We start from the raw sequence: 52,393 nt of genomic DNA on the forward strand, positions 1-52,393 counted from the left end.
AGGGTTTAAGAAGCCCAGCGAAGCATTCTGGGAATGTTGCTTCAATCTGGATATCAGGATTCCAACCACCGTTGCACTTGGCTCTTGAAACCGCCCTGGTAAAACCTGCTCTGCCAGTCAACAAAACAAAGGCGTCCGCCGTGAGGGGACGCCTTTCTTGCGGCTGACCAAGTGATTTGGTGCGCTTGTACCGGACCCGGCAAAGCCGGGCCTTTCGACTCACTGATTGATTCCGCAGCCTTCCCGTCTATTCCCTATCCCCCCGCCCTTTCCCTGAAAGGGAGCCTCGCTTTCTGTCCAGAAAGCGAGAAGAGCCAGGCTGGCATCAGGGAGCAGTGTCAGAACACCGGCACCACCGCACCCTGATAACGCTGGTCGATGAACTGGCGTACATCGTCGGTGAACAGTGCCGCCACCAGTTTTTTCAGCGCCGGGCTGCTGCGGTTATCCTCGCGCGACACGATGATGTTGGCGTAGGGAGATTGGCTGCCTTCGCTGAACAGCGCATCACGCTTGGGTTTCAGCCCGCCTTGCAGCGCGTAGTTGGTATTGATCAGCGCAATGTCCACCTGATCCAGCACCCGTGGCAGGGTGGCGGCTTCCAGTTCCTTGATCTTGAAATGGTGCGGGTTGCTGCTGATGTCACGCGCGCTGGCCAGGATATTGGCCGGGTCCTTCAGGCTGATCAGGCCCTGCTTGTGCAGCAGCAGCAAGGCGCGGCCGGTATTGGACGGGTCGTTGGGAATGGCGATGGTGGCACCGTCCGGCAGCTCGCTGACCTTGCGGACCTTGTGCGAGTACGCGCCGAACGGCTCTACGTGAATGGCCGCCACGCTTACCAGCCGGGTGCCCTTGGACTTGTTGAAGCTATCCAGAAAGGGCTGGTGCTGGAAGTAGTTGGCGTCGATTTCCTTGCCGGCCACTGCCAGGTTTTCCTGCAGCCCATTGCTGAACACTTTCACTTTCAACTCAATGCCCTGTTTGGCCAGCGCCGGTTTCACATGTTCCAGAATCTCGGCATGCGGTACCGCTTCGGCACCGATGGTCAGCACTTCGGCGTGGGCGGTAAGGCTGGTGGCCAGGCCGAACAGTGCCAGCCAGAGGCTTGCGCGTTTCATGCATATTCTCCTGCGGAGGTGGGAAGGGAAGCTGCCTGCAATGCTTGCGGGGAAAGCAGGTCGGCATGGTGCCGGACGGCTACCTTGGGATGGGAGCGCAGCCGTCCTTTGAGATAATTGTCACCAATACGGTAAAACAGCGGGTTGTCCGGGTCGGCCTCCGGGCCACGTGCTTCGGCGGCCAGCGGTGCCGGCAATTGCAGCAGCGGAATGGTGGCATCCAGCCGCGGGCCGAGGAAAAAGGCCACCGACAAGCGGTCCTTGCCTTCTGGCGGGCTCAGCACGCGATGCACATTGGCCCGCAAATACCCATCGGAAGCCATTTCCAGCGATTCACCGATATTGACGATGAAACTGCCCGGCAATGACGGCGCATCAATCCAGCCCTGCTCGGTTTCCACTTGCAGGCCGTCCTGGCTATCGTCTTGCAGCAACAGGGTGAGAAAGCCGCCGTCCTTGTGCGGCCCCACGCCCTGCCCGGCTATGCCTTGCTGGCTGCCCGGATAACGGATGATTTTCAGATGCCCCACCGGAGCTTCGACAAAAGCATCGTCGAAAATGTCGACCGGCTGCTGCAGGGCTTCGGCAAAGGCACGCAACAGGCGGATGGAAAGGCGGGTGGTTTCCTGCTGCCAGTCCAGCAGCACCGGCTTGAGTTGCGGCAAGGCTGTCGGCCATTGATTGGGGCCTTGCAGACGCCACCACGGGCCCTGCGCTGCCAGGTCGGGCCGCGGAGGGCGCTCGGCACCGATATCCAGTTGTTCGCGCCAGTCGGCAGCGCCGCGGGTGCGTTCTTCACCGGCACGGGTATAGCCACGGAAATGCGGCGAGTTTTCCATGTCGATGGCCAGCTTGTCGGCTTTCGGCAGGGCAAAGAATGCGCGTGCGGCCTGACGCAGTGCCGTCACCTTGTCAGCGGCGACACCATGGCCGACCAGATAAAAGAAACCGTGATCGCGCGCTGCGCCACGCAGTTGTTGCAGCAGTTGCTGGCGCTGTTCGGGACTGCCATCGAGCAGGCTGAAATCGATGACAGGCAAGGCAAGAGGGCTTGACATGACAACTCCGTAAAGCGGCACCACCGGGGTGCCGGGAAGCTTCACGATATGCCATGCCAATGCCGGTGCGAACCAAGAAAAACTGATTTGAATATCAAGCCGTCAGCGCGGCTGACAAGGGCGGTGCTTGCCTGAACAACGGCGTGCCGGTGCCGCCCGGACAAGCAGGATGAATGGTGGCGCAAAGCCGCACAGCGGTGTTGTCTGCGCCAAACTGTGACAGTAACAGCCTGCCCTCAGGCTGCCTCGACACTGCCACCCAGATAGAACCGGTGTACGTCTTCACGCGCAGCCAGCTCGGCCGAACTACCCGACAGTGCCACATGGCCGTTTTCCAGCAGATAGGCCTGATGGCTGTAGTGCAAGGCCAGGTTGGCGTTCTGTTCGGCCAGCAAAAAGCTCACCCCTTCCTGCCGGTTCAGCGCCTGCAGTATCTCGAAAATTTCCTCGACGATTTTCGGTGCCAGCCCCATGGATGGCTCATCCAGCAATACCAGCCGGGGTGCGGCCATCAGCGCACGGCCGATGGCCACCATCTGCTGCTCGCCACCCGAGGTATAGCCCGCTTGCGAGCGGCGGCGTTCTTTCAGCCGCGGGAAATACTGGTAGATGCGTTCCAGATCCTGCTGCAAGGCTGCGCGGCTGGGCTTGCGCACGAAGGCACCGGTCAGCAGGTTTTCTTCCACGCTCAGGTGGGCAAAGCAATGCCGTCCTTCCAGCACCTGCACCAGCCCGCGCTGCACCAGCTCATGCGGGGCGGTATGGCTGACATCCTGCCCGTCATAGACAATGCGCCCTTGTTGCAGGCAGCCGCGCTCGGCTGCCACCAGCCCGGCAATAGCCTTGAGCGTGCTGCTCTTGCCTGCCCCATTGGCCCCCAGCAAGGCCACGATCTGCCCTGCGTCCACCTGCAAGGAAACACTGCCCACGGCCAGAATGGCCTGGTTGTACACCACCTGAATGCCTTCCACCTGTAGTAAGGGCTGGCTCATGATTCAACTCCGCAATCCGTCAAAAACCGGGTGACAAAAACCCGGCGCAGCAAGCCGCGCCGGGCGTGGACGGGCTCAGGCCATCACGATTCCTTGCTGCAATCGCGCGGGGTGATGCCCTTTTCCTTGGCGTACTTGTGCGAGGAGTCCTCGATGATGGGGCGCAGCAGCTTGCGGTCGGCCTGTACCCACGGCGAAATCACCTTCCACTGCTGGCCGTCCCACTGCTGGAAGCGCACCGCACCGCCGCCTTCGTGGTCGGCGCAACTCAGTTGCAAGGGTTGCAACAGCCCCAGCGCGCCCACTTCCTTCAAGCGCTTGTCGTCAAAGTGCAGGTGCTCGAAGCCCCAGCGCACCTGCTCGCCGGTCAGCGGTTTCTTACCGAACTTGGCCTGCGCCAGGCGCACGGCTTCCACATTCAGGATGCCGTTCACCACGCCCAGGTTGTAGTACACCGTGCCAAAGCGCTTGGCGTCGGCCAGATTGCCCTTGCCGGCATCCAGCACGGTTTTCTTGATGCCTTGCAGTACCGGGAACTGGGTGCCGGACGGGTGGGTGGTGATGGAGATGAAGCCCTTGGCGGCGGCGCCGGCCGGGGCGGCGTCTTCTTCCGAGTTGCTCCAGATATTGCCGATGATGTGGTCTGCCGGATAACCGGTTTTCTGCGCGGTTTTCAGTGCCACCGGGTTCATCACGCCCCAGCCGCGCAGAATCACCCAGTCCGGTTTTTGCTGGCGGATGGTCAGCCACTGCGACTGCTGCTCGTTACCCGGATGCGGCACTTCCAGCGACACCAGCTGGAAGCCGTACTTCTTCGACAGCAGCTCCAGGATGGGGTTGGTTTCCTTGCCATAGGGCGAGCCGTGGTAGAGCACGGCAATCTTCTTGCCCTTCAGCTTGGCCAGGCCGCCGGATTTCTGGCCGATGTAGTTGATGATGGCCGACACCTCGGAATACGGGTTCAGCTGCAACGGGAATACATAGGGAAACACGCTGCCGTCGGTGGAGTCGGTACGGCCGTGGTTGATGGTGATCAGCGGCAGCTTGTCAGCGGTGGAACGCTCCAGCGTGGCATAGGCAATGCCTACCGACAGCGGGTTGGTGGCGGCAGCCGGTGCGCCGTTCAGGCCTTTTTTCAGGCGCTCGTAGCACTCCACCCCTTTTTCCACCACGTATTCGGTTTCGCACTCGCTCCAGGTGAGCTTGACGCCGTTGACGCCGCCTTCCTTGAGATTCACGTATTGCAGGTAATCAATAAAGCCGCCGAAAAAGCCGGTGCCGCCAGCCGCATACGGCCCCACGCGGTAGCTTTGCAGCGGGAAATACTGCTCGCCGCCTGCCTGTGCCGTGGCCGATGCTGCCGCCAGGCCCAATGCCAGTACGACCGCCCCTTTCAGTGTGTGCAGATGATTTTTCATTATGGGTAAACTCCCTGGTTCAGTAGACGAAACTGCTAACGGAAACAACAAGACAAAAACATTCAGAAGCGCAGTGGCCACAGCCGGGCGCGGGCGCGCCAGCCTTGCCACAGCCGTGCCAGACCGTCCGGCTCCTTGATCAGGAACAGGATGATCAGCACGCCAAAGATGATTTTTTGCAGGTTCTCCAGCTGGCCGGCGGGCAGCACCCCGCTGAGCAAGCTGCCGGACAGGATGGACAGCACGATGGGCAGCAGCACGATGAAGGCCGCGCCCAGGAAATTGCCCAGAATGCTGCCCATGCCGCCCAGGATGATGATGAACAGCACCTGAAACGAGCGGCTGAGATCAAAACCATGCGGCTCCACCGTGCCCAGATAGGTAAACGCCCACAGGGAACCAGCCACCCCCAGGATGAAAGAGCTGATGGCAAAGGCCAGCAGTTTGGTGCGCAGGATGGGGATGCCGATGACAGCAGCAGCGGTATCCATGTCGCGCACTGCCATCCAGTTGCGCCCCAGGCTGCTGCGTACCAGATTGGCCGCCAGCACAAACAGCGGCAGCACCACGCTCAGGGTGAGCAGGTAGCGCCCGGCCGGGCTGCCAAAATCGTGACCGGCCACCAGCAGCGGCGGCGCGGTGATGACGCCGGACTCGTTACCGTTGGAGAACCAGGCAAACTTGGTGAGCAGCCATTCGACAAAGAACTGTGCCGCCAGGGTGGACACCAGCAGATAAAAGCCCTTGATGCGCAGGCTGGGCAGGCCGAACACCACCCCCACTGCCGCGGCCACCACGCCACCGGCGACAAAGCTGAGCAAGAGCGGCAGGCCCGGCAGCAGGAATTGCAGCTTGTAACTGGCAAACGCCCCCACCGCCATGAAGGCGGCCGAACCCAGCGACAGCTGGCCGGCATAGCCGGTAAGCAGGTTCAGCCCCAGCCCGGCCAGTGACAACACCAGAAACGGAATCAGAATGGCGCTGAACCAGTAGTCGTTGCCAATAAAGGGCAACAAGCCGAAGGCCAGTGCCAGCAAGGCCCACAGCGCGGCACGCTGCTGCCATAGCCGCAGTGCGCGGCCATCCTGCCGGTAGCGGGTGCTGAACTGCCCGGATTCCTGATAAAACATGCGTATTCTCCTTACACCCGTTCGATGGCGCGTTCGCCAAACAAGCCCGCCGGGCGCAGCAGCAAAAACAGCAGCGCCAGCACATAGGGAAACCAGTTTTCAATGCCACCGCTGAGCAGCGGCCCCAGATACACTTCCGCCAGTTTTTCGCTGGCCCCCACAATCAGCCCGCCGACAATGGCGCCGCCTATCGAGGTGAAGCCGCCAATGATCAATACCGGCAAGGCCTTGAGCACGATCAGCGACAGGGAAAACTGCACGCCCAGCCGCGCGCCCCACAACAGCCCGGCCACCAGTCCCACCAGCCCGGCCACCGCCCATACCAGCACCCACATGCGTTGCAGGCGGATGCCCACTGCCAGCGCGGCCAGCTGGTCGTCAGCCACGGCGCGCAGCGACAGGCCGATGCGGGTCTTGTTGAACAGCAAGGACAGCAGCAGCACCAGCAGCCCGGCGCTGCCGGCGGCAAACAGGTCGAAGCGCGACAGCATCAGCCCGCCCAGCTCCAGCGGCGTGTCCTCGATGCCCAGGTCCAGCCCGTGTACCTGCGCGCCCCACAGCGCCTGGGCCACGCCTTCCACCACATAACTCAGGCCCAGCGTGGCCATGAACAGGGTGATGGGTGGCCGGTTCACCAGATGGCGCAGCACCAGCCGCTCCAGCAACAGCGCCAGCAGCAGCATGGACAATAGGCTGATGACAAAAGACAGCCAGAACGGCAGGCCACGCTCCAGCAGGCTGACAAAGGTGAGTGCGGCAAACAGCACCATCGAGCCCTGGGCAAAATTGAACACCCCGCTGGCCTTGTAGATCAGCACGAAGCCGATGGCCACCAGCGAGTACATCACCCCGGCCAGCAAGCCGCCGAGCAGTACTTCCATGAAAAACGACATCAGACAGCCCCCTTACAGGTCCCCGCCCCGCACGGGCAAGCTGGCGGGAACAAGGTGGATACGGATAAACAGGTTTCAGTGACGCTGCTGGCCCAGATAAGCGGCAATCACCTCGGGCAGCGCACGCACCGCTGCGGGCTCGCCATCGCCGATCTTGCGGCCGTAGTCCAGCACCACCACGTGGTCGGACAGCTCCATCACCACGCCGATATCGTGTTCGATCAGCACGATGGTGGTGCCGAACACCTGGTTGACCTCGCGGATGAACTGGCTCATCTCGCGCTTTTCTTCGCGGTTCATCCCGGCCATGGGTTCGTCCAGCAACAGCAAGCGCGGCCGGGCTGCCAATGCGCGCCCCAGTTCCACCCGCTTTTGCAGGCCATAAGGCAGCTGGCCCACCGGGGTGTGCCGCCAGGCTTGCAGGCGCAGAAAGGCAATCACCTCCTCGGCTACCGCACGCTGGGCTTCTTCATCGGCTACCGCACGGCCTACACGGAAGGCCTGCTCCAGCCAGCTGCTGCGGCTGGCCAGGTTGCGGCCGGTGAGGATGTTGTCCAGCACGCTCATGCCCTTGAACAAGGCAATGTTCTGGAAGGTGCGGGCAATGCCTGCCACCGCAGCCTCGTGCGGCTGCATGGCGCGGCGGGCGCGACCGGCAAAACGGATTTCCCCTTGCTGCGGCTGGTACACACCGTTGATGACATTGAGCAAGGAACTCTTGCCCGCGCCATTGGGGCCGATCAAGGCGCAGATTTCCCCTTCGGCCACGTCAAAGCCGATGTCGGTCACCGCCTTGACACCCTTGAAGCTCAGGGAGATGTGCGACAGGCTCAGCAAGGGCGCTACGGTCTCGGACATAGTGTTGTTTCCATTTCTTGATTCAGGCTTGCAGGGGAGGCGTAGCGGAAGGCCGCCATTGCTGTGTGCTGCCTTCCGGTTCTGGCTGCACCGCTCTTTGCTGCCATTCACCGCTATCCGGCCAGTTGCGCACTTCCACCCCCAGCACGGCAAAAAAGTGCCGGGTGTTTTCCGCCAGCGGCGCACCCAATAGCAGCGGCACCCGCGTGCGGCTGAAGCCCAGTACGTCGCGCAGCGGGCGAATCACGCTGTAATACCCGGCCCAGCGCCAGAAGCGCCCGGCATCCGGTTGCAGCACGCGGTCTACCAGCGCACGTTGCCAGCTGCCCGTAGGCGGCAGACGGCTGCGAGCCAGCTGTTCCAGCCGGCTATAGGTTTCGCGCGTACCGGCCACCAGGGTGGGGCCCAGTTCGCGACGGTCGTTGTCGCGCGTGGCAAGGTTTTCCGGGAAATTCAGCCGGAAACCGGCTTGCAGCCACGGTGCCAGCAGGTAGCGCACCTGGGCGGAACTGGCAAAGGCACGCGAGGCCAGGGCGTCTTCATTGGCAGTCAGGCCCTCGGCCTGTAACAGCTGGCTACCCGCCTGCAGCAAATGGCCATGCTGCAAGGCCTGCTGTTGCAGCTCGCCCCGGCCATCCACCCGCCAGAAGCGGAAAGCAACCGCCTTGTTGCTGGCCAGCAAGGCGGGCGCAGGCAAGGCCGCGCCTGCTTGCTGCAACTGCGCAACCGACAGCCAGCCCGGCCCTACCCGCTGCTGCAAGCCACGCCCTTCGGCGTAGAGCAATAGCGCGGGGCTGGGCAAATCACGCGGCAGGCTGTGCAGGGCCTCGGCATCCTCCACCAGCAAGCAGCGCGGCTGTAAATGCAGCAAGATGGCCTGCAAGTCGCGCACCGGCTGTTGCGGGTCCAGCGCCACCGCCTCCCCGCCCAGCCACTGCGCCGCCAGGCTGAGCAACAGCACTTCGGGGCGCGGATGACTGAGCAACACCAGGCTGTGCCCGGCCGCAAAGCCTTGCGCAGCCAGACCGGCCGCCAGCGCAGCCACTTGCTGCTGCAGCTCGGCCCAGCGCCATTGCTGCCAGATGCCCAGCCGCTTGTGGCGCAGGGCAATGGCCTGCGGCTGTTGGTCGGCCTGCCATGCCAGCCCGGCTGGCAGGCTGGCGCTGCCGGGCAGCGGTGCTTCCTGATGTCGCTTCATCACCCTTGCTCCTGTCAGGCGGCTACGGCTTCGTGCTCTTTGGCGCGCGCTTCCAGCTCACGCACCAGCGGCAGCACTTTTTCGCCGAAGTAGGCCACTTCTTCCTGGAAGTGCAGGAAGCCGCCCAGCACCAGGTCCACTCCCACGGCCTTCAGCGCGACGATGCGCTCGGCAATCTGCTGCGGGGTGCCAATCAGATTGGTCTTGAAGCCGTCGTTGTACTGCACCAGGTCTTCAAAGGTGGACTTGGCCCAGTTGCCCTCGCCTTCCGGGCTGGCCTGACCGGCCTGCTTCACCGCATCGCCAAAGGCGTTGACGGCTTCCGGGTCGGCCTTGTCGATGATTTCGGCCAGCACGGCGCGGGCTTCTTCTTCGGTATCGCGGGCAATGATGAAGGCGTTGACGCCAATCTTGACCTGATGGCCGTTGACTGCTGCCTTGGCGCGGATGTCGTCCACCTGCGCCTTGATGCCTTCCACGGTATTGCCGTTGGTGAAGTACCAGTCGGACACACGCGAAGCCATGTCACGCGCAGCACGCGAGCTGCCACCCTGGAAGATTTCCGGGTGCGGCTGTTGCAGCGGTTTCGGCTTCAGGGTGTAGTCACTGAAGCGGTAGAAATCGCCCTTGAAGCTGAAGTTGTCCTGGGTCCAGATGCCCTTGAGCACGCGGATGAATTCTTCCGAACGGCGATAGCGTTCGTCATGCTCCAGCCACGGTTCGCCAATGGCGGTGAATTCGCCCTGGAACCAGCCGGAAACGATATTGACTGCCACGCGGCCGCCGGTGAGGTGGTCGATGGTGGCAATCTGCTTGGCCAGCACCGCCGGGGTCCACGGGCCGGGCAGAATGGCGGCAATCACACGCAGTTTTTCGGTGGCGGCCAACAGCGCATGGCTGAAGGAAACCGACTCGTGCTGGTATTCCGCGCCATAACCGGCGGTAAAGCGGATTTGCGACAGCGCATATTCAAAACCGGCCTTCTCGGCGATTTGCGCCAGTTTGCGGTTGTAGTCGATGTCCCAGCTGGTGCGCTGTTCGATCTTGCTGACCACCAGGCCACCGCTGACATTGGGTACCCAGTAGGCAAACTTGATGGCGTTTTGTGCTTGGCTCATGTGATTTCTCCGTGTAGATGCAGGTAATGGTTAAGTAGGCAATGCGGGCTGGATTCAAACGGGGGCAGCGACGGCAGTATCTGTGCTGGCAATCACCGGCTGGCGGTGGCTGATCAGCGGCAAGGCGCGCTCCACCGCCAGACGGATGCGTGCCTGCAAGGCGCTAGCGCTGACCTGGTAATCGGTAAAGTCGGCCTCGGCGGCATAGATACCCAATGGCAGGGTTTGTGCCTGGAAGAAGCTGAACAAGGGGCGCAGCTGATGTTCGATCACCAGCGCATGGCGCTCGCTACCACCGGTGGCAGCCAGTAGCACCGGCAGGTCGAACAGCGCTTCGTGATGCACGAAGTCAAAGAAATGCTTGAACAGACCGGTATAGCTGGCGCGGTAAACCGGGCTGGCGACAATCAGCAAATCGGCCTGTTCCACCGCCTGAATGGCTTCCCGCACGGATTCCGGTAAATCCGCCGGACGGGTGACGCCACCGTAGTGCGGGGCCAGCTCGCCCAGTTCGATCACGCGGGCCTCAACTGGCAGATGGCCGGACAATTCCGCCAGCACGGCCTGCACCAGCGCCAGGGTGCGCGAGGGGCGCTGCAGACTGCCGGATACGGCAACAACATTAAAAGAGTGGCTCATGCTTGCTCCATCATCAGGGTTCTCCTGATACATAGCAGCAAGCGTGCCAGCTTTATTTTTCTTTAATATCAATAGCTTGCATAAATTTAACCATAACCGGCAACTGCTGCTGCCGCACCAGCATGCTGACCGGCTGCTGCCTGGGCAGCACCGGCAAAACCATGCAAAACAAAGCCGGATTACTGATATGCAAAACGCATCAAAACCAAGACAAACAGCCCGCTTCCAATACAAAAAAAGCACACCCCATAGGGTGTGCTTTTCATGATGAAGACGGTTGTCGGACCGGTCTGGCTTCAGCTTATTTGCCGTCCCACACGATGTCCTTCACCACCAGCGGCTTGGGAATCAGCTTCAGCTTGAAGAAGGTGTCGGCAATGCGCTGCTGCTCTGCCACCACCTTGCCATCCAGCAGTTTCACGCCATAGCCGGAGCGCTTGGCAGCCACCTGTACAATGTCCTTGTCCAGGCCGATCTGGCTGGACAGCTCGGCCGCAACTTCCGGGATATGACTCTTGCCCCAGGCATCCAGCCGTTGCAGTTCTTCCAGCACCACCTTGATGACCTTGGGATTGCTGGCCACATAAGGCTTGCGTGCCAGGTAGAACTGGGTGTTGTTGACGATGCCCTTGCCGTCCGCCAGCTGGCGGGCATTCAGTTGCTTCTCGGCAGCGGCCAGGAAGGGGTCCCAAATCACCCAGGCATCCACGCTGCCCTGCTGGAAGGCGGCGCGGCCATCAGCCGGGTTGAGGAAGACCGGGGTGATGTCTTCGTATTTCAGCCCGGCTTTCTCCAGTGCGCGCACCAGCAGGTAATGCACATTGGAGCCCTTGTTCAGCGCCACGCGCTTGCCTTTGAGGTCTTTTACACTGCGGATGGGCGAATCCTTGCCCACCACGATGGCCTCGCCTTCCGGTGCGGCCGGTTCATTGGCCAGATACAACAGGTCGGCACCGGCTGCCTGGGCAAAGATGGGCGGGGTTTCACCGGTGGTGCCCAGGTCCACGCTACCCACGTTCAGCGCTTCCAGCAGCTGCGGGCCGCCGGGGAATTCTGCCCATTTCACCTTGACGCCCAGCGGGGCCAGGCGTTTTTCCAGCGTGCCCTGCGCTTTCAGCAGCACCAGCGTGCCGTATTTCTGATAACCGATATTCAGCGTGTCGCTGCCTGCAGCCAGCGCGGTGGCAGACAGCGAAGACAGCGCAAGGCCGGCAGCAGCCAGCAGGCCCAAGACACGCCGACGGGTGGGGTTGAAGTGTTGCATCAGGATTCCTTGTTGTTTGCAGTATGAGTCTCTGGTTTTACAGGCCGAACAGGCGGGCGGCATTGCCGTACAGCACCTTGTCCAGCACATGGGGCCGCAGGCCCAGCCCTTGCAGATCGTCTATCGACTGGCTAATCGGCCGGAAGGGATAGGACGAACCAAACAGCAGCTGGTCGGCCATGAAGCCGTTGGCCGCCTCGATATACAACTGGCTGCCGGGCAGAAACTGGTACATGTCCGGCACCACCAGCACGTTTTCATGACGGAAGGCGATGCCGACAATCTCGGCCACCCGCGGCCAGTAGCCGTGGTAGCAAACAATGGGCAAGTGCGGGAAATCCGCCGCCACCCGTGCCACCCCGGCGGGGTCGTTGAAACGCGGGTCCGGCGTGGTGGGGCCGGACATCAGGAATACCGGCACGCCCAGCGCGGCGCAGGTTTCATAGATGGGGTAGTACACCGCATCGTCCGGCTGGCGTGCCGGCACGCCAAAGCCCGGTTCGATATCAATACCGGCCAGGCCCAGTTGCTGGATGGCGCGTTCGGCCTCGGCCACCGCCGCTTGCTCGCCCTGCAAGGCCGGGTCCACCCCGGCAATACCCAGCAGGCTGTCATGGCCGTGGACGATCTGGTGAATGGTGTCATTGGGCAGATGCTGGCCGGGCGTATGCCGCCCCACCACCACCGCGCGGCTCAGCCCGGCATGGGCCACTTCATTCAGGAAACCCTGCTGGGTGAGCGAGTTGACAAAGTGCTGGTCGTCACGCGAGCCCACGCGGCGGTTGAGCCAGCGCGCGGCTTCATAAGCCTGGGTGCCGGGCGAGGCACCAAAGAAGTCGTGCAGGAAGGCGGGCCTGCAACGCATGTCGATCACCTTCATGCGGCCTCCGTTTCGGCCACGGTTTTCGTCACTACGGTGCTGGCATCAAACGGGCCGCCGGTCTGCACGCGGTCGTCGCCATACACCCAGCGCTTGCCCGGCAACAGCGGGAATACCAGTTCGGCAAAGCGGTAAGCTTCTTCCAGATGCGGGTAGCCGGACAGGACAAAGCTGTCCACGCCCAGGTCGGCATATTCCTTCAGCCGCGCGGCCACGGTTTGTGCATCGCCCACCAGCGCGGTACCGGCACCGCCACGTACCAGGCCGACACCGGCCCACAGATTGGGGCTGACTTCCAGCTGGTCACGCTTGCCACCGTGCAGCGCGGCCATGCGACGCTGGCCTTCGGAATCCATTGCAGCAAAACGCTGCTGCACCTTGGCAATCACTTCGTCATCCAGATGGCTGATCAGCGCATTGGCCGCCGCCCAGGCTTGCTCGGTGGTTTCGCGCACAATCACATGCAGGCGCACGCCAAAGCGCACGGTGCGGCCCAGCTTGGCGGCGCGGGCGCGTACATCGGCAATTTTCTCGGCCACGGCTGCCGGGGGTTCGCCCCAGGTAAGGTAGGCTTCCACATGCTCGGCCGCCAGGTCGTGCGCAGCATTGGACGAGCCGCCAAAGTACAAGGGCGGAGCCGGTTTCTGCACCGGCTCGAAGAAGTTCTGCGCGTTTTCCACCGTATGGTATTGACCGGCGTAGTTGACGGTTTCGCCGGCCAGCAGACGTTTCCAGATATGCAGGAATTCGCTGGCTTCTTCGTAACGCTGGTCGTGATCGAGGAAAATGCCGTCGGCGGCCAGTTCGGCGGAATCGCCCCCTGCCACCACATTCAGCAGCAGACGGCCATTGCTGGCCTGGTCCAGCGTGGCGGCCATGCGCGCGGCAGCGGTGGGCTTGGTCAGCGCGGTGCGCAATGCCACCAACAGCTTCAGCCGACTGGTGACCGGCACCAGACTGGAGGCGGTCACCCACGGGTCCAGGCAGCCGCTGCCAGTGGGAATGAGGATGCCGTCGTAACCCAGATTGTCCGCCGCCACGGCAATCTGCCGCAGGTATTCGTTGCTGACGGCGCGGCCGGAGCCGGACTGGCCCAGATAACGGGTATCGCCGGAGGTCGGCAGAAACCAGAAAATGTCGAGACTCATGCTGCTTCCTTTGCTGGCAGATTGCATGACGCCGCAGCGCGCCGCTGTGGCCGCTGTGGCATGAAGGTGATGGGCCGATTCTAGTCAGCGCCCTGCACTGCACGAACCAAGGAAAACAGCAAAGCAAATCAATTTAAGTCATAACCTGTCATGACAGCTTGCCCGGCGTTTGGGCTTATACTCGGCGCAATCCAATCAAGCTCTGCCCGCTCATGACCACATTAGCCACGCCCCAGGCCCTGCATGCCCGCATCCGCGAAAGCCTGCGCAGCCAGATTCTCAGCGGCCATTATGGCCAGCACGACAAACTGCCATCGGAAAAACAGCTGATGGAAAGCTTTGGCGTCAGCCGCATCACAGTGCGCCATGCGCTGGGCGCGCTGGAACAGGAAGGCATGATCTTCCGCATTGCCGGCAAGGGCTGCTATGTAGCCAAGAGCAAACCCGCGCAGACCCTTACCCGGCTGCAAGGCTTTGCCGAGGCCATGCACAGCCAGGGCTACGCCGCCTGCAACCGGGTGCTGAGCCTGCAAACCCTGCCCGCCAGCGAAACCGTGGCGCTGGCCTTTGGCGTGGCGGTGGGCACGCCCATGGTGGAGCTGCGCCGCCTGCGCTATCTGGACAATCTGCCGGTGTCGCTGGACATCAGTTACTTCACCCAGGAGCTGGGCTTGCGGCTGGCGCGGGAAGACCTGGCCAGCCGGGATGTGTTTCATATTCTGGAAAATGACTACGGCCTGCCGCTGGGCCATGCCGACCTCAGCATAGAAGCCACACTGGCCAGCGCAGAAGAGGCGCAACTGCTGGACGTGACACCCGCTGCCCCGCTGCTGGCCTTGCAACGCATGACCCGTGGTGCCGATGGCGCCGGGCTGGAGCTGGACTTCATCCGCTACCGTGCCGACCGCTTCCGCTACCAGCTGCGGGTGGAGCGCAACTAAGCCAATACCCTGCTGCGCTGGCAGCAGCCAGCCAGCACCGTTGTGCTGATTTACAGCAAAAAGCCGTGTTTAACGGCGCAAAACCACGCTTTTTGTCAGGCACGCTTATTGCCATTCCTGTGACATCCCCGGTTATCCGGACTTACACAAGGAAACGCGATGACGACCTCCCTGAGCGAGCAAGCTGCTGTGCGTGTCAACTCTCCCGAGCCTTTCGCCGCCCGCCCGCGCCCCACCACCCCGGCGCACATCATCCGTGACGATGCCGAAGCCATCGCCGTGGCGCGTCAGCTGGCCATCCGCTTTGCCCAGGGTGCCGCCCTGCGCGACCGCGAAGGCCTGCTGCCGCTGGCCGAAGTGGACGCCTACTCGCAAAGCGGGCTGTGGGGCATCAATGTGCCCAAGGCCTATGGCGGCGCTGGCGTGTCCTACGCCACGCTGGCCGAGGTGATCAAGATCATTGCCGAAGCCGACTCCAGCATCGCCCAGATCACCCAGAACCATCTGGCCATCAACCTGCATATCGCACTGGATGGCAGCGAGGCGCAAAAGCAGGAACTGTTCGGCCTGGTATTGCAGGGCTACCGCTTTGGCAATGCCTTCTCCGAACTCAACAGCAAGACCGTGGCCGCGTTTGAAACCCGCTATGCCCTCGATGGTGATACCGCCGTGGTGAATGGCGAGAAGTTCTACACCACCGGCGCGCTGCTGGCGCACATCGTGCCCATCGTGGCGGTGGGTGAGGACGGCCTGGGCGCACTGGTATTTGCCGACCGCGACACCCCGGGGCTGAGCGTGATCAACAACTGGTCCAGCTTTGGCCAGCGCACCACCGCCTCCGGTGGCGTGAAGATAGAACAGGTCCGGGTACCGGCCAGCCGCGTGCTGCCGATTGCCGCCTTCGACACCCCCACCGTGGCCGGGCCGGTGTCGCAAATCATCCAGGCCGCCATTGACGGCGGCATCGCCCGCGCCGCGCTGGCCGACACCATCGAGTTCATCCGTTCGCAAAGCCGCCCCTGGCTGGATAGCGGCAAGGACAAGGCCGCCGACGACCCGTTTACCGTCTCCGCCATCGGCCTGCTGGAAATCCGCCTGCATGCTGCCGAGGCGCTGCTGGAAAAGGCCGGCCGCCTGATCGACGCCGCCCTGGCCCAGCCGGATGAAAGCAGCGTGGCACTGGCCACCGTTGCCACCGCTGAAGCCAAGGTGCTGACCACCGAAATTGCCATTGAGGCCAGCAACAAGCTGTTCGAACTGGCCGGCACCCGCGCCACGCTGATTGCCCACAACCTGGACCGCCACTGGCGCAATGCCCGCGTGCACACCCTGCACGACCCGGTGCGCTGGAAATACTTCCACATCGGCAACTACTACCTGAACCACATTGCGCCGCCGCGCCATCCGTGGAACTAAAACATCACCGGCAGTGCAGCACTGCCGGTATTCGCCCAATCGCCAAACAGGAAACAACCATGAGCCAACACACCCTGCCGGACGACCTGTCCACCGGCACCGACTACGAAACCCTGGCCCAGCGCTTTCGCCCCATCTTTGCCGAAATCGCCCAGACCGCCCTGCAACGCGAACGCGAACGCAAGCTGCCCTACGAGCCGATCAACTGGCTGAAACAGGCCGGTTTTGGCGCGGTGCGCGTGCCCAAGCAATATGGCGGCGCCGGTGCCTCGCTGCCGCAGCTGTTCCAGCTGCTGGTGGAGCTGGCAACGGCGGACTCCAACCTGCCGCAAGCGCTGCGCGGCCATTTCGCCTTTGTCGAAGACCGCCTGAATGCCCCGGCAAGCCCGGAACGCGCAGTCTGGTTCAAGCGCTTTGTGGCCGGAGAAATTGTCGGCAATGCCTGGACCGAAATCGGCGAAGTGGCGGTGGGTGAGGTGATTACCCGCGTCAGCCGCCAGGGCGACAAATTGCTGCTCAATGGCCGCAAGTTCTACAGTACCGGCAGCATTTTTGCCGACTGGATCGACGTCTACGCCCAGGTGGATGGCAGCAATCAGGACGTGATTGCCGCCATCCGCACCAGTGACCCCGGCGTGACACAAAGCGACGACTGGGACGGCTTTGGCCAGCGCACCACCGGCAGCGGCAGCACCGTGTTTGAAAACGTGACGGTGGAAGCGGAAAACCTGATCGACTTTGCCAGCCGCTTCAAATACCAGACCGCCTTCTACCAGCTGGTATTGCTGGCGGTACTGGCCGGCATCGGCAAGGCGGTGGAGCGTGATGTGGCGCAGCAGGTGCGCGACAGAAAGCGCGTATTCAGCACCGGCAATGCCAGCAGCGTGAGTCAGGATGCGCAAATCCAGCAGGTGGTGGGCGAAATCTCCGCCCTGGCCTATGCCGCCGAAGCCACCGCCATTCGCGCCGCCCACCCGGCCCAGCGCGCTTATGAAGCCCGTTTTGGCAACGATGCCGCGCGCGAACGCCAGGCTAATATCGACGCCGAGCTGGAGTCGGGCAAGGCGCAGATTGTGGTATCCGAACTGGTATTGCGTGCCGCCACCCAGCTGTTCAACGCGCTGGGCGCATCGTCGGCCCGCGCCGAACTGCTGCTGGACCGCCACTGGCGCAATGCCCGCACCGTGGCATCGCACAATCCGCTGATCTACAAGGCGCGCATTGCCGGTGACTGGGCCATCAACGGCACCGAACCACCTTATGTCTGGCAGATTGGCCGCGGCAAGGCCTGATGGTTTTGTGCGTTGGACAATGACAAGGCCCGCGTTTGCGGGCCTTTTGCATGGATGTCATCCGTAAAATCTGCAGCGCTAATCCATGAGCAGAAAACCGGTACAGAACAGGCCCTGCAGCTTGACGCCGCCAATGTCACCGCCATCACAGAAATCCTGGCAACACATAACGCATCAGCTGGCAAGCACCATCCTGACACATCCCCATGCATGGGGATTTTTCCTGCAGATTCCTGCCCGCCACCTGCAGCAGGTTTTGCAGCCACATCTGCGCCGGCACAAAAAAAACCGGGTCAACAGACCCGGCATGAAGAAGAGACATGCAAGAAGGAGAAACAGAGACAACGGAACTACAGACAACACATCAAACCGGTTGTGGCGTCAGGCGCAGATAGGGCCGTACCGCACGGTAACCCTGGGGAAACTTTTCACGGATCAGCGCTTCATCCTGCAAGGAAGGCACAATCACCACTTCCTCACCCTGCTGCCAGTTGGCTGGCGTGGCCACGCTGTGGTGGTCGGTCAGTTGCAGGGAGTCGATCACCCGCAGGATTTCGGCAAAATTGCGGCCGGTACTGGCCGGGTAGGTAATGATCAACCGCACCTTGTGTGCGGGATCGATGATGAACAGCGAACGCACGGTATGGGTGCTGCTGGCATTGGGGTGAATCAGGTCGTAGGCCTCGGACACCTTGCGGTCGGCATCCGCCACGATGGGAAAATTCACCTGGGTCTGCTGGGTGTCGTTGATATCGGCAATCCAGCCATGGTGGGCTTCCACCGGGTCTACCGACAGCGCCAGCACCTTGACATTGCGGCGGGCAAACTCCTGCTGCAACTTGGCCGTGGCACCCAGTTCGGTGGTGCACACCGGGGTGTAGTCGGCCGGGTGGGAAAACAGCACGGCCCAGCTGTCACCCTTCCACTGATGGAAGTTCAGTTCGCCAATGGTGGATTGCTGGCGGAAATCCGGAGCAAGGTCGCCAAGTCGCAGAGTCATGCTGCTTTCCTTTATGGTGTGATTGCGTGATGGGCTTACTGTAAGCACTGCCACAGCGGCCGTGAACCAAGGAAAACTGCGTTGCTTATCAAGCCATGGCTGGATAAGCCAGCGCAAAGCTGCATAAGCCGCGTGGTTTACACAGCAACAGGGGCAGCCCCTGCGAACTGCCCCTGGTGGAGATACAAACGGCGCCGACTACTGCTGGCTGATGATGGTGCCGGCAGGCTGCGGGCCGTGCTCCAGATAGGCCGACACGCGCTCACCCCAGCGCTCGAAGGGGTAGTAATCCCAGATGGCGTGGTGCTGGGTGGCCCAGTTGTCCCACAACAGCAGCATGTCCGCTTGCCAGTGAATGCGCGCCTGGAAGGACTGGTGTTTTTCGATATGGCGATACAACAGCTGCAATAGCGCATCGCTTTCGGCACGGCTCAGCTGCACGATGTGCGAAGTAAACGCTTCATTGACAAACAAAAAGGGGCGACCACTGAGCGGATGTTTTGCCACCACCGGGTGTTCGCTGGCATTGAATACCTGACCGGGCTTGGGTTCGGCGCCATAGCCATTGCTCCAGCCTTCCCGCCCGTCATGTACCGCAGTCAGCCCCAGCAGCAGTTGCTTGATGGGATCGGACAAGGATTCATACGCCAGATAAAGGTTGGCAAAAGCGGTGTCACCACCGCCCACTTCCGGCAGGCGGGTGACGCGCAGCAAGGACGCCCAGATCGGATGCGGGTCGCAAGAAACATCGTTATGCCAGGCATCGCCTGCGGTGTAACGGGTGGTGCGGCCGGTTTTCCAGCCCAGGATTTCCGCATCGCCACTGCGTGCAGTCAGCTGGGTGCTGTCGCCCAGCACATGCTGGTGCAGGCTGCCAAACAGACGGCCAAAGGCCTTGTGTTGCTCGGCATTGATGGCCTGTCCGGGAAAGGTGAGTACCAGATGTTCGGTCAGCGCCTGACGGATTTCTGCCAGCTGGGCAGGCGGCAGTGGCTGGCTGAGGTCCACACCACGAATTTCCGCCCCCAGGGCCGGGGACAGCCGCTTGAGGTCGAAAGTCTGGTACTGGGTCAGTTCGCGGGTGTTCCAGCCCTCAATGGCCAGCTTGTCGTTGTAATCCTGATAAAAGCTCATCCTGGCAGCCTCTCAAAGCAAGGGGAATGAAAACACGGCCTGTCATGACAGGACATAACCATGTGCATGCAATGGATAATAAAAAACCATGTCCACATTCCCAACCAAGAAAAACCGGATTGCTTATTCCTGCTGTCGCAAGGGTTATTGGCTCAGCCTTGCAGCCAGAGCATGCTGCGGATGGAAAAAAACGCAGCCACCGTCGCCGCCAGCAAACTGACCGCGCACAAGCCTTGTGGTCATATGGCAGCCCGATGCAGGGGCAGAGCCGCATCAGCGGCGCGGCATCAAAACAAAAACACCCGCCGTAGCGGGTGTGATAAAGCATACCGGCCAGACCGGATCAGGCTGGCACGCCCTCAGGTACAGCGGCTGCCAGCGCCGCCATTTCGGTTCGCTCGCGATAGGCAATCAGGTCGGCAATGGTGATGATGGGCAGGCCGTGCTGACGGGCAAAGTTCCGCAATTCCGGGCGGCGCGCCATGCTGCCATCGTCATTGACGATTTCGCACAGCACCCCCGCCGGGGCCAGGCCAGCCAGCCGCGACAGGTCCAGTGCCGCCTCGGTATGGCCCGGACGCGCCAGCACACCGCCCGGCGCATAACGCAGCGGGAAGATATGCCCAGGCCGGGCAAAGTCGCTGGCCGGAATGCGGCTGTCCGCCAATGCCCGCAACGTGGCGGCGCGGTCGGCCGCGCTGATGCCGGTACTGGTGCCGTGCAGGTAATCCACCGTCACGGTGAATGCGGTGCGCTGCGATTCATTATTGCTGCTCACCATCAGCGGCAATTGCAGCTGGTCCAGCCGCTCGCCGGTCAGCGCCACGCACACCACGCCACTGCTGTAGCGCACCAGGAAGGCCATTTGCTGCGGGGTGATTTTTTCAGCGGCAATGATCAGGTCGCCTTCGTTTTCACGGTCGGTGTCATCCACCACCACGGCAAAGCCACCGGCGGCAATGGCGGCAATGGCTTGTTCCACACTGTCAAAATCGTCTTCAACTGCTGGCAGGTTCTGGGTCATCTTGGCTCTCAGGAATAAAACGAGGGGGTCGGGTACTGGCCATTCAGTGCCCAGTCACCCAGCTCTTGCAGCTTGTAATCCAGCGGGTCGTGCAGGCTGTGCACGCGCAAATTGCGCCAGAAGCGGTCCAGCCGCAGTGCGGCGCTGGTGGAGCGTGCGCCGGTTACATCGAAAATGCGGCTGGTCAGGTCCAGTCCGCTGCGGCTGGCATGCACCTTGGCGGCGGCAATCTGCAGGGCCAGCTGGCCGCGGCCTGCCTCATCCAGCGCCTCGCCCTGCTGCCAGGCTTCATCCAGCTGGCGACCCGCGTGGTCGGCCAGCACACGCGCACCTTCCAGTGCAGCCTGGAATTCGCCGTAATGCAGCAGGGTGTAAGGGTCCTTGCTGGCAGTTGTTGCCAGCGAGGCGGGCCACAGGCGGCGCTGCTCCAGCGTGTAGCGCCGGGCTTCGGCCATCGCCCCTTCGGCAATGCCCAGATAGATATTGGTGAGAATCAGCTGGGCAATCAGCGGACGCAGGCAGGCGCGTGGCGTGGATAGCGGGCCGGGTTGCAGCAGCAGCTCGTCCGCCCTCACCCGTACCTGCTCGAAACGGGCAGAGCCGCTATCGGTCTGGCGCTGGCCGATATTGTCCCAGTCCTGATGAATGTGCACGCCTTCCCGAGCGGTGGGGATGACGGCAATCAGCAAACCACCCTGCCCGGCGCGCAAGGCCGAGGCCAGCAGCATGTCCGAATCGGTGGCGCCGGAGCAGAAGCTCTTGTCACCATGAAAGCGATAACCGTCGCCATCCGGCGTGGCCAGCGTGCGGGTATCCAGCGGATTGAGTGCATTACCCCAGAACCAGCGCTCACGCGCGGTCTGCTCGAACCAGGGCTGCCATTGGTCGGGCCGGCCGAACAGCTGGGCCGTGGCCAACAGCAAGTGCTGGAAGGCAAACACATGGGCCACCGAGCTATCCACCCGTGCCAGTTCACGCACAATCTGCAAGGTAGTGCTCCAGCTTTCGCCCAGTCCGCCAAATTCACGCGGAATGATCAGGCCAAGCAGGCCGCTGTCACGCAATGCATCGCGCTCGGCCTTGGGGGTGCCGCCTTGCTGGTCACGCGCAATGGCTGTGCGGGCAAAACGGCTGGCCAGTTCGCGGGCAATGGCCAGCGGGCTGTCGGGCGCAATGGATGAATCAGCCATGCTGCCTCCCGCTCTGACGATACGGCTGGTGGCCAGATGAAACATTTTTGCTGCTGAATAAATGAATAAGCATGAGATTACCTGCGGCTGAAATTAAACCGGGTGCGGTTTTGCCAGATAGGCATTAGCAGATTGCATGCCAGCCAATTCAGCCTTATTCATGCTGAATCCGGCCAGATATTGCTGCTGTAGCAGCAATTCATTCATCAGCACTGCTGCGTACACAGCAGCCAATAAACACGGTGCTGCACCAGCAGCACCATTCAAAAAACGGATATTGGCTGCCACCCCGGCTAATTCGATTTGTGCATATATTCCTGATAAATCCTTGGTTTACAGCAACTGATTGGCACGGTTAAAACTGTCATCAATATGCCACACAGCACACCGTATAAAAGGATGAACGCTTGAACCTGCCCCACCACCTGCTGGCACCCTCGCCCACCGCCAGCACTCCGGCTTCGGCCTTGCTGCTGGCGCAGCAACTGGCTGCCCAGTTTGCGGCTACCGCAGCAGAGCGCGACCACGCCGGCGGCACGCCCAAGGCAGAACGCGATGCCATTCGCGCCAGCGGCCTGCTGGGCCTGTCCATTGCCAGCGAACTGGGCGGCCTGGGTGCCAACTGGCAGCAAACCCTGCTGGTGGTGCGCGAGTTTGCCAAGGCCGACAGTTCGGTAGCGCATGTATTTGCCTTTCATCACCTGATGCTGGCCACGGTGGAGCTGTTCGGCCAGCCCGAGCAGTGGCAGCCCTGGCATGAAATCACCACCCGGCAAAACTGGTTCTGGGGCAATGCCCTCAACCCGCTGGATGAGCGCACCATCAGCCGCCGCTTTGACGGCTGGTACGAGTTTTCCGGGCAGAAAAGCTTTTGCTCCGGTGCGCTGGATTCGCAAATGCTGGTGGTTTCCGCCCGCCAGCAGCACAGCGGGCAGTTGGTGGTGGCCGCCATTCCCACCGGCCGCAGCGGCATCAGCGTGCAGCAGGACTGGAACAATATCGGCCAGCGCCAGACCGACAGCGGCAGCGTGAATTTCGAGAAAGTACGCATTGAAAACAATGAAGTGCTGGACCAGCCCGGCCCGCTCACCACGCCACGCTCCTGCCTGCGGCCACTGCTGGCACAGCTGATTCTCACCAATATTTACCTGGGCATTGCCGAAGGCGCGTTCGAGGAGGCCCGGCACTACACCTTGCACGAGGCGCGCCCCTGGCGGGCGGCACAGGTGGACCACACTCACGAAGACCCCTACATCCTGGGCCATTACGGCGAGTTCTGGGTGGGGCTGGAGAGCGTGCGCGCCCTCACCGACCGTGCCGGTAACAGCATGGTGGCGGCGCTGGCACGCGGCGAGGCACTGACACAGGACGAGCGTGGCGAAGTGGCCATGCACATTGCCGCGGCCAAGGTGGCCGCCACCCGGATGGGCCTGAACCTGGCCTGTCAGATGTTCGAGGTCACCGGCGCGCGCGCCACCCATGCCGGACTGCGTCTGGACCGGCACTGGCGTAATTTGCGCACCCACACCTTGCACGATCCGGTTGATTACAAATTAAAGGAGTTAGGGGAATGGGCTTTGATTCGCAACTATCCGACACCGACGTTTTATTCCTGAAACCTGCATCGGCCCGGCGGGCCGAGCCAGCACAAGGCCCGGCCATGCCCCTGATCACCCTGCCGAACCGGCAAAGCCTTACCACCTCCATCCGCGCCACGGCACAGGTATTCGAGGACCCGCAATCCACCGCCCTGCTGGCCCGGATACAGCTGATTGCCCCCAGCGACGCCAATGTGCTGATCATCGGCGAAACCGGCACCGGCAAGGAGCTGATTGCCCGTCATGTACATGCGCTAAGCCAACGGGCCGACCAGCCTTTTGTCGCGGTCAATTGCGGGGCGTTTTCCGAATCGCTGGTGGAAAGCGAACTGTTCGGCCATGAAAAAGGCGCATTCACCGGCGCCTTTGCCGCCAAACCCGGCTGGTTCGAAGCTGCCAATGGCGGTACGGTGTTTCTGGATGAAATCGGCGACTTGCCGCTGAACATTCAGGTAAAGCTGCTGCGCATCCTGCAGGAACGCGAGGTGGTGCGCCTGGGTTCGCGCAAGCCCATTCCCATCAATGTGCGGGTGATTGCCGCCACCAATGTGCGGCTGGAAGAAGCCGTGGCCGCCGGACATTTTCGCGAGGACCTGTTCTACCGCCTGCGGGTGGCCCATCTGGCCCTGCCTGCCCTGCGCGACCGCCCCGGCGACATTCTGCCGCTGGCCCGGCATTTTGTGGACGAATACCGCCAGCGCCTGGGTTATGGCGATATCGCCCTGCATGCCGATGCCGAACGCAAGCTGCTGCAACACCCGTGGCCGGGCAATATCCGCGAACTGGAAAACGTCATCCACCATGCCTTGCTGATCTGCAAACAGAATGTAGTGCGTGGCGAAGACTTGCAGCTATCCTCGCTGCAACTGAACCGCCGCAACGAGCGCCACAACACGCCGGCAAACCCTGCGCTCAACGGCCAGGACGCGGACGAAGGACACCAGCAGTTGCAACAGGCCTTGCAGGCCCTGTTTGAAACCAATGGCAGCCATCTGTATGAGGACATCGAAAGCACCATCATCCGCGCCGCCTATAACTATTGCCACCGCAACCAGGTGCAGGCTGCGCGCCTGCTGGGTATCAGCCGCAACATCATCCGCGCGCGGCTGATCCGCCTGGGGGAAATCAGCGCGCTGCGCTAAGTGCGGCCAAACGGCCAGCCAGCGCTGGCTGTCGACCAGGCCAGATGGCCCTCAGCAAAAACAACAGGCATTGCCGCAGCAATGCCTGTTTTGCTTTGCTCAGGATAAGCGCCTATTTTTGCCAGGCCAGGCTGTAGAGCTTGTCGTTATTGGCGTAAGACTTGCGAATCTGCGCCTTCACTGCCGGGGAGTTCTGGTAGATCTGCACAAACTTCAACAGCCGCGGGTCACGGGCATTGTCTTCGCGGGCAACAAAACGCAAGGCGTATTGCTCGTCATCCTTGCCGGAGAAAATCAGCGCGCTGCCGGGGTCGAAGGCATGCGCCGCCACAATGAAGTGCGGATAACCCTGCGCCAGATCGACATCATTCACCACCCGCACCAGCTGCGGCCCTTCCACTTCCACAAACTCCAGCTTGCGCGGATTGCTGACAATATCGCTCAGCTTGCCGCGCGCGCCCACGCCGTCACGCAGCTTCACCAGCCCGGCTTTTTGCAGCAACAGCAAGCCACGGCCCTGATTGATGGGGTCGCTGGCAATGGCCACCTTGGCACCAGTTTTCAGTTCGGAAAACTGTTTGATGCGGCTGGAGTACAGGCCGATATTAGCCAGAATGCCCAAGCCTACCGGCTTGAAATGATAGCCCTGGGTCTTGATGACATTGTCGAGAAACGCCTGATGCTGGAAATAATTGGCGTCCAGGTCCTTGCTGGCCAAGGCCACATTGGGCGTGGTCCAGTCGGAAAACTCCACCACTTCCACGTCCAGCCCCTGCTTTTTCGCTTCTTGTGCCGCCACCTGCACCGAGTCGGCATAGGCACCCGGTGTAACGCCAATCTTCAATGCCGCCGCCAGCGCGCCTTGCGCCAGCAGCAGGCCGACCAGCGCCAGCGCGCCCAGTTTCTTCTGCTGAAGTTTCATGATTTTCCCTTGCGTGTGTGATGTTGTTTTGAGTTTTGGGCGCTTCAGCGTGGCCGATAGCCCGCTGCGGCATGGCGCGCCGGTAGCCGGTCGCCCTCGGCAAACAATTTGTGGCGCAGGCTGCCTTCGGCATAGGCCGTTTTGTAACTGCCACGGTTTTGCAGCTCCGGAATCACCAGGTCGATAAAGTCTTCGTAGCTTTCAGGTGTCACGGTGCGCGACAGGTTGAAGCCATCCACCCCCACCTCGTTGACCCAGCTTTCCAGCTCGTCCGCCACACTGACAGCATCCCCCACCAGCGTCGGGTAACGACTGCCCAGCCGGAAGCGTTCCAGCAGCTTGCGCCGGGTCAGCTGGTTGGCGGCGGCGGTTTTGGCTGCCGACTGGATGGCATTGCTGCCACCGTATTCAATCGGGTCATCCAGGCCGTAACGGCTGAAGTCCACCCCAATACTGCTGGCAAAGTGAGCCAGACCTGCCTCAGCACTGGCGTACTGCCAGTAGTCGTCAAACTTCTCCTGCGCCTCGGCCTGGGTGTGTCCCACCACGGCGGCGATGCCGATGAAGATTTTCACATCCTCGGCACGGCGACCGGCGGCCACCGCCTGACGGCGGATGTCCTGCACCAGTTGGCGCGTCTTGTCCTTGTCCTGCGCGGCAATGAAGATGCCCTCGGCGTGGCGGGCGGCAAACAGCTGGCCACGGTCCGAGCTACCGGCCTGAAACAGCACCGGGGTGCGCTGGCGCGAAGGCTCGCACAGGTGGTAGCCATCCAGCTGGTAGAACGGCCCCTGATGGCGGATGCGGTGGATGCGGCTGGCATCGGCAAACACCCGCGCCGCCTTGTCGCGCCGCACTGCCCCGTCTTCCCAGCTGCCTTCCCACAGTTTGTACAGCAGCTCCAGATAATCATCGGCGCGGTCGTAGCGCTGGTCGTGTTCGTCCTGGGTGAGCAGGCCCATGGCGCGTGCGCCGCTGTCCAGATAGCCGGTGACAATATTCCAGCCCGCGCGGCCACCGGTGAGGTGGTCCAGCGTGGACATGCGCCGGGCAAACAGATACGGCGGCTCGTAGCTGAGGTTGGAAGTAACACCAAAACCCAGATGCTGGGTCACTGCCGCCATGGCGGGCACCAGCAGCAAGGGGTCGTTGACCGGCAGCTGGATGGCTTCGCGCGCGGTCAGGTCTATCGACTGCTGGTACACATCGTAAACACCGATGATGTCGGCGATGAACAGGCCGTCGAACAGGCCCCGCTCCAGCGTTTTGGCCAGCTCGGTCCAGTAAGACAGCGTGTTGTAGTCCACCGAATTGTCACGCGGGTGGGTCCACAGCCCGTGGTTGATGTGGCCGACGCAGTTCATGTTGAAGGCATTGAGCAGAATCTGTTTTTTCGCCATGTCACAGTGCTCCGTGCCGCGGCGGCAGCACATCGTTCAGCAGGTAATTGCCGATGGCGTGGAATTTCCAGCGCAGCGGGTCATGCAGGGTGTGCACGCGGGCATTGCGCCAGTAGCGGTCCAGATTGCGCGCTTCCAGCGTGGCGCTGGTGCCGGCCAGTTCGAACAGCTGGCTACCAGCCTGCAAGGACACTTCGGTGGTCAGCACCTTGGCTTCCGCCACCGCCACCGAGGCCTCTGCCACACTACGCGCATCGGGGAAAGCCTGTGCCTGCAAGGCATCCAGCACCCGCCCGGCACGGCGCAGCAAGGCATCGGCCGCCTGTAGCCTCACCCGCAGATTGCCCACCCGCTCCAGCAAGAGCGGGTCGCGGCTGGCCTTGTCCACGCCGGAATCTATCCAGGGGCGGGCATGCTCGCGCACATAGTGCAGGGCTTCCTGGTAGGCGCCTCGCGCCTGGCCCAGGTCGATGGCGCAGTGCAGAATCTGGGCAAACGGGCCGATGGCGGTGGGCCGGTCAAACGAGGCCTTGAACGGCACAATCCACTCCGGCTCCACCCATACCTGGCTGAAGCCGACCGAGCCACTGCCGGTGACGCGCTGGCCGAAACCATCCCAGTCATCGGTAATCTCCACCCCATCACTGTGGCGCGGGATGAAAGCCAGATAGCTGTCCTGGTTGTCATCCACCACCAGGGTGGGAATCCACTGCGCATACAAGGCACCGGTGCAATAAAACTTCTGACCGCTGACGCGATAGCCCTTGCCATCCGGCGTCAGGCGGGTGCGGCGCTGGTAGTCCTTGTGGCCGATTTCGGCCAGCGCATTGCCAAAACGCACACCATCCAGCGCCAGGCCGTAGAAAAAGCGCTTTTGCTCTGCGCTGCCGCCCACGCGCAGCACTTCCAGCGCGTAGAAATGGTTTTGCGGAATCTGCGCCAGCGAGCCGTCCGCCGCGCTGATGGTGGCAATCACCTCGGCCAGCGTGACGGCGGACACCCCGGCCCCGCCATATTCGCGCGGCACGGTAATGCCCCACAGCCCGCTCTGGCTGTAGCCTTCCAGCTCGGCCCAGGGCAGGATGCGCTCGCTGTCGCGCCGGGCGGCATCGCGGGCAAATTCGCCAGCCCAGTGGCGGGCCAGTTGCAGCGCTTCTTCATCGCTGGTGATTCGGTGGGCCGCCTGCGGCTTGGCCTGCTGGCCCTGCACCGGGCGCACTGCAGCCACTTCACTCATGCTGCTCTCCTTTCAATTCCATTGATGACGTGCCGGAAACACGCCGTTCAGGCTGTAATTGCCAATGGCGTGGTACTTCCAGCGCACCGGATCGTGCAGGGTGTGCACGCGGGCATTGCGCCAGTGGCGGTCCAACTGGTGGCGCGCACGGGTGGCGGCCGAACCGGCCAGCTCGAACAATTTTTCGCTGGCTTGCAGGGCAATTTCGGTGGTCAGCACCTTGGCTTCGGCCACCGCAATGGAGGCTTCGGCGCTGATGGCATCGGTCACCTCGCCCGTGCGCAGGCGGTCCAGCGTGCGTGCGGCATCGTCCAGTACTTCCTGTGCGGCATGCAGGTCGATCTGCAAGCGCGCCACCGCCTGAATCACATACGGGTCGTCGCTGGCACGGCTGAGGCCAGAATCCAGCCATGGCCGGGCATGCTCGCGCACGAACAGGATGGCGTCGCGCAGTGCCGCTTCGGCAATACCGGCGTCAATACTGGCCTGGATCAGTTGCGAAATGGGCCCGGTGAGATTGGGGCGGTCCGCCAGCTGCCATACCGGCAGCAGCTGCGCCTCCTCCACCCGTACCCGCTCAAAGCGCACCGTGCCGCTGGCGGTGGTGCGCTGGCCAAACGAGGACCAGTCGTCGATGACTTCCACGCCCGGCGCATGCCGTGGCACCAGCACCTGTACGGTGAGGCCGGATTCATCGCGAGCGCGGGTGGGAATCCAGTCGGCAAACAAGGCCCCGGTGGAGTAAAAACGCTGGCCGCTCAGGTAAAGCCCGTCCGCCTCGCGGCTCAGCCGGGTACTGAGCTGCTGCATGGGCTGCTTGCCCTTTTCCGGCCCGGCATTGCCCAGACGACGCCCGGACAGCACTTCGCTATAGATGAAGCGCAACTGGGCAGACGTGGCCAGCAAGGGGAAGACTTCCAGCACGGCAAAGTGGTTTTGCGGAATCTGCCCCAGCGAGGGGTCGGCCGCGCACAGGGTGCGGAACACCCGCGACAGCGTCAGCAGGCTGACCCCGGCACCGCCAAATTCGCGCGGCACGGTAATGCCGCCCAGGCCGCTGGCGGAATAGCGCGCCAGCTCGGCCCAGGGCAGGCGGCGCTCACGGTCGCGCACGCCGGCTTCCACGGCGAACTCGGCCGCCAGCTGGCGTGCCACTTCCAGGGCTTCGGCATCGCTGCGGATCAGTGCAGCTTCTTGCAGGATTGCTTGTTGAGTCATGAATGGTTTCCGGCTTATTGACGATGATTGAGACGACGCGCCAGCACGTCACCGGCGGTCTGCACCACGCTGACCAGCACCACCAGGCCGATGAGCACCGACACCATCACCTGGGTATCAAAGCGCTGATAGCCATAGCGGATGGCCACGTCACCCAGGCCACCGGCCCCCACGGCACCGGCCATGGCCGAGGAGCCGATCATCGCCACCAGGGTGATGGTGAGACCGGAGACAATGCCCGGCAGCGCTTCAGGCAGCAGCACGTGCCACAGCACATCGCGCTTGCGCCCGCCCATGGCCTGCACCGCTTCAATCAGCCCGCGGTCCACTTCGCGCAGGCTGACTTCGGCAATGCGGGCAAAAAACGGAATCCCGGCCACCGACAGCGGCACCACCGCCGCCCACACGCCGATGGTGCTGCCCACCACCAGCCGGGTGAAGGGCAGCAGCACCACCAGCAGAATGATGAAAGGCACCGAGCGGAACACATTCACCACGCTGCCCACAACCCGGTTGAGCCAGGGACGGGCGTACAAATCGCCCGGGCCGGTGGTCACCAGCAGCAAGGCCAGCGCCAGGCCGAAAATGGCGGACACCAGCGCCGACACGCTGACCATTTGCAGGGTCTGCCAGGCGGCAGTCAGATACAGATCAAAAGAATCAGGCATGGTCGACGTACCCCAGGATGCGGATATTGCCGGCCGGAATGGCCAGCTGACGGGCCAGATCGCCCAGCCGGTTGCGCGACTGCGGTGCGCAGGCCAGCACCAGCCTGCCCTGCGCCCTGCCCTGTATGCGTTCCACACCGCCATGCAGCAGGCGGGTGGCCGGCCCCAGGGCTGCCACCAGCGGGCCCAGCGCCGGGTCCTGCCCGCTGACGCCATCCAGCCGCACATCCAGCAGCAGTTCCGACTGCGCACTGGCCGGTTCCTGCACGATGCGCCCGGCCACATCAGCAGGCAGCTCATGATTCAGCGAGGCCAGCAAGGCGCGGGTGGCATCGGCCTGCGGTGCACCAAACACCTGCCATACCGGCCCCAGCTCCACCACCTTGCCTGCTTCCAGCACGGCCACGCGGTCGCACACCTCTCGGATGACGGCCATTTCGTGGGTAATCAGCACCACGGTGACCTTGAGTTGACGGTTGATATCGCGCAGCAGCGCCAGAATCGACTGGGTGGTTTCCGGGTCCAGTGCCGAAGTGGCTTCGTCGCACAGCAGCAGTTCCGGCTGATGCACCAGCGCGCGGGCAATGCCCACCCGCTGTTTCTGGCCGCCGGACAAACGGGACGGATAGACATCGCGCTTGCCCTCCAGCCCCACCAGTTGCAGCAGGCTGTCGACGCGGGCGTCAATCTCGGCCTGCGGCAGCCCGGCTATCTTCAAGGGCAGGCCGATGTTCTGCGCCACCGTGCGCGAGGACAGCAGGTTGAAGTGCTGGAATATCATGCCGATGCCGCGCCGCGCCTGCGCCAGCTGGGCTTCGTTCAGGCCGGACAAATCCTTGCCCGCCACCAGCACCTGGCCGCTGCCAGGTGACTCCAGCCGGTTGATGGTACGCAGCAAGGTGGACTTGCCCGCGCCGCTGCGGCCGATGATGCCGAAAATTTCGCCACGCCGGATGTCAAAGCTCACCTCCTGCAAGGCCTGCACGCTGCGGCCGCCAGCCTGGAACTGACGCCCCACCTGCCGGAAGCTGACCAGCGCCTCCCCGGCGGGTTCCGCCTCGCGCTGCCACAAGGCCGGTCCTTGTACTACCTCTGGCCGGATTGCCTCTGCCAAAGCATTCATGCGCCTCTCCCTCACAGCCAGGCCGGGGCATACAGCTTGCCGAACACCTTGTCCAGCGAGGCACGCACCTGCTTTGATTGCTGATAGATGGCAATGAAGCGGCGGATTTGCGCATTGTTCACATCCTGTTTGCGCACCACCCATTGCAGCGCGTAAATCCTGTTTTCCAGCCCGTCAAACAGCAGGGCATTGTCCGGATTGTCGCCCGCCAGTTTGAGGAAGGACGGGTAGCCTTGCGCCAGATCCACATCATCCAGCGAGCGCGCCAGTTGCGAGGCTTCCAGCTGCACGATTTGCAGCTTGCGCGGATTGGCCACGATATCCTGGATGGTGGCCTTGTAAGCCAGGCCGGGCTTGAGCTTGATCAGCCCGGCTTTCTCCAGCAGCAGCAAACCACGGCCGCCATTCACCGGGTCACCGGCAATGGCCACCTTGCCGCCCACCGGAATCTGGGCAAAGGATTTCCATTTGTGCGAATACAGGCCGATTTTCATGATGGTGCCGGGGGCAATCGGCACAAAATCGTAACCACCCTGCTTCTTGGCGTTTTCCAGAAACGGAATGTGCTGGAAATAATTGACGTCGATATCACCGTTAGCCAGCGCGGCATTGGGGGTGTTCCAGTCGGAAAACTCCACCAGCTCCACATTCAGGCCCTGGGCCTTGGCTTCCTTCACCGCGATTTGCAGCGATTCGATTTGCGGCGTGGAGGACACCCCCACCTTGATGCCGTTAGGCCCGGCCACGGCCAACGTACTGACAGCCAGCAGCAGCGTGGCCAGCACACCGCCCCAGCGTGAAAATTTGATTGTTGATGACTGCATTGCAGACTCCCTGATGGTGGCTGCCGCAAGTGGGTGGGCAGCACATTCAGGGGACAGACTAACCATCCGGCATGCATCAACAAACCAAGAAAATCGCCGTTTTATATCTTAAATTCAGATAAATACCGGCAAATGACGACAAAAACCGCCCATGCATACACATGAGCGGCCAACAGCTTCACATGCGTAATCCGGTCAGACGATGGCAGCAGCCTGCTCGAACTCAAGTCGCGGCCCGCGCGGTGGCAAGCCTTCCGTCACGCCATAGCCCAGGTTTACCACCAGCAAGCTGCGCCACTGGCCATCCGGGAAGAAGGCGGCATCCACGGCAGCGGCGTCAAACCCGGCCATCGGCCCGGCATCCAGCCCCAGTGCTCGGGCAGCCAGAATCAGGTAGGCCGCTTGCAGGCTGGCATTCAGCCGCGCATGCGGTTCCACCAGTTGCGGCAGGCCATCATAAAAGCCCTTGGCGTCGTAGGCCGGAAACTGCGCAGGCAGATGTTGATGAAAGGCCGGGTCCCAGGCCAGCACCACGGTGAGTGGTGCCGCTGCGGTTTTGTCACGATTGCCGGAGGACAGCGCAGGCAGCAGTTTTTCCCGTGCCTCGGCACTATGAATGAACAGATAACGGCCCGGCTGGCCGTTGAAGGCAGTCGGCCCCCATTTCAGCAAGTCGTACAACTGACGAATGGTGGCCTCAGTTACCGGCCGGTCCTGGAAACGGTGATTGGAACGGGCCGCCACAAACAGCTGTTGCAGGGCGGCTTCGGGCAGAATGGCACTCATGCCTGCTCCTTACGCCAGCGTGGCGATGGATACTTCGGTGGACTTGACGAAGGCAATCACCGGCGAGCCCACTTTCAGTTGCAGCTCGCGTACCGAGCGGGTGGTAATCACCGAAGTGACAATACCCGAGGCCGTTTCCACGTCCACTTCGGACAATACCGGCCCTTCCAGGATTTCCTTGATCACGCCCTTGAACTGGTTGCGTACATTGAGGGATTGAATGCTCATGACAGATCCTTTGTCTTTTGATAGCTGGCGGACAGGGTGGCCGCCTGATGCAGCCGCCCTGCTCGGCAGTCGCTACATCGGTAGGGCGCAGTAGCGTGATGTGTGGCTGCTATGTATTGGCAATTGTGTCATCGCGCGCCTGGGGCGGATACCCTTGTTCTGCCCGCCAATACTACGTTGCAGCATGCGGCTGGCTAAGCAATAAAAACTGCAATGGATATGAAGAAAAATGACAACCACAACTGATGAATACTTTTGTCAGCCAACACAGCGCGAGTGGTTTCAAGCCACATGGCAGGCATGGCCGCAAGAGCAAGGCATGGCAAGATCCGTCTTGTAACACTGCCGGGTGTGCTCGCATCCCGGATGCAGACAAGGTGGCATCCGGGAAAGCAAGCAGGCCACCCGTTTTACGCAGGGGAAAATACGGTTAACCGAGCTTGGCACTCAGCTCTTGGGCAGGCCGGGCGGGTTAGTACGGGATTCGCTCACCGCCTCGGCACTCAGGCCCCAGCGGCTGAGTACCCTGGCGTAATTGCCGTTGGCAATCTGGGTATTGATGATTTTGGTAATGGCTGCGGCCAGGCCGGAGTCCTTGCGCGTGGTGACGGCGATATCCGCGGTCAGCGGCCAACCGCCAGAGAAGGTACCAGCCAGCTTCACCTTGCCGGTACGCGCGGCTTCCAGCGCATAGATGGCATTGGGGCCCAGCCAGGCATCGGCACGGCCGGACTGCAAGGCTACCCGCGCCACGGCTTCATCATCAAAATACAGTGCCTGCAAGGGTTTGAGGCCGGCTGCCTCGTTTTTCTTGTTCCATTCCAGCAGGATCTGCTCCTGATTGGTGCCCGCGCCCACAATCACCTTCAGCCCGGCGGTGTCCTTGGGCTCATTGATTTTCAGCTTGCTGCCCGCCTTGGTGTAAAAGCCCAGCAAATCCTTGCGGTAGGTGGAGAAATCAAATTTCTCCTTGCGCGCCTCGGTAACGGTGACATTGGAAATCACCGCATCGTACTTGCCGGACTGCAGGCCCAGCGGCCAGTCCGCCCAGGCCACGTTCACCAGCTCCAGCTTGCGGCCCAGGCCATCGGCCACCAGGCGCGAAATGTCCGGATCAGCCCCGATAATGGTTTTGGAGTCATTGGCAAAACCACCCAGTGGCAGAATGCCGCCGGCGATGGCCACCACCAGGGTCTTGTCCTTGACGAAGCGGACATCCTTGGGCAGCAGCTTGATGGCCTCTGGCACCGGGCGGGCACTGGGTTGGCCTTTTTGCTGCGGGCTCAGGTCGATGCTGCTGGCGGCATGGCCAAACAGCGGGGCCAGCAGGGTGAGGCTAAGGGCAGCCAGTACGGTACGACGCGGCAGATGGGTGTTACGCGACATGATGCTTTCCTTGTTGTGGTCTTGCTGGTGGTGTTGACGGTGTGTGAATGATTTCTGACTGATGGCTCTACAGCACGCGGGCCAGGAATTCGCGGGTGCGTTGCTGCTGCGGTTGGCGCAATACCTGTTCCGGGCTGCCGCTTTCCACAATGCGGCCCTGCTCCATGAACACCACGGTATCGGCCACTTCACGGGCAAAGCCGATTTCATGGGTGACAATCAGCAGCGTGGTGCCAGAGCGCGCCAGCTCCTTGATGACGTCCAGCACTTCCTGCACCAGCTCCGGGTCCAGCGCCGAGGTGGGCTCGTCAAACAGCAGCACCTTGGGGCGCAGCGCCAGCGCACGGGCAATGGCCACCCGCTGTTGCTGGCCGCCGGACAACTGACGCGGCCAGGCATCGGCCTTGTCGGCCAGCCCTACGCGCTTGAGCAGCAGGCGTGCCTGGGCTTCGGCCTCGGCCCGACTCAGGCCGCGCAGGGCGATGGGCGCTTCAATCAGGTTTTGCAATACGGTGAGATGGGGAAACAGGTTGAAGTGCTGGAACACCATGCCCACTTCCACCCGGCGTTGCAGGATGTCCTTTTCCTTCAGTTCGTGCAGCGAATTGCCCTGCTGGCGATAGCCGATCAACTCCCCGTCAATGGCAATGAATCCGCTATCCACCCGCTCCAGATGATTGATGCTGCGCAGCAAAGTGGACTTGCCCGAACCGGACGGGCCGATGATGACGGTGACACTGCCGGGCGGAACGGTCAGCGACACCGCATCCAGCACCTGCTGATGGCCATAGCGCTTGCTGACAGAATGAATCGCCACTGCGCCACCCTTGACGGCGGGCAGTTCAATCAGCGACGCAGGCTGGTTGCTGCTGGCACTGCGGCTGCTGGTAGCAGGCCACCAGCGCTGGCGGGCCCGTTGCCACAGCGACTGCGGCTGCTGGCGCAGTGCGCCACGCGCATAGTGCCGCTCCACCTGCACCTGCACGGTGGACAGTACGGTGAGGATGATCAGGTACCACACGGTGGCCACCATCAGCAGCGGAATCACTTCCAGATTGCGGTGGTACACCACCTGAATGGTGTAGAACAGCTCCGGCAGCGCCAGGATGTAGACATTGGCCGTACCCTTGGCCAGGCCAATGATGTCATTGAAGGCGGTGGGCAAGATGGTGCGCATGGCCTGCGGCAGCACGATGCGGAAAATCTGCCGTCCGCGTGGCAGGCCCAGCGCAGCGGCGGCTTCCAGCTGGCCCTGCTCCACCGACAAAATGCCGCCACGGATGATTTCCGCCGAGAATGCCGCCTGGTTCAGGCTCAGGCCCAGCACGGCAGCGGCAAAGGGGCTGATCAGCTCGGTGGTGGAATAACTGAACCAGTTGATGCCGGTATACGGCACACCGATATTGATGGTTTCGTACAGATAACCCAGGTTGTTGAGAATAAGCAGCAGCACGATCAGCGGAATGGAGCGGAACAGCCAGATATAGCTCCACGACAGGCTGGCCAGCAGCGGCGAGCGCGATACCCGCGCCAGCGCCAGCACCGTGCCCAGTGCCGACCCCAACACGGTACCGATGGCGGTCAGCAGCAGGGTGCGGCCCAGGCCTTCCAGCACCGGGGCGGCCAGAAACCACTCGGCAAACACCGGCCAGCCCCAGCGTGGATTGGTGGCCACCGAACTGACGATGGCAGCCAGCAGCAGCACGGCCAGCACACTGCCGGCAATGCGCGCCGGGTAACGCGCCGGGATGATGCGCAACCCGGCATAGCGGTTGCTGCCGCTGGTTTCAGCCGCTGCAGGCTCGTTTGCCTGCCGTGGCAGCGGGTGCGGATGACTGAAGGCGATATCGCCGACTTCGCTAATTTCACTCATGATGTCTTGTCCTGTGCAAAAGCCGTGGTGGGTGCGGCAAGCAAGTCAAAGCGGTGTCAAACGGCAATGCCGGCCAGTTCTGTCAAGTAGCCAGCATGGGATTGCGCGCTGGTCTGACGTGGCACTGCCTTGGTAAACGGCAGGGTGCGCAAGGCTTCCAGATCCCCCTCGGGGTCGAACTGCGCCTGATAGCCATGACGCAGGTAGAGCCCGACCGCCTCCGGCTGGCGGCAACCGGTGGTCAGGTAAATCTGGCGGTAACCCTGGCGCTGGCATTGCGCCTCCAGCTCCTGCAACACCAGCCCGGCCAAGCCCTGACGACGGAACTGGCTGTGGGTCCAGATACGCTTGAATTCGGCGGTGTGCTCATCCAGCCGCTTGAAGGCCCCGCCGGCAATCGCCTGCCCCTGCCGCAGCAGCAACAGAAAGTTGCCATGCGGCGGAGCAAAGGTTTCCGGTGGATAGCGCCGCATTTCTTCAGCCGCACCGCCGGGGCTGAACAGATTGCCGTAGCGTGCGTCGTATTCCTGCGTCAGCTCGGCCAGCATCACGCTGGCGCGCGGGTCGGTGGTGGTGGTGTAAACAAAGTAGTCACGCATGTGCTCGGTCCATTGCGATGTGTGTCTGGCTGTCGCTTGTTATGTGGCCGCCTGTTGCAGCGGCAGATAGCGCTCGGCCAGGGCCACCCAGTAGCTAGCGGCCAACGGCAGGATGGCGTCGTTGAAGTCGTAGCGCGGGTTGTGCAGGCCGGCGCTGTCGCCATTGCCGAAAAACACGAAGCTGCCCGGGCGTGCCTGCAACATGAAGGCAAAATCCTCGCTGGCGGTACGGGGACGGAAAGCCTCTTCCACCCGCGCCGCGCCCAGCGTGTCCTGTGCCACTTCACGCGCCAGCGCGGTTTCTGCCGGGTGATTGCACACCGGCGGGAAGCCCAGGCGATAATCCACCTCGGCGCGTGCGCCAAAACTGGCCGCCTGCGCCTCCACCAGTGCCGGTACGCGCTGTTGCAGCAGGCTGCGCACTTCCGGGCGGAAGGTGCGGGCGGTCAGTTTCAGCTCCACGCTGTCCGGAATCACGTTGGACGCATGGCCACCGTGGATGCTGCCCACGGTGAGCACGCCCATGTCCAGCGGGTCGACATTGCGTGACACCACACTTTGCAGCGCGGTAATCAGGTGGGCACTCACCAGCACCGGGTCCACCGTGTTATGCGGTTCGGCGCCATGGCCGCCCTTGCCGTGCACGGTGATGTGGGCCTGATCCACCGAGGCCATGGCCGGGCCTTCGATGCAGCCGATATGGCCGCAGCTCACTCCAGGCCAGTTGTGCAGGCCGAATACCGCATCGCAGGGAAAGCGCTCGAACAAGCCTTCTTCCAGCATGCGCTGTGCGCCGCTGCCGGTTTCTTCGGCGGGCTGGAAAATCAGCTGCAAGCTGCCGTCAAACTGGCCGTGCAAAGCCAGAAAGCGGGCAGCGGCCAGCAGGATGGCGGTGTGGCCGTCATGCCCGCAGGCATGCATCACGCCGGGGTTCTGGCTGGCATACGGCAGGCCGGTGGCTTCCTGGATGGGCAGCGCATCCATGTCGGCGCGCAGGCCGAGCGAACGCTGGCTGCTGCCACGGCGCAAGCTACCCACCACGCCAGTACCGGCAATACCGGTGGTCACCTGATAGCCCCACTGCTGCAACAGCGCGGCTACCTTGCCGGCTGTGCGATGTTCGGCAAACGCCAGTTCCGGGTGCTGGTGCAGGTCGCGGCGCAGGGCGACGAATTCGGCATTGGCAGCCGCAATGCCGGTTTCGATCTGCAGGCTGCGCGGCAACACGGCGCTGTCTAATGCTGCATTCATCAGGCCACCTGCTGCTGGCTGCTGTGCTCGGCCGCTTGCTGGTAACGGCTTTCCTTGCGCGGCAGGCCCAGATGGTCGCGCAGGGTGCGGCCGTCCAGCTGGCGCTGGAAGCGGCCACTGGCTTCCAGCAGCGGCAGCACATGGGTGATGAAGTCGTCCAGCCCTTCGGCCACCACCGGGAAGCCCAGGATGAAACCGTCAGCCGCGCCCTCGTCCACCCAGCGGATGATTTCCGCCGCCACTTTTTCACCGCTGCCGACAAAGTTGCTGCGCGGGGTGGCTACTTCCAGCGCCACCTGGCGCAGGGTCAGTCCGTGCTCACGGGCGCGGGCCTTGATCTGGTCGGTGGTGGAACGGAAGCTGTTGCGACCGATATCGCCCAGCTCCGGGAAGGCCTCGTCCAGCGGGTACTGGGTAAAGTCGTGGTGGTCGAAGAAGCGGCCCAGATAGGCCAGTGCGTCATCAATGGTCAGCAGTTGCTGGATGATGCGGAACTTGGCTTCGGCCTCGGCATCGGTGGCGGCCACCACCGGCGCAATGCCGGGGAAGATTTTCACATCGTCGGCCTTGCGGGCATGCAGCACGGCACTGGTTTTCACCTTGCGCAGGAAGTCGCGGGTTTCCTCGATGGAGGGCGAGTGGGTAAATACCGCGTCGGCATACTTGCCCGCGAGGCCAATCCCGGCATCGGAAGAACCGGCCTGGAAAATCACCGGCTGGCCCTGCGGCGAGCGGCTGATGTTCAGCGGCCCGGCCACCTGGAAGAAACGCCCCTTGTGGTTCAGGGTGTGCAGCTTGTCCTTGTCGAAAAACTGGCCGGTTTCACGGTTACGCGGCAGTGCATCGTCGTCCCAGCTGTCCCACAAGCCCTGGGTGACTTGCAGGTATTCGTCGGCAATTTCATAACGCAGGCTGTGTTCCGGATGCGGGCGGCTGTAGTTGAGCGCCGTGCCTTCCAGCGGGGTGGTCACCACATTCCAGCCGGCGCGGCCGCCGCTGATCAGGTCGAGCGAGCCGAACTGGCGCGCCACGGTAAACGGGTCGCTGTAGGAAGTGGACACGGTGCCGGCCAGGCCGATCTTGCGTGTCACGCTGGCCAGCGCCGACAGGATGGAAATCGGCTCGAAACGGTTGAGGAAGTGCGGAATCGATTTTTCGTTGATGTACAGGCCATCCGCCACAAAGGCAAAGGCAATGCCGTTGGCTTCGGCTTTCTGCACGGTATCGATATAGAACTGCAGGTTCACGCTGGCATCCGCCGGGCCGCTGGGGTGTTTCCAGGCGTGCATGTGGCCACCAGCGCCGTGCAGCATGATGCCGAAAGTAATGGGTTTGCTCATGTTCAGCTCCAAAAAGGTTGATCAGTACGGTCAGGCAGCCAGCGGCTCGCGCGCTTCGGCCAGCAGGGCAATGGAGGCGCGGCGCAGCGCAAACTGGGCCACGGGGATATCGATGATGAATTCGCGGATGCCGTAGCTCTGGTGCAGGGAATCCAGCTCGGCGCGCACATCTCCGGCGGTACCGGCAATCACGTGCGGATGCTTTTCTTCCAGCTGGTACTGGCTGCTGCCAGCCTGGCGGGCAAATTCTTCTGCCGCCTCACGGCTGGGCACGTTAACGCTGCGGCCATCTTCCAGCGTCACCTTGAACAGCTTCAGCTCGCCCACCAGCGCCTGTGCCTGTTCGCGGGTTTCCGCCACAAAGGCATACAGCGCCAGCGCCGGTACCTTGCCGGTCCACTGGCGGTACACGGCAATGGATTGCTGGATATTCAAGGGGTCGCCATTGAAGTGGCCGGCGTAGGCAAAATCCCAGCCCAGACGGGCGGCCAGCCGGGCGCTGTCCGGGCTGCCACCCAGCAGGAAGCGCCCCGGGGTAATGGGCGGCTGCGGTGTCGCCTTTGCCCCGGCCAGCGGATGCCCTTCCGGCTGGCCCTCGTTAAGGAAGGCATTCAGTTCGGTCAGCTGGGCGGTGAAATCCGGTTTGCGCGCGGCATCGTGATAGTGCTGCAAGGCACGGGTGCTGAATGGCAGGCCGCCGGGGGCCTTGCCTACGCCCAGATCCACCCGGCCCGGCGCCAGCGCCGCCAGCAGATTGAAGGTTTCCGCCACTTTGTAGGGGCTGTAGTGCTGCAGCATGACGCCGCCACTGCCCACGCGGATGCGGCTGGTATGCGCCAGGATGTGGGAGATCAGCACTTCGGGCGCGGAACTGGCCAGCAGCGGTGTGCTGTGGTGTTCGGCCACCCAGAAACGGTAATAGCCCAACTGCTCTGCCAGCTTGGCCAGCGCCACGGTATTGGCCAGCGCATCGGCCGCAGTGGCACCCGGCGGAATCGGGCTTTTATCCAGAATGGACAGCGAGTATGACATTTGTGTGCACCGTGTAATTGACGCCACAAAATCTATTCCCAGCCCATTTGAAGATCAATCAAATTAAATTGATATGCTTATCCGCGCAGCTTATTCATTTTCCTGCAAATTCCAATAAAAAATTGACTTAGCAATATTCAGCAGAAAGCCATCAATAACAAATCAATACGAATAAAACCTGCAAAAGCAGTTTGATTTGTTAATCATTTTTTATTGATTAATAAAACGGGAACAATACGCAAGAATAGCCAACAGCCGAAACCCGCCACCCTGGCAACGGCTTGCTTGTCCGACCAACCGTATCCCTGTGAACACATCATGAAAATAAAACTGCTCACCCTGGCTATTGCTGCTTCTCCCTTGTTTGCCCATGCCGACGATGGCGTTACCATTTACGGCAAAGTGGCCGGTAACCTATCCAGCGTCCAAAGCTATACCTCCACCGGCAGCCTGAAAACGACCCAGGTGAATGACAACACTTCGCGCATCGGTTTCAAGGGTTCGGAAAACCTGGGCAATGGCCTGACTGCCATCTGGCAAGTAGAAAACCGCATCCACGTGGATGGCAGCGGTACGGACACCTTCGCCAGCCGCGACTCTTTCATCGGCCTGCAAACTGACTACGGCAAGCTGCGCCTGGGCCGCCTGTCCGACTACGCCAACCTGGACATGGAATATATCGATCCGGGTTCCTACAGCGGCGTCGGTGGTCAACTGTACTCCACCCGTCTGGACGGCCGCCTGAACAATGCCATCCGCTATGACAGCCCCAACCTGGCCGGTTTCAGCTTTACCACCACCTGGGCGGCAGACGAGAAACGCGCCAATGACAGCAATGGCCAGCCCACCAACAACCAGGCATTCAACCTGGGCCTGAGCTACGAACAGGCCGGTTACTTTGCCAAGTTCAGCTATGAAACCAAGGGCGATGCCAAGCAGGTGAACTCCTCGGCCCAGACCGGCGCGGTAAAAGACTGGTGGCGGGTGGAAGCAGGCTATATCAGCGACCCCATCTACCTGGCCTTGGGCTTCCAGACCGTTAACGGCTACCTGGGCGTTTCCAGTGGCAAGTTTGCTGACAGCCCCGTGGTTTACAACGTCAACGTGCTGAACACCCGTCTGGCGGCCAGCGGCCAGAGCCTGAGCGCCGCCGCCTCCGGTCAGGATGTGAAAACCCGCGAAGCGGTGCTTACCTTCGGCTACAACGTAGGCGCCTGGCTGCCTTATGTCTCGCTGACCAAGGGCTACGACGTCGAAATCGGTGGCAGCAATGTCAACAAGACCGGCTACAGCCAGTATGTGGTCGGCACCATCTACAACCTGTCCAAGCAAACGCATGCCTATGCCTCTTATGGCCGCGTCAACTGGGGTGGCAATGGCGTGGCCAGCGAAAGCGCGCTGAGCCTGGCCCTGGCCAAATCCTTCTAAGCTGACATGCCCCGCCTCCCGGCGGGGTTGTGGCTGCCACACCATGTTTAACGCGAAAGATACCCGATGAGCCGCGACACCCTGTTTTTGCTGGAGCCCGGATTCACCCGTCCCGATCATCCGGCCGACCAGCGTTTTGTCTGCCCGCACAGCAATCTGCTGGAGGGCCTGCTGGCAGTGCAACCGGCACTGGCCAAGCGCATTGCAATCCGCCGCCTGCCGTTTCCACGGCCGCGCCAGACGGTGGTCGAGTTGCTGGGTGAGGAAAACCAGAGCCTGCCGGTGCTGGTCCTGGACCCGGCCAGCCCGCTACCGGCCGGAGCCAGAGAGCACGCCGGGCGGCATTTCCTGCAAGACGCCCGGCAGATTGCCGATTATCTGGCACAGCAATACGGTGCCTACCGCCTGTAAACCCTTGTCACAGGAAAGTACATCATGGGAATCAAACGCCTGAACCACGCGGTGCTGTATGTCAGCGATGTGGCCGACAGCACGCGCTTCTATCAGCAAGTACTGGGGTTTAACCCCTCCCCCGGCCCGCAGCCGGAACAAGCCTTCTTTGCCCAGGCGGCGGAGTCGGACAACCATCACGACCTGGCCTTGTTCGCCCGCAATCTCGGCCAGCAACGCGCGGGGGTTTTCAGCCCGCGTGGCGAAACCCCAGCGGCCAACGAGCCACCGGCCGGTCTTTACCATCTGGCCTGGGAAGTGGATACCCTGCTGGAACTCAAACGCATTCGCGACCAGCTGCAGGCACTTGGCAAGCTGGGGCTGGAAGAAGACCACGGCATCTTCAAGAGTGTGTACGGCCACGACCCGGACGGCCTGTTGTTTGAAGTCAACTGGTTCCTGCCGGCCGATGCCATCCGCGACGAGGACCGCAACATCCGTACCGCGCAGCTGGACTGGAAACGCGAGCTGGCACGGTTCGCCACGCCCTGAGCTGAACCGGAGCGAACTGTCTCCCGTGCTTGCACAGGAAAGCAATGCCCTGCTTTGCCGTAGCAATAGTCACTACTGCTACGGCAATGGCCATCCCTATACGGCAAGCCTGCCCACAAAAGCCAGGACAGGCCACACCGACATCCGTGTTGTGCCAGTGCTGTAAATCCCGGGCACAAGACAACGCAGGAAACCCCATGCAGCGGGGTGAAGATCAGCGGCTCCGTACCCCGCCATAAGGCCGGGATGGAAACCCGGTCAATCAATACCGCCCCGGCGTCACACCCAAAAGACGTCGAAACATCGCGATAAACGCGCTGACATTGTCGTACCCCAAGTCCAGCGCAGTCGCCTTTACCGACCTGCCGGTCGCCAGCAGCTCCAGTGCCTTCAGCACACGCACGCGTTGGCGCCACTCCGTGAAGGTGAATCCGGTCTCGGCAATGAAACGACGGGTCAGCGTGCGAGGCGCGATATCCACCCACTCGGCCCACTCCTCCAAGCGCCGCTCATCACCCGGCTGCTCGCACAAGGCCTGGGCAACCTTGCGCAAGCGGATATCCTGGGGCATTTGCAGGCCGAGCGCCGCGTGGGGCGACAAATGAATCTCGTCGAGGATGACCGCTCCCAGCCGTGTCTGCGGCCCGTCCAGTCCATCTGCTCCCCACGTGCTTGCACGCGCCACAGCTTCTCGCAGCAGACTGGAGACGACCAGGACGCATGGCTCGCCAGGCAATTCAGCGCAGGCAGATGCCGCCACATAAACACTCCACCCCGAGAAAGGCCCATGCGAGCGCAGCCCGTGTGGAACATCTGGCGGCAACCAGATGGCATAGCTTGCAGGCACAACCCATCGGGTATTTGCCGCATCGACCGACAGCAGACCTTGTGCCGCACCGAGCAACTGGCCACGAGCATGATGATGAAGGGAGGTCACCCGCACCTCACTGGAGTGGTGCCCTACAGCCAGCAGAAGCGGACCACTCGCGTCCGCCGCCTGGGCTGGTGGAATCATGGGATCGAACATGAATGGCGTTAAAACAGTATTGATTGGCATTTATACCGTACGCACAGCAATGCAACAAATCTACCATGGCGGCTCGATCAACCATCAGGCGCGACACCACATGCAACCAACAGATATTTATACTGCCCTGGATGACATCCTCAACCAACAGCAGCGCCCCCTGGAGGATGTGCTCGACCACCATTTCAGCCCCCATTACCGACAGCGCACAAACGGACACTGGGACGACCGCCAGGCCTTCGTGCAACACGCGCGCAAGCTGCGCGAGGTCGTGGCATCGGCTCGCATCGAGGTGCTGGACGAACTGCGCGATGGCCAGCATTATGCCGACCGCCATCGCGTCCATGTCACGAACCGCAACGGTTCTCGGGTCGTACAGGAGGTTTATCTGTTTGCGGAATTCGATGTCGAAGGACGTTTCGTCCGCATAGAGGAAACCACGCTGATGCTCGAAGGCATGGAGTCTGACCGCGACATGGGCAGCATGAAATAATGTGCAGTCGATGCGGGGCAAATCTTGCCGTTTGCGTGCCCCGCCCCTGCTTCCAGATCCAGCGCCGTGTAACAAGCACCGCGTGCTGGTTTTCCAGCAAGCACGCCCCATATGGTGACCAATCGCGACGGAAGCCGATGTCAACGGCGTAGCCTGCCTGGCAGCGGAAGACGTAGCCCCGGCCAAGCGGCAAATCATCTCCAGCCGCCAATGCGTAAGCTCATCCACCAAGCTCATCTGGGCAGCGCTAGCGCGAGCTGTTTTACTGGATACGAATAAAGATAAGTCGCCTTGATCAATACAGCGAAGGCAAAGCCACAATTCCACACTTATCGCACAAGATGGTTCTTGCGCAACAAGAGGTCACGGGCCAATGAAGGAAAGGCAGCCATCAGCAATATTGCATGTTCTTGTGCTGTCTGGTCCGTCCAAAATCGCTGACTAACGCCGCAACGGGTCAGCCAGTGCGCGCTGATGCAAAAACTGCTGGTCAGTCAGCGTGCCCAGAAACGCGATGATGTCCTGCTGCTCCTGCCGGCTCAGGTCGATATTGCCGATCAGCTCGCTTTTGTAAGGGTTCAAGCGGCCATCGCCCTGATAGCTTCCCTGGCTAATCTTGCGGCCACCGCCAGCATAGAAGGCCAGTACTGACGGCAAGTCTTTCAGGCTGCCATCATGCATATAGGGTGCAGTAATAGCGATATTGCGCAAGCTGGGCGCGCGGAATTTGCCCATGTCCTCGGCCAGGCCGGTCAGCTCGTATACCCCGCGATTGCCCTCGGGAAATGCGCCCTTGCCGTCCAGGTTGTACAGCCCGGTGTTATGGAACAGCATGTCTTCCAGCCGGGTTTTCACCGAGACGGTCTGGTCACTGAAATTGAAACCGCCATGACAGTGGAAACATTCGGCCTTCTCGCCAAAAAACAGCGCCTTGCCGCGCAACTCGGCAGCGGTGAGTCGCGCGCGACCTTGCAAGTAGCGGTCGTAACGGGAATTGCCGGACACCATGCTGCGCTCGAAGCTGGCAATGGCGCGGATGATATTGCGCCAGCTGATGGGCGCTGCGTCCTGCGCAAAAGCCTGACGAAACAGCCGCCGGTAGCGGGCATCCGCCTGCAAGCGTTGCAACACCTGTTGCTTGTTGCGGTCATTCACCCCCATTTCAACCGGGTTTTCCCCGAACAAGGGCACGCTCATCTGGGTTTCCAGGCTGGTGAGTGCCGGGTTCGCCCAGGTGTAGCTGGCATTCCAGGCCACATTCATCAGCGCCTGCGCGCTGCGCGCGGTGTATTCACCCGTGGAGCCGCGTGATACCGGCCGGCCATCAGTAAATGCCAGCCGCTGGATGTGACAGCTGGCACACATCAGCTGGCCATTGCCCGACAGGCGTTTTTCGTAGAACAGATAATGCCCCAGCTCGACTTTGGCCTGGCTCATCGGGTTATCTGCCGGTACCACCGGGGCAGCAAAACCGGCAGGCAAGCGCCACGACCAGCCGCCGGGTACCCCCTCAGCAGCCTGCGCCGGGGCAAGGCAGAACACGCCCAGCCAGGCCAGTCCAAGGTATATGCCACGCCACCCGCTCAAGCACTGCTTCATGGCTGTTGTACCCGGACAAAGGCTGGCGATGTCTGCGGCAGCAGGGGCAGCCCGCGTCGCTCTCCGGCCCCCAGCTGTATTTGCAGCTGGGCAAACAGCGGCTTGCATTCCGGGTCGTCCATGCTGCTCATGCAGCCGCTGGCCCCGCCCTTGTCCTCGGCCAGATTGCTGTCGGCCAGCAGGCGGGCCATATCCAGCACCACCCGGTCTTGGGCCGGGTCGAAATCCTGCAGCATCACCGCCACCCGGTTGGGGCTGAGGCAATGTACGGCACCGGCCTGGGCCGGATTGCCGCTACAGCCGGTGGAGCCCAGATGCAGCGTCCACACCGCCGCGCGGCCATTGCTGCGTGCCACCCCGCCTTCCGGCAGCAGTTCCAGCTTGATGAATTTGCGCCCCACCTGCCAGCTCCAGGCCATGCTGGCGCGATCCAGTGGCGCAGCGGCCAGCTCGAAATTGCCATGATTGAGGCTGACTGGCCGCCCCTCTTCATCCCGCCCTTGCAGCGGCACCCCGATGGTGAAGAGCAGGCCACGGTAGTGAGCGGCGGGCACTTCCCCTTGCACGGTGTCATGCACCGGCCCGGCAGAACCGGCGTGGCAGCTGCCACCACCGGGGACAAAGTCCAGCAAGGCAACATCGCGCGACTGCCAGGCATCCCCATGCAGCTGTACCGCCTGCGGCTGGCCGTCCTCGCGCAGCAGGCGGATATCCGACAGATAGAACTTGGCATCTTTCAGTCGGGTGAGCACGGCGGGCTGTCCCAGCGGCAGCGCCGGGCTGGCGCAACTGAAGGGCTGTTCGCCAGCTTGCAGGGCAAAGCGCAGGGCGACTTCCTGCCCGGCGGCCAGCCTTGGGACGGACAGCAAGCAGACAGTCAGCAGGCCGGTATGAAATAAACGCTGCAACATGACAAGGGCTCCTGCCAGGGGCCAAGGCCCCCGGCTTGCGGGCTGGCTTAGACCCGCTAACAAAACCCCCGATTCTGCGTTGCGCCGACTTGCCGTACTCATTGTACAGTCTGCGTCGGCGCACCTTGACTCGGGTGCTCTACGAGGTTTTGTTAGCGGCTTTTAGTACTTGCCGCGCAGGGTCAGCATGACATTGCGCGGTTCGCCATAGAAGTTGTAGATATTGGGCGTGCCCACCGAGGCGTAGTAGCGGGTATCAAACAGATTATTGATATTCAGCGCCAGGCTGTAGTTCTTGTTGAACTGATAGCCGATACGGGCATTGGCCACCACATAGCCGCTGTTCACCACCTCGTCCGACCAGCCGCGCGAACTTTGCGCACGGCTCTGGGCAATCAGGCCGCCCCCCAGCGAGTAGCCCTTGAGCCAGCCGGTATCATCAAAGCTGTAGTTGCTCCACAGCTTGAACTGGTTGCGCGGGGTCTGGATCGAGTAGGTCTTGCCCTGATTGCTGGGGTCGGACAGATAGGTGGTGGTCATGTAGGTGTAGCCGGCCGTCACGTCAAAGCGGCTGTTCACCTTGCCCTGTACTTCCAGTTCCACCCCTTGCGATTCGATTTCACCGGCATTCAGGTAGTAGTTGGAGCTGGGATAGGCCGGGTCGGCATAGGCACGGTTCTTGTCACGGATGTTGAAGAAGGCCAGGGTCGCACCCAGTCTGGAATCCAGAAACTCCCCCTTGGCCCCTACTTCATACTGACGACCGACCCGCGGGTCCAGCGTGGAGCCATCGGCCTTTTGCTGGGTTTGCGGCACAAAGATATTGGCGTAGCTGGCATACAGGGTCACTTGCTGACTGAAGTCGTACAGCAGGCCGCCATAAGGCGTGACGCGATTGCTGGCCTTGGCACCGTCTTTCCAGTCGGTAAAGGTGGACGGGGCAATATTGTGCGACTTGGCCAGGAAGGTGGTGGTGCGCGCACCCAGCAGCAGGGTGGTGGCGTCAGTCAGGTGCAGGCGACCCTGGGTGTAGAACCCGCTTTGCCGGGTATTGCTTTCGCTGCCCGAGGTGTAGTTGATCACCGGTTCGGCCAGGCTGTTACCGCTGGCGTAGTCCACCCCGGAATAAGTCGGCCCGCGACCGGAACGGCCCTTGCTATTGTATTCGTCGACATTGAAGCCCAGCAGCATGTCATGCTTGCGACCCCACATTTCCAGCGGCCCGGACAGGCTCAGGTCCATGCCGTCGCGGGTATAGGTGTAGTCACCGCGCATGGTGCTGTAGTCGATGGTATTGGTCAGCGGGTTCAGGCCGGACGAGGTATAGGCATATTTGTAGTACAGCTCCTGCACGCGGTGGTTCACGTTCAGCCTGGCGGCCCATTCATTGCCGAACTTGTGCTCCAGCGCGGCCGACAGTTCCTGCGTGTTGTAACTGGTGCGCCCCCAGTCCGGGGCATTGAAGGTAGAGGGCGATACCTTCAGCAACTGGTAGTGACCGCTGCTGTCGGTGGTGGTGTAAGTGGGCAAGCCGGACCACGGGTCTTTCACCGTCTGGTTCTGCCCGGTATAGCTGATGTCAAAGGTGGTTTGCGGACTCAGTTCAAAACGCAGCATGCCGGACAGCAACCACTTGTTGCTGTGGGTGTGGTCGTAAAAATAGTTGCGGTCTTCGCTGCTGGCAATCAGCCGGCCTTGCACCGTGCCGCTTTCATTCATGGCACCGGTGACATCCCCCACCAGACGGTTATTGCTCCAGGAGCCGGTACTGGCTTCCCAACTGGCGGCAAAGTCTTTTTGCGGCTTTTTCTTTACCAGATTGACAATACCCCCCGGCTCGCCCACCCCGCGCAGTAGTCCGGCGGGGCCACGCAGCACCTCGATGCTTTCATACAAGGGCAAGTCAAACTGGTGCGAGGGCGACAGGCCGTTATACGACGTCACCCCGTCATACATCACGCCCACCGAGTTATAACCGCGAATCAGGTACTGGTTGCTCAGGGTGTCGTTGGCAATGACCGTGACACCGGTGGCCTGCTGCATGGCATCGGCCACCGTGGTCATGTGCTGGTCTTCCATTTGCTGCTTGCCCACCACCGATACCGAGTTGGCAATCTCGCGCAGGCTGACCGGTTTCTTGCCAAAAATGGCAGCCTTGTCAGCCTTGTAGCTGTCCAGTGCGCTGGCGGTCACCAGCACTTCCGGCATCAGCTGCGCATTAGCGGGATTGGCTGCCTTGACAATGATATAGCTGCCGGCCGCGGTTTTCCGGGCTTGCAAGCCACTGTCTTGCAGCAGACGGGCCAGCGCCTGCTCGGCGGACATGGTGCCGTTGAGCCCGGCGCTGTGCTGACCATCCAGCTCCTGGCTGGCAAACAGCAGTTGCAGGCCGGTTTGCCCGGCCAGGCCAGTGAGAGCGGATGCCAGGCTTTGCGGCGCAATATTTACGGTCACATCCTGTGCCAGTGCAGCGTTGGAAAACAGGGCGGAAACCAGCAGGGCCAGTCCCATGGATGGATAGCGTTGTTTCATCTTCGTTTCTTTGCTTTTGAGTGTTCATCACGGACAAGAAGGAAGACGAAACAAGGGTCAACAACCTGACATGGTTCAGCATTTATTTTTTTCTGCTCAACAAGACAGTGCCATCCGGCTGCTGCTGCGCCTGCAAGCGCAGCATGCTGGTGAGCATGCTCAGCAAGGTGTCACGGTCATCGCGCTGTACGCTGCCGCTCAACAAGAGACTGGCCAGTGACGGGTCCGCCAGTCGCCAAACCTGGGCCGACTGGCCATTCACCGCCAGCAGCAAATCCCCCAGCGGCAGATGGTTGAAGGTCCAGATTCCCCCCTGCCAGTCAAAGCTGCCGGCGGATAAGGGCCCTGTCAGATGCTGGCCCTGATAACGGGCTTGCTGTCCGGCAGCCAGTTGCAGCACCTGGCCAGCAAGGCGCAGCTCCACCAGCCCTTGCTGTACATGCACCGCTACCTGATCCCCGCTGTGCATCACAGCAAACTCGGTGCCGATATCGCGTAACTCGCCTGCCCCGGCCAGCACTTTCAGCGGGCGCGGATTGGGTGCCACCCGGATGCTGGCCATACCCTGCTCCACCACCAACTGCCGCTCGCCCCAGCGATAATCCACCCGTACCCGGCTATGCCCACCCAGCGTCAGCTTGCTGCCATCGGCCAGGTATTGGCTGCTGCCTTGTCCGTAGGCGGTGAGCAGCACCGAGTGCACCGGCAAGTGCAACAAGGTCCAGCCGCCGAGCGCCGCCAGCAACAGGCAGCCCAGGCTGGCAGCCCGGCCGCGTCGGCGCGCGGGTGCTTTGGCCAGCTGGTCCATGGCACCCCACAGGCGGCACTGGGCGGCGTATTCCTGGCGGTGTTCTGCGGCGGCATCATGCCAGCGCTGGAATTCCGCCTGCTGCCGGGGGGTCAGCCCCTCTTGCTGGCGTAGCAACCAGCGGGCTGCTTCTTCCCGCAGTTGCCGGACAGCGGCATCGGCCTCATGGCTCATGCCCACTCCACTTGCTGGCGCAAGGCCAGCATGGCGCGGATCAACAGTTTCTCCACGGCATTGAGGGTGATGCCCAACTCGACCGCCAGTGCTTTTTGCGGAATGCCATCAAAACGGAAACGGACAAAGGCCTGACGACAGCGTGGCGGCAGGCTGTCTATCGCGTGGCGCAGCTGGGACAGCTGCTGGCGGGCCAGCACGATGCGTTCGGGAGAGGGGGCGGCGGATGGTTGTTGCTGACACGACTCCAGCGGCACCATTACCCCGGCATGGGCCGCCTTGCCCCGGTAGTGGTCGATCAGCAGATTGCGGGCAATGCAGAACAGCAAGGCGCGCGGCTGACGCACACCGTCCAGCGCTTTGTCCGTTGCCAGGACACGGACAAAGGTTTCATGGGCCAGATCGTCGGCCAGGGCGGTACTGTCTACCTTGCCACTCAGGTAGCGGCGCAGTTCCACAATATGGTTCAGATACAAAGAGGTGATGTCGGCAGCAATAGGCATGGCAGCAGCCAGGCTGGCAAATCCCGACATCATAGATGGCGGCCAGCGGCGCCACCATGTGGCAAATTGTCACAGGCCGACTGTTTGGCTACTCAACGCCATCCTCTGCCTCGCCAGGCCGTGGCGGAGCACCTCGACCAGACAAAGCCTGCGCCACCGGGGGCGGATGCTTGGCCAGCATGCGCTGCAAGGTGCGACGGTGCATGCCCAGTGCGCGGGCAGTGGCCGAAACATTGCCATTGTGCTCCAGCAGGATGCGCTGCACATGCTCCCAGCCCAGCCGCCTGACCGATACCGGCCGATCGGCAATCGGCAAGTCGGGATCCGGCTCCCTCTGGCTGAAGGCCGCCAGAATGTCGTCCACCGAGGCCGGCTTGGACAGATACTGCATGGCCCCCAGCTTGACCGACTCCACTGCGGTGGCAATGCTGGCATAACCCGTCAGCACCAGGATCTGGCTGCGGGAATAATGTGCCTTGAGATCCGGCAGCAGCTTCAGCCCGTTTTCACCCCCCAGATTCAAATCCAGGATGATGCGTTCACAGCTGTCGGCAGCATGGCACAAGGCATCGCGGCCATTGTGTGCCAGCAGCACATCAATCTGGTGCCGTCGCAGGGAGCGCGCCAGCACCTGGCAAAAATCGACATCGTCATCAACCAACAAAACCGTCATGACAATTCCTCCCCATCATTCATTCCTTCACGCCCATCGGATGGCAAGCCATCTGGCATACCACCTGGCATGCATACAGCACAAAAGCGACGCAGCACATGCTGCGTCGCCCTGTACAACACTTACTGTGAATCAATCATCGTGATGCAGGTTTTCCTCGATCACCGCATTGATCACCCCCATGGCCACGGCCAAGGGCAGCCCCAACATCCAGGCGAAATACCACATGATTTTGTCCTTTCGCTTCAGTAAACACTCTTGCTGTTGGCACGGATGTGCTGCTCGGTCACCTTGCCGCGCATCACGCGGTAGCACCAGGTGGTGTAGCTCAGCACGATGGGCGTGAAAATCAGCGCGGCCCAGAACATGGTGTTCAGCGTCATCTGGCTGGAGGTGGCATCCCAGGCGGTCAGGCTGGAACGCGGGTCCGAGCTGGACGGCAGCAGGAAGGGGAACAGGCTGACACCGGCAGTACCAATCACCCCGGCCTGTACCAGACTGGAAGCGATAAAGGCCAGCCCAGCCTTGCGCACCGCGGCCAGCGACACGGCAGCCGCAGCACTGACAATACCCAGCAGCGGCAGCACCATGGTCAGCGGATAGCGCTGGTAGTTGCCCAGCCAGGCCCCGGCGGCACGCACCACGGTTTTGGCCAGCGGATTGGATTGCGCGGCGGCTTCACCACCCGCGGTAATCACATAGCCATCCAGCTGGCCCACCCACAGCCCACCCAGCACAAACAGCACAATGGTCAGCACGCCAAACAGCATGGCGGCGCGGCGTGCGCGTTGTGCCATTTTTCCTTCGGTGCGCAGCATCAGGTAGGTGGCCCCTTGCAGCAGGATCATGCTGGCCGATACCAGACCGCATAGCAGGGCAAACGGGTTGAGCAAGGCCCAGAAGCTGCCTTCGTAGAACACGCGCAGGGTGTCGTCGAAATGGAAAGGCACGCCTTGCAGCAGGTT

52 protein-coding genes and 1 pseudogene are annotated in these 52,393 nt (G+C 61.9%); 10 read left to right on the forward strand and 43 right to left on the reverse strand.

The features are described from left to right. Nucleotides 1-338: 338 nt before the first annotated feature. The 13 genes from DFR38_RS17750 to ssuD all read right to left on the reverse strand — a co-directional run bounded on the left by DFR38_RS17750 (nucleotide 339) and on the right by ssuD (nucleotide 13,714). Nucleotides 339-1,118, reverse strand: coding sequence for a MetQ/NlpA family ABC transporter substrate-binding protein (locus tag DFR38_RS17750; RefSeq protein WP_059286522.1), 780 nt, complete (start codon nucleotides 1,116-1,118; stop codon nucleotides 339-341). Further along, nucleotides 1,115-2,176 (reverse strand): isopenicillin N synthase family dioxygenase, encoded by a 1,062-nt coding sequence (locus DFR38_RS17755; RefSeq protein WP_110313703.1) that lies wholly within the window; start codon nucleotides 2,174-2,176, stop codon nucleotides 1,115-1,117. Before DFR38_RS17755 ends, DFR38_RS17750 begins: the two co-directional genes overlap by 4 nt. A 236-nt stretch (nucleotides 2,177-2,412) precedes the next feature. After that, nucleotides 2,413-3,168 (reverse strand): ABC transporter ATP-binding protein, encoded by a 756-nt coding sequence (locus tag DFR38_RS17760; protein WP_059286523.1) that lies wholly within the window; start codon nucleotides 3,166-3,168, stop codon nucleotides 2,413-2,415. An 83-nt stretch (nucleotides 3,169-3,251) separates the two neighbouring features. Continuing rightward, nucleotides 3,252-4,586 (reverse strand): ABC transporter substrate-binding protein, encoded by a 1,335-nt coding sequence (locus DFR38_RS17765; protein ID WP_045848237.1) that lies wholly within the window; start codon nucleotides 4,584-4,586, stop codon nucleotides 3,252-3,254. Between the two features lie 62 nt (nucleotides 4,587-4,648). Then, nucleotides 4,649-5,716 carry a branched-chain amino acid ABC transporter permease gene (locus DFR38_RS17770; protein ID WP_110313704.1) on the reverse strand — a complete coding sequence of 356 codons (1,068 nt, stop codon included), beginning with the start codon at nucleotides 5,714-5,716 and terminating at the stop codon, nucleotides 4,649-4,651. Nucleotides 5,717-5,727: 11 nt separating this feature from the next. Beyond that, entirely contained in the window at nucleotides 5,728-6,609 is an 882-nt protein-coding gene (locus DFR38_RS17775) for a branched-chain amino acid ABC transporter permease (protein ID WP_062788811.1), read from the reverse strand. Nucleotides 6,610-6,684: 75 nt separating this feature from the next. After that, nucleotides 6,685-7,467, reverse strand: coding sequence for an ABC transporter ATP-binding protein (locus DFR38_RS17780; RefSeq protein WP_059286524.1), 783 nt, complete (start codon nucleotides 7,465-7,467; stop codon nucleotides 6,685-6,687). Nucleotides 7,468-7,489: 22 nt separating this feature from the next. Beyond that, nucleotides 7,490-8,665 carry an AMP-binding protein gene (locus DFR38_RS17785; RefSeq protein ID WP_059286525.1) on the reverse strand — a complete coding sequence of 392 codons (1,176 nt, stop codon included), beginning with the start codon at nucleotides 8,663-8,665 and terminating at the stop codon, nucleotides 7,490-7,492. 14 nt (nucleotides 8,666-8,679) lie between these two features. Beyond that, nucleotides 8,680-9,783 carry a dimethylsulfone monooxygenase SfnG gene (gene sfnG / locus DFR38_RS17790; protein WP_059286526.1) on the reverse strand — a complete coding sequence of 368 codons (1,104 nt, stop codon included), beginning with the start codon at nucleotides 9,781-9,783 and terminating at the stop codon, nucleotides 8,680-8,682. A 54-nt stretch (nucleotides 9,784-9,837) separates the two neighbouring features. Further along, complete coding sequence (msuE, locus tag DFR38_RS17795; protein WP_059286527.1) at nucleotides 9,838-10,422, reverse strand: FMN reductase; 585 nt, start codon at nucleotides 10,420-10,422, stop codon at nucleotides 9,838-9,840. Nucleotides 10,423-10,723: 301 nt separating this feature from the next. Next, on the reverse strand, nucleotides 10,724-11,686 hold the full coding sequence (locus DFR38_RS17800; protein WP_059286528.1) for a sulfonate ABC transporter substrate-binding protein: 963 nt from the start codon (nucleotides 11,684-11,686) through the stop codon (nucleotides 10,724-10,726). Nucleotides 11,687-11,723: 37 nt separating this feature from the next. After that, nucleotides 11,724-12,566, reverse strand: coding sequence for an amidohydrolase family protein (locus tag DFR38_RS17805; RefSeq protein ID WP_059286529.1), 843 nt, complete (start codon nucleotides 12,564-12,566; stop codon nucleotides 11,724-11,726). Beyond that, nucleotides 12,563-13,714 carry an FMNH2-dependent alkanesulfonate monooxygenase gene (gene ssuD / locus DFR38_RS17810; protein WP_059286530.1) on the reverse strand — a complete coding sequence of 384 codons (1,152 nt, stop codon included), beginning with the start codon at nucleotides 13,712-13,714 and terminating at the stop codon, nucleotides 12,563-12,565. The genes DFR38_RS17805 and ssuD overlap by 4 nt, the downstream gene beginning before the upstream one ends. A gap of 212 nt (nucleotides 13,715-13,926) precedes the next feature. Here ssuD and DFR38_RS17815 point away from each other — a divergent pair, with 212 nt between their 5' ends. The 3 genes from DFR38_RS17815 to DFR38_RS17825 all read left to right on the forward strand — a co-directional run bounded on the left by DFR38_RS17815 (nucleotide 13,927) and on the right by DFR38_RS17825 (nucleotide 17,363). Further along, the gene (locus DFR38_RS17815) at nucleotides 13,927-14,655 is read left to right on the forward strand and encodes a GntR family transcriptional regulator (RefSeq protein ID WP_110313705.1); all 729 of its coding nucleotides are present in this window, start codon (nucleotides 13,927-13,929) and stop codon (nucleotides 14,653-14,655) included. Nucleotides 14,656-14,814: 159 nt separating this feature from the next. Beyond that, entirely contained in the window at nucleotides 14,815-16,071 is a 1,257-nt protein-coding gene (locus DFR38_RS17820) for an SfnB family sulfur acquisition oxidoreductase (protein WP_110313706.1), read from the forward strand. A 59-nt stretch (nucleotides 16,072-16,130) separates the two neighbouring features. Continuing rightward, nucleotides 16,131-17,363, forward strand: a complete 1,233-nt coding sequence (locus DFR38_RS17825) for an acyl-CoA dehydrogenase family protein (RefSeq protein WP_059286890.1) — start codon at nucleotides 16,131-16,133, stop codon at nucleotides 17,361-17,363. A 364-nt stretch (nucleotides 17,364-17,727) separates the two neighbouring features. On the opposite strand, the gene DFR38_RS17830 is transcribed toward DFR38_RS17825, so the two are convergent. Together DFR38_RS17830 and DFR38_RS17835 are read right to left on the reverse strand one after the other, a co-directional pair. Continuing rightward, on the reverse strand, nucleotides 17,728-18,363 hold the full coding sequence (locus tag DFR38_RS17830) for a peroxiredoxin (protein WP_059286889.1): 636 nt from the start codon (nucleotides 18,361-18,363) through the stop codon (nucleotides 17,728-17,730). A gap of 198 nt (nucleotides 18,364-18,561) precedes the next feature. Continuing rightward, the gene (locus DFR38_RS17835) at nucleotides 18,562-19,497 is read right to left on the reverse strand and encodes a TauD/TfdA dioxygenase family protein (protein WP_110313707.1); all 936 of its coding nucleotides are present in this window, start codon (nucleotides 19,495-19,497) and stop codon (nucleotides 18,562-18,564) included. 26 nt (nucleotides 19,498-19,523) lie between these two features. Between DFR38_RS17835 and DFR38_RS21120 the strand changes: the two genes are divergently transcribed. After that, complete coding sequence (locus tag DFR38_RS21120) at nucleotides 19,524-19,808, forward strand: hypothetical protein (RefSeq protein ID WP_146216013.1); 285 nt, start codon at nucleotides 19,524-19,526, stop codon at nucleotides 19,806-19,808. 32 nt (nucleotides 19,809-19,840) lie between these two features. Here the strand turns inward: DFR38_RS21120 and ribB are convergent, their stop codons facing one another. The 3 genes from ribB to DFR38_RS17850 all read right to left on the reverse strand — a co-directional run bounded on the left by ribB (nucleotide 19,841) and on the right by DFR38_RS17850 (nucleotide 21,999). After that, entirely contained in the window at nucleotides 19,841-20,521 is a 681-nt protein-coding gene (gene ribB, locus DFR38_RS17840) for a 3,4-dihydroxy-2-butanone-4-phosphate synthase (protein ID WP_211310781.1), read from the reverse strand. Nucleotides 20,522-20,529: 8 nt separating this feature from the next. Then, nucleotides 20,530-21,711, reverse strand: coding sequence for an acyl-CoA dehydrogenase family protein (locus tag DFR38_RS17845; protein ID WP_059287057.1), 1,182 nt, complete (start codon nucleotides 21,709-21,711; stop codon nucleotides 20,530-20,532). 93 nt (nucleotides 21,712-21,804) lie between these two features. Further along, nucleotides 21,805-21,999: a hypothetical protein gene (locus tag DFR38_RS17850; protein ID WP_110313708.1), complete on the reverse strand. Its 195-nt coding sequence runs from the start codon at nucleotides 21,997-21,999 to the stop codon at nucleotides 21,805-21,807. Nucleotides 22,000-22,118: 119 nt separating this feature from the next. Here DFR38_RS17850 and DFR38_RS17855 point away from each other — a divergent pair, with 119 nt between their 5' ends. Then, on the forward strand, nucleotides 22,119-23,327 hold the full coding sequence (locus DFR38_RS17855; RefSeq protein ID WP_059287055.1) for an acyl-CoA dehydrogenase family protein: 1,209 nt from the start codon (nucleotides 22,119-22,121) through the stop codon (nucleotides 23,325-23,327). A gap of 44 nt (nucleotides 23,328-23,371) precedes the next feature. After that, nucleotides 23,372-24,451 carry a sigma-54 interaction domain-containing protein gene (locus DFR38_RS17860; RefSeq protein ID WP_059287054.1) on the forward strand — a complete coding sequence of 360 codons (1,080 nt, stop codon included), beginning with the start codon at nucleotides 23,372-23,374 and terminating at the stop codon, nucleotides 24,449-24,451. A 112-nt stretch (nucleotides 24,452-24,563) separates the two neighbouring features. Here DFR38_RS17860 and DFR38_RS17865 read toward each other — a convergent pair whose 3' ends face one another. The 16 genes and pseudogenes from DFR38_RS17865 to DFR38_RS17935 form a co-directional block, all read right to left on the reverse strand. Next, the gene (locus DFR38_RS17865; protein ID WP_059287053.1) at nucleotides 24,564-25,373 is read right to left on the reverse strand and encodes a MetQ/NlpA family ABC transporter substrate-binding protein; all 810 of its coding nucleotides are present in this window, start codon (nucleotides 25,371-25,373) and stop codon (nucleotides 24,564-24,566) included. Between the two features lie 44 nt (nucleotides 25,374-25,417). Further along, nucleotides 25,418-26,773: an LLM class flavin-dependent oxidoreductase gene (locus DFR38_RS17870; protein ID WP_059287056.1), complete on the reverse strand. Its 1,356-nt coding sequence runs from the start codon at nucleotides 26,771-26,773 to the stop codon at nucleotides 25,418-25,420. A 1-nt stretch (nucleotide 26,774) separates the two neighbouring features. Continuing rightward, nucleotides 26,775-28,010 carry an SfnB family sulfur acquisition oxidoreductase gene (locus DFR38_RS17875; RefSeq protein WP_059287052.1) on the reverse strand — a complete coding sequence of 412 codons (1,236 nt, stop codon included), beginning with the start codon at nucleotides 28,008-28,010 and terminating at the stop codon, nucleotides 26,775-26,777. A 12-nt stretch (nucleotides 28,011-28,022) separates the two neighbouring features. Continuing rightward, nucleotides 28,023-29,228, reverse strand: coding sequence for an SfnB family sulfur acquisition oxidoreductase (locus tag DFR38_RS17880; RefSeq protein WP_110313709.1), 1,206 nt, complete (start codon nucleotides 29,226-29,228; stop codon nucleotides 28,023-28,025). Between the two features lie 14 nt (nucleotides 29,229-29,242). After that, nucleotides 29,243-29,896 (reverse strand): methionine ABC transporter permease, encoded by a 654-nt coding sequence (locus DFR38_RS17885; protein ID WP_110313710.1) that lies wholly within the window; start codon nucleotides 29,894-29,896, stop codon nucleotides 29,243-29,245. Further along, complete coding sequence (locus DFR38_RS17890; protein WP_110313711.1) at nucleotides 29,889-31,019, reverse strand: methionine ABC transporter ATP-binding protein; 1,131 nt, start codon at nucleotides 31,017-31,019, stop codon at nucleotides 29,889-29,891. The genes DFR38_RS17885 and DFR38_RS17890 overlap by 8 nt, the downstream gene beginning before the upstream one ends. An 11-nt stretch (nucleotides 31,020-31,030) precedes the next feature. Then, nucleotides 31,031-31,843: a MetQ/NlpA family ABC transporter substrate-binding protein gene (locus DFR38_RS17895; RefSeq protein ID WP_059287433.1), complete on the reverse strand. Its 813-nt coding sequence runs from the start codon at nucleotides 31,841-31,843 to the stop codon at nucleotides 31,031-31,033. 195 nt (nucleotides 31,844-32,038) lie between these two features. Then, nucleotides 32,039-32,629: a malonic semialdehyde reductase gene (locus tag DFR38_RS17900; protein WP_110313712.1), complete on the reverse strand. Its 591-nt coding sequence runs from the start codon at nucleotides 32,627-32,629 to the stop codon at nucleotides 32,039-32,041. A gap of 9 nt (nucleotides 32,630-32,638) precedes the next feature. Beyond that, a complete protein-coding gene (locus DFR38_RS17905; protein WP_045847830.1) occupies nucleotides 32,639-32,857 on the reverse strand; it encodes a TOBE domain-containing protein in 219 nt (72 codons plus the stop codon). A 447-nt stretch (nucleotides 32,858-33,304) separates the two neighbouring features. Next, nucleotides 33,305-34,243: an ABC transporter substrate-binding protein gene (locus DFR38_RS17910; RefSeq protein ID WP_059287434.1), complete on the reverse strand. Its 939-nt coding sequence runs from the start codon at nucleotides 34,241-34,243 to the stop codon at nucleotides 33,305-33,307. A gap of 67 nt (nucleotides 34,244-34,310) precedes the next feature. Next, nucleotides 34,311-35,060 carry an amino acid ABC transporter ATP-binding protein gene (locus DFR38_RS21470; RefSeq protein WP_244909916.1) on the reverse strand — a complete coding sequence of 250 codons (750 nt, stop codon included), beginning with the start codon at nucleotides 35,058-35,060 and terminating at the stop codon, nucleotides 34,311-34,313. A 165-nt stretch (nucleotides 35,061-35,225) separates the two neighbouring features. After that, a pseudogene (locus tag DFR38_RS21615) lies at nucleotides 35,226-36,116 on the reverse strand (amino acid ABC transporter permease); the annotation flags it as partial. Between the two features lie 56 nt (nucleotides 36,117-36,172). After that, nucleotides 36,173-36,715 (reverse strand): GNAT family N-acetyltransferase, encoded by a 543-nt coding sequence (locus tag DFR38_RS17920; protein ID WP_059285579.1) that lies wholly within the window; start codon nucleotides 36,713-36,715, stop codon nucleotides 36,173-36,175. A 39-nt stretch (nucleotides 36,716-36,754) separates the two neighbouring features. Further along, nucleotides 36,755-37,966 (reverse strand): M20 aminoacylase family protein, encoded by a 1,212-nt coding sequence (locus DFR38_RS17925; RefSeq protein ID WP_059285580.1) that lies wholly within the window; start codon nucleotides 37,964-37,966, stop codon nucleotides 36,755-36,757. Continuing rightward, nucleotides 37,966-39,306: an LLM class flavin-dependent oxidoreductase gene (locus tag DFR38_RS17930; RefSeq protein WP_059285598.1), complete on the reverse strand. Its 1,341-nt coding sequence runs from the start codon at nucleotides 39,304-39,306 to the stop codon at nucleotides 37,966-37,968. Before DFR38_RS17930 ends, DFR38_RS17925 begins: the two co-directional genes overlap by 1 nt. A gap of 30 nt (nucleotides 39,307-39,336) precedes the next feature. Further along, complete coding sequence (locus tag DFR38_RS17935; RefSeq protein ID WP_059285581.1) at nucleotides 39,337-40,338, reverse strand: LLM class flavin-dependent oxidoreductase; 1,002 nt, start codon at nucleotides 40,336-40,338, stop codon at nucleotides 39,337-39,339. Between the two features lie 318 nt (nucleotides 40,339-40,656). On the opposite strand from DFR38_RS17935, the gene DFR38_RS17940 reads away from it, so the two are divergent. The 3 genes from DFR38_RS17940 to DFR38_RS17950 all read left to right on the forward strand — a co-directional run bounded on the left by DFR38_RS17940 (nucleotide 40,657) and on the right by DFR38_RS17950 (nucleotide 42,708). Next, the gene (locus DFR38_RS17940; protein ID WP_082693370.1) at nucleotides 40,657-41,766 is read left to right on the forward strand and encodes a porin; all 1,110 of its coding nucleotides are present in this window, start codon (nucleotides 40,657-40,659) and stop codon (nucleotides 41,764-41,766) included. A gap of 66 nt (nucleotides 41,767-41,832) precedes the next feature. Beyond that, on the forward strand, nucleotides 41,833-42,177 hold the full coding sequence (locus DFR38_RS17945; protein WP_059285583.1) for a DUF3088 domain-containing protein: 345 nt from the start codon (nucleotides 41,833-41,835) through the stop codon (nucleotides 42,175-42,177). Between the two features lie 24 nt (nucleotides 42,178-42,201). Beyond that, nucleotides 42,202-42,708 carry a VOC family protein gene (locus DFR38_RS17950; RefSeq protein WP_059285584.1) on the forward strand — a complete coding sequence of 169 codons (507 nt, stop codon included), beginning with the start codon at nucleotides 42,202-42,204 and terminating at the stop codon, nucleotides 42,706-42,708. Nucleotides 42,709-42,970: 262 nt separating this feature from the next. On the opposite strand, the gene DFR38_RS17955 is transcribed toward DFR38_RS17950, so the two are convergent. Beyond that, nucleotides 42,971-43,735: an AraC family transcriptional regulator gene (locus DFR38_RS17955; protein ID WP_110313715.1), complete on the reverse strand. Its 765-nt coding sequence runs from the start codon at nucleotides 43,733-43,735 to the stop codon at nucleotides 42,971-42,973. On the opposite strand from DFR38_RS17955, the gene DFR38_RS17960 reads away from it, so the two are divergent. Continuing rightward, nucleotides 43,734-44,228 (forward strand): hypothetical protein, encoded by a 495-nt coding sequence (locus DFR38_RS17960; protein ID WP_204377445.1) that lies wholly within the window; start codon nucleotides 43,734-43,736, stop codon nucleotides 44,226-44,228. The genes DFR38_RS17955 and DFR38_RS17960 overlap by 2 nt on opposite strands. A gap of 441 nt (nucleotides 44,229-44,669) precedes the next feature. Here the strand turns inward: DFR38_RS17960 and DFR38_RS17965 are convergent, their stop codons facing one another. From DFR38_RS17965 to cydB, 8 genes are all read right to left on the reverse strand, one after another. After that, on the reverse strand, nucleotides 44,670-45,815 hold the full coding sequence (locus DFR38_RS17965; RefSeq protein WP_244909915.1) for a methanobactin export MATE transporter MbnM: 1,146 nt from the start codon (nucleotides 45,813-45,815) through the stop codon (nucleotides 44,670-44,672). Between the two features lie 8 nt (nucleotides 45,816-45,823). Then, entirely contained in the window at nucleotides 45,824-46,738 is a 915-nt protein-coding gene (locus DFR38_RS17970; RefSeq protein ID WP_059285586.1) for an MbnP family copper-binding protein, read from the reverse strand. Nucleotides 46,739-46,900: 162 nt separating this feature from the next. Next, the gene (locus DFR38_RS17975) at nucleotides 46,901-49,270 is read right to left on the reverse strand and encodes a TonB-dependent siderophore receptor (protein ID WP_059285587.1); all 2,370 of its coding nucleotides are present in this window, start codon (nucleotides 49,268-49,270) and stop codon (nucleotides 46,901-46,903) included. Nucleotides 49,271-49,352: 82 nt separating this feature from the next. Beyond that, the gene (locus DFR38_RS17980) at nucleotides 49,353-50,252 is read right to left on the reverse strand and encodes a FecR family protein (RefSeq protein ID WP_110313716.1); all 900 of its coding nucleotides are present in this window, start codon (nucleotides 50,250-50,252) and stop codon (nucleotides 49,353-49,355) included. Beyond that, nucleotides 50,249-50,755, reverse strand: a complete 507-nt coding sequence (locus DFR38_RS17985) for an RNA polymerase sigma factor (RefSeq protein ID WP_204377446.1) — start codon at nucleotides 50,753-50,755, stop codon at nucleotides 50,249-50,251. Before DFR38_RS17985 ends, DFR38_RS17980 begins: the two co-directional genes overlap by 4 nt. Nucleotides 50,756-50,843: 88 nt before the next feature. Further along, the gene (locus DFR38_RS17990) at nucleotides 50,844-51,428 is read right to left on the reverse strand and encodes a response regulator transcription factor (RefSeq protein ID WP_082693373.1); all 585 of its coding nucleotides are present in this window, start codon (nucleotides 51,426-51,428) and stop codon (nucleotides 50,844-50,846) included. A 132-nt stretch (nucleotides 51,429-51,560) separates the two neighbouring features. Next, nucleotides 51,561-51,656 carry a cytochrome bd-I oxidase subunit CydX gene (gene cydX, locus DFR38_RS17995; protein ID WP_082693332.1) on the reverse strand — a complete coding sequence of 32 codons (96 nt, stop codon included), beginning with the start codon at nucleotides 51,654-51,656 and terminating at the stop codon, nucleotides 51,561-51,563. A 17-nt stretch (nucleotides 51,657-51,673) separates the two neighbouring features. Continuing rightward, the coding region (cydB, locus tag DFR38_RS18000; protein ID WP_110313717.1) for a cytochrome d ubiquinol oxidase subunit II at nucleotides 51,674-52,393 on the reverse strand (720 nt) is incomplete at its 5' end.

Origin of the sequence: Aquitalea magnusonii, assembly GCF_003202035.1 — a bacterium.
In the GTDB taxonomy this organism is placed as follows: domain Bacteria; phylum Pseudomonadota; class Gammaproteobacteria; order Burkholderiales; family Chromobacteriaceae; genus Aquitalea; species Aquitalea magnusonii.

Bases quoted from the DNA above. Each gene is read 5' to 3' on its own strand.
- DFR38_RS17970 (WP_059285586.1), bottom strand. From the start codon at position 46,738: ATGTTGCAGCGTTTATTTCATACCGGCCTGCTGACTGTCTGCTTGCTG.
- DFR38_RS17975 (WP_059285587.1), bottom strand. From the start codon at position 49,270: ATGAAACAACGCTATCCATCCATGGGACTGGCCCTGCTGGTTTCCGCC.
- DFR38_RS21120 (WP_146216013.1), top strand. From the start codon at position 19,524: ATGAAAACACGGCCTGTCATGACAGGACATAACCATGTGCATGCAATG.
- DFR38_RS17945 (WP_059285583.1), top strand. From the start codon at position 41,833: ATGAGCCGCGACACCCTGTTTTTGCTGGAGCCCGGATTCACCCGTCCC.
- DFR38_RS17990 (WP_082693373.1), bottom strand. From the start codon at position 51,428: ATGACGGTTTTGTTGGTTGATGACGATGTCGATTTTTGCCAGGTGCTG.
- DFR38_RS17765 (WP_045848237.1), bottom strand. From the start codon at position 4,586: ATGAAAAATCATCTGCACACACTGAAAGGGGCGGTCGTACTGGCATTG.
- DFR38_RS17755 (WP_110313703.1), bottom strand. From the start codon at position 2,176: ATGTCAAGCCCTCTTGCCTTGCCTGTCATCGATTTCAGCCTGCTCGAT.
- DFR38_RS17900 (WP_110313712.1), bottom strand. From the start codon at position 32,629: ATGAGTGCCATTCTGCCCGAAGCCGCCCTGCAACAGCTGTTTGTGGCG.
- cydX (WP_082693332.1), bottom strand. From the start codon at position 51,656: ATGTGGTATTTCGCCTGGATGTTGGGGCTGCCCTTGGCCGTGGCCATG.
- DFR38_RS17835 (WP_110313707.1), bottom strand. From the start codon at position 19,497: ATGAGCTTTTATCAGGATTACAACGACAAGCTGGCCATTGAGGGCTGG.
- DFR38_RS17845 (WP_059287057.1), bottom strand. From the start codon at position 21,711: ATGGCTGATTCATCCATTGCGCCCGACAGCCCGCTGGCCATTGCCCGC.
- DFR38_RS17905 (WP_045847830.1), bottom strand. From the start codon at position 32,857: ATGAGCATTCAATCCCTCAATGTACGCAACCAGTTCAAGGGCGTGATC.
- DFR38_RS17780 (WP_059286524.1), bottom strand. From the start codon at position 7,467: ATGTCCGAGACCGTAGCGCCCTTGCTGAGCCTGTCGCACATCTCCCTG.
- DFR38_RS17820 (WP_110313706.1), top strand. From the start codon at position 14,815: ATGACGACCTCCCTGAGCGAGCAAGCTGCTGTGCGTGTCAACTCTCCC.
- ssuD (WP_059286530.1), bottom strand. From the start codon at position 13,714: ATGAGTCTCGACATTTTCTGGTTTCTGCCGACCTCCGGCGATACCCGT.
- DFR38_RS17830 (WP_059286889.1), bottom strand. From the start codon at position 18,363: ATGACTCTGCGACTTGGCGACCTTGCTCCGGATTTCCGCCAGCAATCC.
- DFR38_RS17875 (WP_059287052.1), bottom strand. From the start codon at position 28,010: ATGAGTGAAGTGGCTGCAGTGCGCCCGGTGCAGGGCCAGCAGGCCAAG.
- DFR38_RS17950 (WP_059285584.1), top strand. From the start codon at position 42,202: ATGGGAATCAAACGCCTGAACCACGCGGTGCTGTATGTCAGCGATGTG.
- DFR38_RS17920 (WP_059285579.1), bottom strand. From the start codon at position 36,715: ATGCGTGACTACTTTGTTTACACCACCACCACCGACCCGCGCGCCAGC.
- sfnG (WP_059286526.1), bottom strand. From the start codon at position 9,783: ATGAGCCAAGCACAAAACGCCATCAAGTTTGCCTACTGGGTACCCAAT.
- DFR38_RS17880 (WP_110313709.1), bottom strand. From the start codon at position 29,228: ATGACTCAACAAGCAATCCTGCAAGAAGCTGCACTGATCCGCAGCGAT.
- DFR38_RS17785 (WP_059286525.1), bottom strand. From the start codon at position 8,665: ATGAAGCGACATCAGGAAGCACCGCTGCCCGGCAGCGCCAGCCTGCCA.
- DFR38_RS17930 (WP_059285598.1), bottom strand. From the start codon at position 39,306: ATGAGCAAACCCATTACTTTCGGCATCATGCTGCACGGCGCTGGTGGC.
- ribB (WP_211310781.1), bottom strand. From the start codon at position 20,521: ATGACCCAGAACCTGCCAGCAGTTGAAGACGATTTTGACAGTGTGGAA.
- DFR38_RS17860 (WP_059287054.1), top strand. From the start codon at position 23,372: ATGCCCCTGATCACCCTGCCGAACCGGCAAAGCCTTACCACCTCCATC.
- DFR38_RS17980 (WP_110313716.1), bottom strand. From the start codon at position 50,252: ATGAGCCATGAGGCCGATGCCGCTGTCCGGCAACTGCGGGAAGAAGCA.
- DFR38_RS17910 (WP_059287434.1), bottom strand. From the start codon at position 34,243: ATGTCGCGTAACACCCATCTGCCGCGTCGTACCGTACTGGCTGCCCTT.
- DFR38_RS17760 (WP_059286523.1), bottom strand. From the start codon at position 3,168: ATGAGCCAGCCCTTACTACAGGTGGAAGGCATTCAGGTGGTGTACAAC.
- DFR38_RS17815 (WP_110313705.1), top strand. From the start codon at position 13,927: ATGACCACATTAGCCACGCCCCAGGCCCTGCATGCCCGCATCCGCGAA.
- DFR38_RS17960 (WP_204377445.1), top strand. From the start codon at position 43,734: ATGAATGGCGTTAAAACAGTATTGATTGGCATTTATACCGTACGCACA.
- DFR38_RS17940 (WP_082693370.1), top strand. From the start codon at position 40,657: ATGAAAATAAAACTGCTCACCCTGGCTATTGCTGCTTCTCCCTTGTTT.
- msuE (WP_059286527.1), bottom strand. From the start codon at position 10,422: ATGAGCCACTCTTTTAATGTTGTTGCCGTATCCGGCAGTCTGCAGCGC.
- DFR38_RS17885 (WP_110313710.1), bottom strand. From the start codon at position 29,896: ATGCCTGATTCTTTTGATCTGTATCTGACTGCCGCCTGGCAGACCCTG.
- DFR38_RS17775 (WP_062788811.1), bottom strand. From the start codon at position 6,609: ATGTCGTTTTTCATGGAAGTACTGCTCGGCGGCTTGCTGGCCGGGGTG.
- DFR38_RS17925 (WP_059285580.1), bottom strand. From the start codon at position 37,966: ATGAATGCAGCATTAGACAGCGCCGTGTTGCCGCGCAGCCTGCAGATC.
- DFR38_RS17955 (WP_110313715.1), bottom strand. From the start codon at position 43,735: ATGTTCGATCCCATGATTCCACCAGCCCAGGCGGCGGACGCGAGTGGT.
- DFR38_RS17865 (WP_059287053.1), bottom strand. From the start codon at position 25,373: ATGAAACTTCAGCAGAAGAAACTGGGCGCGCTGGCGCTGGTCGGCCTG.
- DFR38_RS17890 (WP_110313711.1), bottom strand. From the start codon at position 31,019: ATGAATGCTTTGGCAGAGGCAATCCGGCCAGAGGTAGTACAAGGACCG.
- DFR38_RS17870 (WP_059287056.1), bottom strand. From the start codon at position 26,773: ATGGCGAAAAAACAGATTCTGCTCAATGCCTTCAACATGAACTGCGTC.
- DFR38_RS17985 (WP_204377446.1), bottom strand. From the start codon at position 50,755: ATGCCTATTGCTGCCGACATCACCTCTTTGTATCTGAACCATATTGTG.
- DFR38_RS17770 (WP_110313704.1), bottom strand. From the start codon at position 5,716: ATGTTTTATCAGGAATCCGGGCAGTTCAGCACCCGCTACCGGCAGGAT.
- DFR38_RS17805 (WP_059286529.1), bottom strand. From the start codon at position 12,566: ATGAAGGTGATCGACATGCGTTGCAGGCCCGCCTTCCTGCACGACTTC.
- DFR38_RS17895 (WP_059287433.1), bottom strand. From the start codon at position 31,843: ATGCAGTCATCAACAATCAAATTTTCACGCTGGGGCGGTGTGCTGGCC.
- DFR38_RS17935 (WP_059285581.1), bottom strand. From the start codon at position 40,338: ATGTCATACTCGCTGTCCATTCTGGATAAAAGCCCGATTCCGCCGGGT.
- DFR38_RS17825 (WP_059286890.1), top strand. From the start codon at position 16,131: ATGAGCCAACACACCCTGCCGGACGACCTGTCCACCGGCACCGACTAC.
- DFR38_RS17800 (WP_059286528.1), bottom strand. From the start codon at position 11,686: ATGCAACACTTCAACCCCACCCGTCGGCGTGTCTTGGGCCTGCTGGCT.
- DFR38_RS17750 (WP_059286522.1), bottom strand. From the start codon at position 1,118: ATGAAACGCGCAAGCCTCTGGCTGGCACTGTTCGGCCTGGCCACCAGC.